The organism is Chryseosolibacter histidinae (assembly GCF_018598225.1).
Taxonomy (GTDB): Bacteria; Bacteroidota; Bacteroidia; order Cytophagales; family Cyclobacteriaceae; genus Chryseosolibacter; species Chryseosolibacter histidini.
On record NZ_JAHESF010000031.1, the window covers coordinates 1 to 57,671 of the forward strand.

Annotated in this window: 38 protein-coding genes and 1 tRNA gene (1 of these 39 running past the window's edge); 15 read left to right on the forward strand and 24 right to left on the reverse strand. The window is 50.3% G+C overall.

The features are described from left to right. Nucleotides 1–1,243: ABC transporter permease (locus KK083_RS23485; protein WP_254168087.1), on the forward strand; the 1,243-nt coding region annotated here is incomplete at its 5' end. 76 nt (nucleotides 1,244–1,319) lie between these two features. Here KK083_RS23485 and KK083_RS23490 read toward each other — a convergent pair. From KK083_RS23490 to KK083_RS23540, 11 genes are all read right to left on the reverse strand, one after another. Then, a complete protein-coding gene (locus KK083_RS23490; RefSeq protein WP_254168089.1) occupies nucleotides 1,320–2,753 on the reverse strand; it encodes a TlpA family protein disulfide reductase in 1,434 nt (477 codons plus the stop codon). A gap of 177 nt (nucleotides 2,754–2,930) precedes the next feature. Beyond that, entirely contained in the window at nucleotides 2,931–3,344 is a 414-nt protein-coding gene (locus tag KK083_RS23495) for a BrxA/BrxB family bacilliredoxin (RefSeq protein ID WP_254168091.1), read from the reverse strand. 33 nt (nucleotides 3,345–3,377) lie between these two features. Beyond that, a complete protein-coding gene (locus KK083_RS23500) occupies nucleotides 3,378–3,731 on the reverse strand; it encodes a DUF59 domain-containing protein (protein ID WP_254168093.1) in 354 nt (117 codons plus the stop codon). Then, complete coding sequence (locus KK083_RS23505) at nucleotides 3,728–4,162, reverse strand: SufE family protein (protein ID WP_254168095.1); 435 nt, start codon at nucleotides 4,160–4,162, stop codon at nucleotides 3,728–3,730. The genes KK083_RS23500 and KK083_RS23505 overlap by 4 nt, the downstream gene beginning before the upstream one ends. Further along, nucleotides 4,159–4,476 (reverse strand): hypothetical protein, encoded by a 318-nt coding sequence (locus KK083_RS23510; protein ID WP_254168097.1) that lies wholly within the window; start codon nucleotides 4,474–4,476, stop codon nucleotides 4,159–4,161. Before KK083_RS23510 ends, KK083_RS23505 begins: the two co-directional genes overlap by 4 nt. 23 nt (nucleotides 4,477–4,499) lie before the next feature. Beyond that, a complete protein-coding gene (locus KK083_RS23515) occupies nucleotides 4,500–4,814 on the reverse strand; it encodes a hypothetical protein (protein ID WP_254168099.1) in 315 nt (104 codons plus the stop codon). Between the two features lie 40 nt (nucleotides 4,815–4,854). Next, a complete protein-coding gene (locus KK083_RS23520) occupies nucleotides 4,855–6,105 on the reverse strand; it encodes an aminotransferase class V-fold PLP-dependent enzyme (RefSeq protein ID WP_254168101.1) in 1,251 nt (416 codons plus the stop codon). Between the two features lie 2 nt (nucleotides 6,106–6,107). After that, complete coding sequence (gene sufD / locus KK083_RS23525; RefSeq protein ID WP_254168103.1) at nucleotides 6,108–7,415, reverse strand: Fe-S cluster assembly protein SufD; 1,308 nt, start codon at nucleotides 7,413–7,415, stop codon at nucleotides 6,108–6,110. Between the two features lie 12 nt (nucleotides 7,416–7,427). Beyond that, a complete protein-coding gene (gene sufC / locus KK083_RS23530) occupies nucleotides 7,428–8,183 on the reverse strand; it encodes a Fe-S cluster assembly ATPase SufC (RefSeq protein ID WP_254168105.1) in 756 nt (251 codons plus the stop codon). Nucleotides 8,184–8,229: 46 nt separating this feature from the next. Further along, complete coding sequence (sufB, locus tag KK083_RS23535) at nucleotides 8,230–9,675, reverse strand: Fe-S cluster assembly protein SufB (protein WP_254168107.1); 1,446 nt, start codon at nucleotides 9,673–9,675, stop codon at nucleotides 8,230–8,232. A 183-nt stretch (nucleotides 9,676–9,858) separates the two neighbouring features. Then, nucleotides 9,859–10,326, reverse strand: coding sequence for an Lrp/AsnC ligand binding domain-containing protein (locus tag KK083_RS23540; RefSeq protein WP_254168109.1), 468 nt, complete (start codon nucleotides 10,324–10,326; stop codon nucleotides 9,859–9,861). Between the two features lie 594 nt (nucleotides 10,327–10,920). On the opposite strand from KK083_RS23540, the gene KK083_RS23545 reads away from it, so the two are divergent. From KK083_RS23545 to KK083_RS23560, 4 genes are all read left to right on the forward strand, one after another. Further along, nucleotides 10,921–11,070, forward strand: a tRNA-Asp gene (locus KK083_RS23545). Between the two features lie 386 nt (nucleotides 11,071–11,456). Beyond that, complete coding sequence (locus KK083_RS23550; protein WP_254168110.1) at nucleotides 11,457–13,136, forward strand: AMP-binding protein; 1,680 nt, start codon at nucleotides 11,457–11,459, stop codon at nucleotides 13,134–13,136. 36 nt (nucleotides 13,137–13,172) lie between these two features. After that, nucleotides 13,173–14,237 (forward strand): TolB family protein, encoded by a 1,065-nt coding sequence (locus KK083_RS23555; RefSeq protein ID WP_254168111.1) that lies wholly within the window; start codon nucleotides 13,173–13,175, stop codon nucleotides 14,235–14,237. A 105-nt stretch (nucleotides 14,238–14,342) separates the two neighbouring features. Further along, nucleotides 14,343–14,777 (forward strand): tellurite resistance TerB family protein, encoded by a 435-nt coding sequence (locus KK083_RS23560; protein WP_254168112.1) that lies wholly within the window; start codon nucleotides 14,343–14,345, stop codon nucleotides 14,775–14,777. 163 nt (nucleotides 14,778–14,940) lie between these two features. Here KK083_RS23560 and KK083_RS23565 read toward each other — a convergent pair whose 3' ends face one another. Then, entirely contained in the window at nucleotides 14,941–16,323 is a 1,383-nt protein-coding gene (locus KK083_RS23565; protein WP_254168113.1) for a sodium-dependent transporter, read from the reverse strand. Nucleotides 16,324–16,507: 184 nt separating this feature from the next. Between KK083_RS23565 and KK083_RS23570 the strand changes: the two genes are divergently transcribed. From KK083_RS23570 to KK083_RS23580, 3 genes are all read left to right on the forward strand, one after another. Further along, nucleotides 16,508–17,944 carry a TonB-dependent receptor gene (locus tag KK083_RS23570; protein WP_254168114.1) on the forward strand — a complete coding sequence of 479 codons (1,437 nt, stop codon included), beginning with the start codon at nucleotides 16,508–16,510 and terminating at the stop codon, nucleotides 17,942–17,944. Between the two features lie 96 nt (nucleotides 17,945–18,040). Next, nucleotides 18,041–19,210, forward strand: a complete 1,170-nt coding sequence (locus KK083_RS23575; RefSeq protein ID WP_254168115.1) for a helix-turn-helix domain-containing protein — start codon at nucleotides 18,041–18,043, stop codon at nucleotides 19,208–19,210. Nucleotides 19,211–19,309: 99 nt separating this feature from the next. Further along, a complete protein-coding gene (locus KK083_RS23580) occupies nucleotides 19,310–20,380 on the forward strand; it encodes a hypothetical protein (RefSeq protein ID WP_254168116.1) in 1,071 nt (356 codons plus the stop codon). Nucleotides 20,381–20,523: 143 nt separating this feature from the next. Here KK083_RS23580 and KK083_RS23585 read toward each other — a convergent pair whose 3' ends face one another. The 4 genes from KK083_RS23585 to hppD form a co-directional block, all read right to left on the reverse strand. Then, nucleotides 20,524–21,930, reverse strand: a complete 1,407-nt coding sequence (locus KK083_RS23585; protein ID WP_254168118.1) for an alanine/glycine:cation symporter family protein — start codon at nucleotides 21,928–21,930, stop codon at nucleotides 20,524–20,526. Nucleotides 21,931–22,042: 112 nt separating this feature from the next. After that, a complete protein-coding gene (locus tag KK083_RS23590; RefSeq protein ID WP_254168120.1) occupies nucleotides 22,043–22,498 on the reverse strand; it encodes a DUF1572 family protein in 456 nt (151 codons plus the stop codon). Between the two features lie 6 nt (nucleotides 22,499–22,504). Continuing rightward, on the reverse strand, nucleotides 22,505–24,235 hold the full coding sequence (locus KK083_RS23595) for a phospho-sugar mutase (RefSeq protein ID WP_254168122.1): 1,731 nt from the start codon (nucleotides 24,233–24,235) through the stop codon (nucleotides 22,505–22,507). Between the two features lie 78 nt (nucleotides 24,236–24,313). Beyond that, on the reverse strand, nucleotides 24,314–25,408 hold the full coding sequence (gene hppD, locus KK083_RS23600; protein WP_254168124.1) for a 4-hydroxyphenylpyruvate dioxygenase: 1,095 nt from the start codon (nucleotides 25,406–25,408) through the stop codon (nucleotides 24,314–24,316). Between the two features lie 243 nt (nucleotides 25,409–25,651). Between hppD and KK083_RS23605 the strand changes: the two genes are divergently transcribed. Next, the gene (locus KK083_RS23605) at nucleotides 25,652–26,011 is read left to right on the forward strand and encodes a hypothetical protein (protein ID WP_254168126.1); all 360 of its coding nucleotides are present in this window, start codon (nucleotides 25,652–25,654) and stop codon (nucleotides 26,009–26,011) included. 137 nt (nucleotides 26,012–26,148) lie between these two features. Here KK083_RS23605 and trpS read toward each other — a convergent pair whose 3' ends face one another. Beyond that, the gene (trpS, locus tag KK083_RS23610) at nucleotides 26,149–27,120 is read right to left on the reverse strand and encodes a tryptophan--tRNA ligase (protein ID WP_254168128.1); all 972 of its coding nucleotides are present in this window, start codon (nucleotides 27,118–27,120) and stop codon (nucleotides 26,149–26,151) included. Between the two features lie 112 nt (nucleotides 27,121–27,232). Between trpS and KK083_RS23615 the strand changes: the two genes are divergently transcribed. Next, on the forward strand, nucleotides 27,233–28,312 hold the full coding sequence (locus KK083_RS23615; protein ID WP_254168130.1) for a DUF1573 domain-containing protein: 1,080 nt from the start codon (nucleotides 27,233–27,235) through the stop codon (nucleotides 28,310–28,312). Nucleotides 28,313–28,401: 89 nt separating this feature from the next. Here the strand turns inward: KK083_RS23615 and KK083_RS23620 are convergent, their stop codons facing one another. Further along, the gene (locus KK083_RS23620) at nucleotides 28,402–29,625 is read right to left on the reverse strand and encodes an acyl-CoA dehydrogenase family protein (RefSeq protein WP_254168131.1); all 1,224 of its coding nucleotides are present in this window, start codon (nucleotides 29,623–29,625) and stop codon (nucleotides 28,402–28,404) included. Nucleotides 29,626–29,690: 65 nt separating this feature from the next. On the opposite strand from KK083_RS23620, the gene KK083_RS23625 reads away from it, so the two are divergent. Further along, the gene (locus KK083_RS23625) at nucleotides 29,691–30,653 is read left to right on the forward strand and encodes a tryptophan 2,3-dioxygenase family protein (RefSeq protein ID WP_254168132.1); all 963 of its coding nucleotides are present in this window, start codon (nucleotides 29,691–29,693) and stop codon (nucleotides 30,651–30,653) included. Between the two features lie 77 nt (nucleotides 30,654–30,730). Here KK083_RS23625 and KK083_RS23630 read toward each other — a convergent pair whose 3' ends face one another. Beyond that, nucleotides 30,731–30,919 (reverse strand): hypothetical protein, encoded by a 189-nt coding sequence (locus KK083_RS23630; protein WP_254168133.1) that lies wholly within the window; start codon nucleotides 30,917–30,919, stop codon nucleotides 30,731–30,733. Next, nucleotides 30,916–31,146, reverse strand: a complete 231-nt coding sequence (locus tag KK083_RS23635; RefSeq protein ID WP_254168134.1) for a hypothetical protein — start codon at nucleotides 31,144–31,146, stop codon at nucleotides 30,916–30,918. The genes KK083_RS23630 and KK083_RS23635 overlap by 4 nt, the downstream gene beginning before the upstream one ends. A gap of 128 nt (nucleotides 31,147–31,274) precedes the next feature. On the opposite strand from KK083_RS23635, the gene KK083_RS23640 reads away from it, so the two are divergent. Together KK083_RS23640 and KK083_RS23645 are read left to right on the forward strand one after the other, a co-directional pair. Continuing rightward, the gene (locus KK083_RS23640) at nucleotides 31,275–33,083 is read left to right on the forward strand and encodes a toxin-antitoxin system YwqK family antitoxin (protein ID WP_254168135.1); all 1,809 of its coding nucleotides are present in this window, start codon (nucleotides 31,275–31,277) and stop codon (nucleotides 33,081–33,083) included. An 81-nt stretch (nucleotides 33,084–33,164) separates the two neighbouring features. After that, nucleotides 33,165–34,757, forward strand: coding sequence for an NAD(P)/FAD-dependent oxidoreductase (locus KK083_RS23645; RefSeq protein ID WP_254168136.1), 1,593 nt, complete (start codon nucleotides 33,165–33,167; stop codon nucleotides 34,755–34,757). A 45-nt stretch (nucleotides 34,758–34,802) separates the two neighbouring features. Here KK083_RS23645 and KK083_RS23650 read toward each other — a convergent pair whose 3' ends face one another. After that, a complete protein-coding gene (locus KK083_RS23650; RefSeq protein ID WP_254168137.1) occupies nucleotides 34,803–36,716 on the reverse strand; it encodes a M61 family metallopeptidase in 1,914 nt (637 codons plus the stop codon). Nucleotides 36,717–36,775: 59 nt separating this feature from the next. On the opposite strand from KK083_RS23650, the gene KK083_RS23655 reads away from it, so the two are divergent. Next, nucleotides 36,776–37,171 (forward strand): CoA-binding protein, encoded by a 396-nt coding sequence (locus tag KK083_RS23655; RefSeq protein ID WP_254168139.1) that lies wholly within the window; start codon nucleotides 36,776–36,778, stop codon nucleotides 37,169–37,171. A gap of 172 nt (nucleotides 37,172–37,343) precedes the next feature. On the opposite strand, the gene KK083_RS23660 is transcribed toward KK083_RS23655, so the two are convergent. From KK083_RS23660 to KK083_RS23670, 3 genes are all read right to left on the reverse strand, one after another. Next, on the reverse strand, nucleotides 37,344–37,817 hold the full coding sequence (locus KK083_RS23660; RefSeq protein WP_254168141.1) for a hypothetical protein: 474 nt from the start codon (nucleotides 37,815–37,817) through the stop codon (nucleotides 37,344–37,346). 213 nt (nucleotides 37,818–38,030) lie between these two features. After that, on the reverse strand, nucleotides 38,031–41,219 hold the full coding sequence (locus tag KK083_RS23665; protein ID WP_254168143.1) for an FG-GAP-like repeat-containing protein: 3,189 nt from the start codon (nucleotides 41,217–41,219) through the stop codon (nucleotides 38,031–38,033). A 278-nt stretch (nucleotides 41,220–41,497) separates the two neighbouring features. Beyond that, a complete protein-coding gene (locus KK083_RS23670) occupies nucleotides 41,498–42,355 on the reverse strand; it encodes a porin family protein (protein WP_254168145.1) in 858 nt (285 codons plus the stop codon). Nucleotides 42,356–42,828: 473 nt separating this feature from the next. Between KK083_RS23670 and KK083_RS23675 the strand changes: the two genes are divergently transcribed. Further along, nucleotides 42,829–57,671, forward strand: the 5' portion of a protein-coding gene (locus KK083_RS23675) for a T9SS type B sorting domain-containing protein (protein WP_254168147.1). It continues 1,417 nt past the right edge of the window; the window shows 14,843 of its 16,260 coding nt (coding positions 1–14,843); its start codon is at nucleotides 42,829–42,831; its stop codon lies off the right edge, out of view.

A 57,671-nucleotide genomic window follows, 5' to 3' on the forward strand; every position in this document is an offset into this window, starting at 1 on the left:
GCCCATGCTCGGCGCAGGCGCATTGATCGTAGGCTTCGTGGCAGGACTTTACCCGTCGTTCTACCTGTCGTCGTTCCGCCCTGCGCAGGTGCTCAAGGGAAATGTTAGCCGTGGAAGCAAAAACGCCGCTACCCGAAGTGTGCTGGTGGTTTTTCAGTTCACAGTGTCTATCGTGCTCATCGCGGGTACCTTTGTGATCAACCGGCAGATGAATTACATCCTGACCAAAAAAACCGGATTTGATAAAGATCAGGTTTTACTGCTTCAGGGTGCACACACGCTGCAGGAACAGATCATTCCATTCAAGGCAGAGCTTTTGCGTGTGCCGGGCGTAAAAAGCGCTTCCATCAGCGGATTTCTGCCGGTAGCCCACACCAGTCGCAACGGCAGCCCTGTCTGGCTCGAGGGGCAAACCAAAGAAGCATCGTCTGTGGGCTGCCAGCAATGGAGGGTTGACCATGATTATGCAGAGACATTGGGACTGAAGATCGTTGAAGGCAGAGACTTTTCTTATGCCATTCGCTCCGACTCACAGGCCGTTGTGATCAACAGCACCCTTGCGAAAGCGCTGAATCTCAAAAACACTGTAGGTGCACGTGTTACCAACGGCAGAAAAACCTATGACGTCATTGGTGTCATGGAAGATTTTCATTTCGAGTCGTTGAGGCAAAATATCGAGCCGCTGATGCTGGTGATTGGCCGCAGCCCGCAGACCGTGTCGGTAAAGGTGAGCACTGCAGACATGCCGCGCCTCATCGAAGCGGTGTCGGAAGTATGGAAAACATTCTCGCCGAACCAGCCCGTGCGGTATACTTTTCTTGATCAAAGTTATGCACGCATGTATGATGATGTAGACCGCGTGGGCAGGATCTTCAGCAGCTTTGCCGTGCTGGCCATCATCGTAGCCTGTCTTGGATTATTTGCGCTCTCTGCCTTTATGGTAGAACAGCGCAGCAAGGAGATCAGCATTCGCCTGGTGCTGGGAGCCTCCATCAACAATATCTTCAGCCTGCTCACCGTGAATTTCCTGAAGCTGGTTGTCATCTCGCTCGTCATAGCGGTACCCATATCGTTGTATATGGCGCAGGAATGGTTAAAAGATTTTGCCTACAGAACGGAGATCGGCTGGGACATATTTGTGTTTGCCGGTGTTGTGTCGCTGCTCATCGCCGTGCTCACCATCAGCTATCAGTCTGTTCGCGCCGCGCTAATGGATCCTGTAAAAAGTCTGCGATCGGAGTAGGATAGGAGGTACGAGGTACGAAATACGAGGTACGAGGTTAGTAGAGCATTGCGTACCTCGTATCTCGTACCTTGGATTATAGCGGTTTCTTCTTCTGTGCCGCCATCTTTTCGTAGTTGGCGAGGAATCCCTCGATCTGTTCTACATCGAGTCTGCGGGCGATGATCTTCTTCTTGTCGTCCGTGATGTAAACCGTGGGGGTTGTCTCAGCATAGTAGAGATTCATGAAATGAGTTTTCAGGTAGCTCCGGGGGCCGTTCACGGTGATCCATGGCGTTTTCATTTCCTTGATAAAATCCTTCATCTCCTGCATGGCTGTATCGGTGGAGACAGCAAAAACTTCGAGGTTAAAACGTTTTTTATTGGCGTTGTAAAAAGTCACCAGCTTAGGTGTTTCTTCACGGCAGTGGCCGCAGCTTGGTTTGAAAAAGTAAACGATGGTGTATTTGTTCTTCAGGTCGTACAACGCTTTCGGCTGCAGGTTCTGGTCTTGCATCACCAGGTTGGGGGCCGCGGTTCCAATGGTGGCCCTCCTGAGCTTGTCGGCATACTCCTTCATGTTCTGGATGGTTTTCTTGTCGAGCCAGTAGTCCATTTCACCGGAAGTGAAATATTTGTCGACAAGATTTACATACACCACATCCAGCCCCATGATGGTAGGGTTCTGATAGTTTACAACGCAATTCCAGACCAGGTATTTGTAAGTTTCCTGGTTCCTTTTAGCAATGGCTGCAAGGCTGTTGATCGCTTTTGTGATGGTGTCAGGATGTTGTACAAAAAGACGGTCGAGATAATCTTTTACTTTTTCCGCATAGAAGACCTTGGGTGTGCGGAGCATGGCTTCGTCGCCCAGGTCAAAATTGTCGAAATAATGTTGCCGGTAATACCGGAACTGGAAGGTTGAATCAATGTTGCCGTTGGCTTTCTTAGGCGGATCGGGCACATGTACAGGGGTATTCATTTTCAGCAACCGGGTGGTAAGTGTTTTCGGGTGCTGGCTGATGATCTGGTTGTTGTAGGTGTTGGCTTTGGTGTTGATCTTGTTCAGGCCTTCGCGTGCGGCTTTCTTCTGATCCTCGCTGAGGGTGCTGTCCTGAACTATTTTCACAAAAGGGTCGGCTTCTTTCTGAAGGGATGCAACGAACAGCATATTCTCGAAGAACAGCTTGTTGTCTTCATCACCTTTTACCACCATGTTTTTTATGAAGTCCTCCGTGGAAGTTTCCAGGCTAAAACGCTGGTTGGCGCTTACGATGAAGTCGAAGAGCCTGGCATTGTTCAGCACGAGGAAGTAAACGCCTTCTGCGAGGGGTGTGCGTCCTTCGAACAGGAATTCACCCTTGCTGTTCACTTTTGCGGTATCCTTAATGTAAGTACGTTCCTGCAAAAAGAAACCGAGATAGGCCGTGGTATCTTTCAGGCCTTGTACCTTGAAGCCGATCTTGTAGCCGGTTTGGGCAAAGAGACCTGAACTGATCAGGATCAAACATGTGATAGCCAGAATGCGCATGTGTTTTTTATCGGTTAAATACCTTTTATCCCACGAAGGTAAAAAGGCCCGGCCGGAAATTTAGCCGACGGTGTACCTTTTATACCGCGAACATTTGTTAAGAATTGTTAAATAACAAAAAAAGAAGGCCACATGACTGCAGCCTTCCCGATATCTGATGATGTCTAGGTCTGATGTTTAGCAATATTCGTCGAACACTTCAACGAGGTGAGCTCCGATCATCTGGGCGTTCCGTCCTTCAATGTGATGGCGTTCCACAAAGTGTAACAGCTCACCGTCCTTGAACAGGGCAATAGAAGGTGAAGACGGAGGGTAAGGTAATGTAAATTCTCTCGCCTTTGAAACCGCATCCTTGTCTACTCCGGCAAACACGGTTGCCAGGTGGTCAGGCTTTTTAGCTGAATTCTGCAGGGCCCATTTTACACCGGGGCGCGCAGCACCTGCCGCACAGCCGCAAACGGAATTGATCACCAGCAGCGTTGTACCTTTATGCTTGAGGTGGTCCTCAACGTCCTGGGAAGTTTTAAGTTCTGTAAACCCGGCACTTGTCAGATCGGCGCGCATCGGGGCTACTAATTGTTCAGGATACATAGTCGTTTATAAATTAACCAATTATATAACAAATTATAAAAATCCTAGTTCCAGCTTTGCCGCTTCGCTCATCATGTCCTGAGAGTAGGGCGGGTCAAAGGTAATCTCCACTTTCACATCATTGATCCCCTCAATGGCTTTTATTTTTTGCTCGACCTCGCCCGGTATTACTTCGGCCGAAGGGCAGGAGGGAGACGTCAGCGTCATGAGCACGTAAACATTGTTCACGGGGTACAGGTTGATCTCATAAATAAGCCCGAGCTCGTAAACATCCACGGGAATTTCAGGATCGTAGACTGTTTTAATGGCCTGGATCACCTTTTCCTTCAGGTCTGGCGCTGCCGCATCAGACGCTTTCTGTTCGATATTTTCTGCTGTTTCGCTCATGATTTTACTTCCATTTTAGTTTTGAAAGCCAGGGCATACAGTTTCATCTGTTTGATCATGGCCGCAAAGCCATTGGAACGTTGCGTGCCAATAAACCGTTCCATGCCGATCCGGCTCATGAAGTAGAGGTCTGCGTTCAGAACTGCTTCGGGTGTCTGCCCATTAAAGATCCTGATCAGCAGGCTTACCAGTCCTTTTGTGATGGCTGTATTGCTGTCGGCTGTGAAGTGAAGTTTATCGTTTTCAAGCTTTGCCGTGAGCCATACTTTCGATTGGCAACCTTTTACGATGTTATCGTCAGTCTTCTCTGATTCCGGCATATCGGGCAGCTTCTGGCCCAGCTCCATGATGTAGAAGACGGTCATTTCCATGTCTCCGTCAAGCAGGGAGAACTCGTTGATGATTTCGTCTTGTGTCTGGCTGATCGTCATTTGTAGACCACCTTTTCAAGTTTTGTTACCCTGTTGCCGAGGTCGGCGATCTGCTCCACTTTTTCAGCAAGCTTAAAGATCGCTCTTGTGTTTTCCACGGTTTGAAGATTCAGCTTTACCATTTGGTCTTCAATCCGGTCGGTTCTTTTTTCGAGGTTTCCCAGCTTGGTTTCCACGTTGTCCAGTCTGGAGTCCATAACGTCAAGCCTGGCAACAATACGGTCCTGGCCTTTGAGGGATTCAGCCAATAGCTCGAGGATCTTTTCTTCGTTTTTCATGGTGGAGTTGGTTTGGTAAGAAATGATTTCTTTCATGATCCCTGCCCGTTTGTCCATGTTTACTTAAGAACTATGTTCTCCAGTTTTGAAATTCGTTTCTCATGATCCACCAGTAGCTCTACCTTGTCTGATAGCTTGAAGATGGCGCGTGTATTTTCCGATGTCTGTAAGTTAAGCTTGACTATTTCGGAGTTAACCCGGGTCATTCCCGCGTTAAGCTTGCTTATTTCCGACTTCACATTGCTGAGGTCTTCTTTCACAGTGCGAAGCTCTTCAACCATATGGTCTTGTTTCAGGGCCATGTCGGCCAGCAATTCGAGGATCTTTCCTTCGTTTTTCATGGTGGAGTGGGTCTTGTTTACTATCAATTTCATGCTACTTGTGATTTTTTTCGGGACCGAAATCCTTTGACGATCACTTCATGAAATTAATAATTCTTTCCAATCCCTCAACCAGCTGGTCGATTTCCTTCTTTGTGTTATAAACCGAAAACGAGGCCCTTACAGTTCCTTCAATGCCCAGGCATTCCATCAGCGGCTGCGTGCAGTGATGACCCGTACGCACCGCAATGCCACGCGCATCCAGCATTTGCCCGATGTCGAAAGGATGAATACCCTGAACGGTAAATGATAAAACACCAACCTTGTCTTTCGCCTGCCCGATCACTTTTACACCTTTCAGCTTGGAGACACGCTCCGTGGCATATACCAACAGCTCGTGCTCATGCGCAGCAATGTTCTCCTTGCCGAGCTCGTTGATGAATTCCATCGCATGACGGAATGCCACCACATCGGCTATGTTAGGTGTTCCAGCTTCGAACTTGTAGGGGAGATCGTTGTAAGTAGTTTTTTCAAAGGTCACTTCCTTGATCATCTCGCCACCGCCCTGGTAGGGAGGCATCTTCTCGAGCAGCGCGCGTTTGCCATACAGGATCCCTGTGCCGGTGGGACCGAACATTTTGTGCGATGAGAGGCAGTAGAAATCACAGTCGAGGTCCTGAACGTCGATGGGAAGATGCGCGCCGGCCTGTGCGCCGTCGATCAGAATCACCGCGCCAGCCTCGTGTGCCAGCCGGATGATCTCTTTCACCGGGTTGATCGTGCCCAAACTGTTTGAAGCATGGTTCACGGCAACAATCCTGGTCCTGGGTGACAACAGGGTCTTGTAAGCTTCCAGGTTCAGCACACCGTCCTGGCTTACAGGAATTATTTTCAGCTTGGCCTTCTTCTCCTCACATACCAGCTGCCATGGTACAATGTTGGAATGATGCTCCAGGTTAGAGATGATGATCTCATCGCCCTCCTTGACAAAAGCTCTTCCGTACGTGGCGGCCACCAGGTTGATGCTTTCGGTAACACCACGGGTGAAGATGATCTCTTCTGCCGAGGGTGCGTTGATGAAAACCTTGGCGGTATGACGCGTTTCTTCAAACGCTTTGGTTGCCTTCTCTGCCAGCGTATGAATGCCTCTGTGAATGTTGGCGTTGTAGCCTGTGTAGTATCCCACCAGTGCATCGATTACCCGCTTTGGCTTCTGGTTGGTTGCTGCGTTATCGAAATAAACCAGGTCGCGACCGTTTACCTGCTGATGGAGCACCGGGAATTCGGCCCGGAGCTTTTCCACGTTAAGGGCAGCGGTTGCTGTTGCGGGTGATGAAGTAGCCATACTTAAAAGTTTTTATGAAGGCGGTCACTGATAACCGAATCGAGGTAGTCTTTCAGCTGCGGATGTTTTACATAATCGAGCACTTCACCCGCGAAGGCGTACAGCATCATGGCGCGGGCGGTGTCTTTGTTGATGCCCCTCGACTGCAGGTAGAACAGCGCTTCCTCGTCGAGCTGACCGGTGGTACATCCATGCGAGCACTTGACGTCGTCAGCCCAGATCTCGAGCTGAGGTTTGGTGTTCACTGTAGCCTTATCCGTGAGCAGAATATTGCGGTTGGCCTGGAATGCATTTGTTTTCTGAGCGTTTGGCCGCACGAATATTTTGCCATTGAAAATACCTTTGGAGCTCTCATCCATGATGCCCTTATACAGCTCGTTGCTGAACGAATTCGGCTTCTTGTGGTCAACCACGGTATGGTTATCGGCCAGTGTATCGCTGTTAAGCAGGTACAAGCCGTACATGTGCGATTCAATGCCCTCGCCATCCAGCGCCAGGTGCAGATTATTTCTGAAAAATTTACCCTGCAGGGTGAATGTGAACGTATTCACGCGGCTGGAGTTCTTCTGGAAGATCTCCGTGATGTTGTGCTGGAACCGGTTATTGAGATCGTGCTGTATGGAGTACAGGTCGAGCCCCGCATTCTCATCCACAAAAACTTCCGTTACCAGGTTCGTAAAATGATTGGCGCTGCCGGTTGAATCGAACTTCTCCACCACGGTAGCCTGGCTGTTTTTTCCGGCTACGATCAGATTGCGGTTAACCACAATATTTTCGCCGGCAGTAGCATTGCTGATATAGTAAATGATCACCGGAGTTTCCACAACCTTGTTATCAGGCACATGGATGAATATTCCCTGGTTCCAGGCAGCCGTGTTCCAGGCGGCCAGTGAATTGTTTCTGATGTCGAGGTATTTTGCAAAGTGCTGCGTTGCCACCGGATTTTTAGCAGCCAGCGCTTCGCCCAGCGACTGAATTTTTATCTCTGTTTCAGGAGAGATCACCCGGCTGTGCGCTTGTGAAAAAACGCCATCGATCATGACGATCACATTCGCATCAACACCGGGAATAAAAAATCTTTTTATATCGGCCAGCGGTCCGGATGCAGGGGAGGCAGCGAAGCTGAAATTTTTCTCAAGGTAACGCGCGATCGGCGTGTGCTTGTATTCTTCGTGCTTAGGTGCCGGCAGGCCCAGCTCCTGGAAAATCTGCAGGGCTTCGTTTCGCAGCGGGTCGGCCTTGACATTGATCTTTTGCTGAACTGCGGATACGATTTGTCCGGTAAGGTTATCTGTAGTAGTCACGCTCATGGCTTCAACAGGTTAAGCTACCGACACTTCGTCCTTGATCCAGTCATAACCTTTGGCTTCGAGCTCCAGCGCAAGCTCTTTGGTGCCAGATTTTACGATCTTGCCTTTGTAGAGCACATGTACAAAATCAGGAACGATGTATTCCAGCAGGCGTTGATAGTGTGTTACCACGATCACAGCATTGTTCTTTGACCTGAGCTTGTTCACGCCATTGGCTACGATCTTCAAAGCGTCGATATCGAGGCCTGAGTCGGTTTCATCGAGGATCGCCAGCTTCGGCTCGAGCATGGCCATCTGGAAGATCTCGTTGCGTTTCTTTTCACCGCCAGAGAAACCTTCATTCAGCGCACGGTTCAGCAGCGACTGGTCGATCTCCACCAGCTTCATTTTCTCTTTCATCAACCCGAGGAACGACACAGCATCCAAAGGCTGTTGGCCACGGTGTGTGCGGATCTGGTTCAGCGCCGTTTTCATAAAGTTGATGGTGCTCACCCCCGGGATCTCCACCGGATACTGGAACGCCAGGAATACGCCTTCGCGTGCCCTTTCATCGGGCTCGAGCGCCAGCAGGTCTTTGCCGAGAAACTCTACTTCGCCACCCAGCACTTCATATTCTTCACGGCCCGCGAGCACTGAAGCCAGCGTGCTTTTGCCGGAACCGTTCGGGCCCATGATGGCATGCACTTCACCAGCCTTTATCTCGAGGTTGATACCGTTCAATATCTGCTTATCGTCGATCTTCGCTTGTAAATTCTTTATTGATAACATATTCCTATCTCCAACTTTAAACTTTAAATCTTAAACTTCTAACTGTTTACCCCACGCTTCCTTCAAGGGTCAATGCCAGCAGCTTCTGTGCTTCCACGGCAAATTCCATCGGCAGCTGATTCAATACTTCTTTTGCATACCCGTTCACGATGAGGGCAACGGCCGATTCTTCGTCGATGCCGCGTTGTAAACAATAGAAGATCTGGTCTTCGCCGATCTTCGAAGTAGTTGCTTCGTGCTCGATCTTGGCCGATTTGTTTTCAACGTCGATATAAGGGAACGTGTGGGCGCCGCATTTGTCACCCATCAGCAGCGAATCGCACTGTGAGAAGTTGCGTGCTCCTTCGGCGCGTTTCATGATGTGAACCTGGCCGCGGTAGCTGTTCTGTGAATGACCGGCCGAGATACCTTTTGATACGATCCTCGATTTGGTATTCCTGCCAATGTGGATCATTTTCGTTCCGGTATCAGCCTGCTGGTAATTGTTGGTTACTGCTACTGAATAGAATTCGCCCACAGAGTTGTCGCCTTTCAGCACACAGGAAGGATATTTCCAGGTGATGGCCGAGCCAGTCTCAACCTGCGTCCATGAAATCTTGGAGCCATCGCCGGCACAAAGGCCACGTTTGGTTACAAAGTTGTAAATGCCGCCTTTGCCTTCTTTATCGCCGGGATACCAGTTCTGCACCGTTGAGTATTTCACCTGCGCATCTTTCATGGCATAGATCTCTACCACGGCAGCGTGCAGCTGATTCTCATCGCGCTGGGGAGCGGTGCAGCCTTCGAGGTAACTGACGTATGAGCCTTCGTCGGCAACGATCAGCGTCCTTTCAAACTGTCCGGTGTTCGCGGCATTGATCCTGAAGTAGGTTGAAAGCTCCATCGGGCAACGCACACCTTTCGGTATGTAGCAGAAGGAACCGTCAGTGAATACGGCTGAGTTCAGGGCAGCGAAATAGTTATCATTTACGGGCACTACAGAGCCCATGTATTTCTTAATGAGATCAGGATGTTTTTGAACGGCTTCGCTGAAGGAACAGAAGATGATCCCCAGCTCGCCGAGTGTTTCCTTGAAAGTGGTAGCTACGGAAACGCTGTCGATCACAGCATCAACGGCCACACCTGTCAGCCGCTTTTGTTCAGTCAGGCTGATGCCCAGCTTTTCAAAGGTTTTGATCAGCTCTGGATCTACGTCTTCCAGGCTTTTTGCCTTCGCGCTTTGCTTGGGCGCTGAATAGTAGATCACATCCTGGTAGTTGATGGGAGGATAAGTAACATTGGGCCATTTAGGCTCTTTCATTTTGGTCCATTGCCTATAGGCGCTCAAACGCCACTCAAGGAGCCATTCAGGCTCGTTTTTCTTGGCCGATATGAAACGGATAATGTCCTCATTGAGACCTTTCGGAGCCGATTCGGTTTCAATGTTGGTGGTCCATCCGTGCTCATATTCCTTGGATGTTAATTCCTCTAAAACCTGATTGTCTTTACTCATTCGTAGTCTATTTAGACTAATTTTAAATTAACTTACAAAGCTATAACAAAATGCTGATTTTAAGGTTCTCCCGGCCCTGTATTTACCAATAGAACTTTTCGAAATCGTTATAGACCACCTCTATAATCAGTACTAAAACCAGTTTTCTCATGCAGCCGTTTCAGCGGGCGTCTTTTTATTGATTCATTGAATCAGATTCAGGCTGCGGTCGAGGCTTTCTTCCAGCGAGATCATGGTCTCCGTTCGTTCGATGCCCTCAACCTGCTGTATTTTATCGTGAAGCACCTGTTTGAGATGGTTAGTGTCTTTGCAATGGATTTTCACAAACATGCTGTAATTGCCGGTTGTATAGTGGATGTTGGTCACTTCCGGAATGGCTTTGAGGGTGGCCATTACCTGGTCGTAAAGCGCACTTTTCTGTAAAAAAATGCCGATAAAGGCGGTGATATCATATCCAAGCTTGGCGTAATTGACCTTGAGGGTGGTTTTTTCTACGATACCTGCTTCCTCCATCTTATTCATGCGCACGTGTACGGTTCCGCCTGAAACAAAGGCTTTTTTGGCAACTTCTGTATAAGGCTTTTTGGCATCCTGCATCAAGATCTCAAGGATCTTCAGGTCGACATTGTCAACTTTCAAATTTTCGGCCATGACGAAATCTGGTTTTTGTTTAGTATTCAAAAATACTAATAATAATTAAAAAATATACAATTATTAGGTGGATTTATTGTTCCAATAGGTAGTGTTGATGTTACTTTGTTAAAGATTTTACAATCAACCGGACGCAAACGGCAGCCGGGATTCAAAAAAATTGAAATATTGATGGGTGTGGGTCCCGGTCGCTCGGGGTAACAGACACATCCTAGACACCGAAATAAATTGTAGGGTGTTGATCCCGATGGCTATCGGGATGGCAGACACAACCTCTCAAATTGAAAGATAATAAATTGTAGGGTGTTGAAATTGGCAGACAAGCCCTCCGGTCTCGAGGGTGGAGAGCACGGGATAAAGCATGCGCCCCGATCCTAGTACCGATTAAGCTACCGGACAGGGATCAGGTCATACCTAACCGCTCCGTGGAGGTTCGACCCCTTCCCCTACAGCAATTTTCCCGGCTTCATATCCGGGGCAAAGTCTCGGAACAGATGGTTTCAAGACCTCATCAACAATATTCATTGTAGGGTGGTGATCCCGATGGTTATCGGGATGGCAGACATACCGCCTGGTAAAGTGAAAACATAAAATTGTAGGGTGGTGAAATTGGCAGACATACCCTCCTGTCTCGGGGGTGGGGAGCAAGGGATAAACGCAGGATAACGGATTGACCACTAAATGTTCTTTTTCTGTCCTGTAGCTAACTTCCCCGTGGAGGTTCGAGCCCTCCCTCTACAGCCATGAAGTCCCGGTTTTCGGGACATGATTTATGACCAGATAGACGACCTGGTTTTTATAATTGTAGGATTGTTGCCCGATAGCTCATCGGGATGGAGACAAGCCCTTCTTTGTATCAGAAGGGTGGAGATGAGGAATAAAGTAAATTCCTGATCCTGATACACTAAACTACCAGGATCAGGTTTTACCTAACCACTCTGCGAAGGTTCGACCCCTTCTCCTACAGCAGCTCAGTTTAGGTTAATGAGTTATTAGAGCTACCCACTTTGTTATGATAGGGATCTGACGAAGTGGGTTTATTTTTTTACGGCTTTTTCCCCCGCCTATTGATTTGCTGGCAAACAATCGTTTGCTTTGAACTGACTAATTCATGCATTAATCTGCACCTTATGAAAGATTTTCCCTGGTATAAGAGTTATCCGGCAGGCGTCCCCAATGAAGTAAAGTTGTATGAATACAATTCTGTAACGGAGATCTTCGACGAGAGCTGTAAAAAATACAAAGACAAAATTGCATTCGAGAACATGGGCGCCACACTCACCTTCGCACAGGTGGATGAGCTGGCCCGGAACTTTGCCGCCTATCTTCAGCAGGATCTTAAACTTCAGAAGGGAGAGCGCATCGCCATACAGATGCCCAACCTGCTGCAGTTTCCCATCGCATTTCTCGGAGCCCTTCGCGCAGGCCTCATCGTTGTGAACACAAACCCGTTATACACACCGCGCGAAATGGAGCACCAGTTCAAGGATTCCGGTGCCGTTGCCATTGTGATCGTAGCCAACTTCGCCAGTAACCTTGAAAAGATCATTCAACATACACAGATCAGGCACGTGATCGTCACGCAGCTTGGCGATATGCTGGGAGGTTTCAAAGGTGCGCTTGTGAATTTTGTAGTGAAGAACGTGAAGAAGATGGTTCCTGCGTACAACCTCCCTGGCGCGATCTCCTTCAAACATGCGCTGAAGAAGGGCGCAGGCCTGCAGCTTCAGAAGCCCACAGTATCAGTCAATGACCTGGTGGTGCTGCAATATACCGGTGGCACTACCGGCATATCCAAAGGAGCGCAGCTGTCGCACGGCAACCTCATCGCGCACAACGCCATGATCCGCTACTGGTTTCAGCCATACATGCGGGCTGACAAGGAAGATATCATCATCACGGCCATTCCCATGTATCACATTTTTGCACTCACCGTCAACGGACTGCTGATGTTCAGCACCGGTGTGAAAAATGTGATGATCACCAATCCGCGCGACATGAAGGGATTTGTAAAAGAATTGAAGAAGCACAAGTTCACGATCATGACCGGTGTGAACACACTCTTCAACGGACTGCTGAACACACCCGGTTTCAAAGAGCTTGATTTCTCTCACCTCAAAGGTGCCGTAGGTGGCGCCATGGCCGTTCAGGATGTGGTGGCCAAACGCTGGAGAGAAGTGACCGGCTCACCGCTGTTAGAAGGTTACGGACTGAGCGAAACTTCTCCCGTGTTGTGCTGCAATCCGCTCGATGGCAAACACAGACCAGGCACCATCGGTATCCCCATGCCCAGTACTGAAGTGGGCATCTTCGACGACAACGGCAACCAGGTGCCACAGGGAGAGAGCGGCGAGATCTGTGCACGCGGACCGCAGGTGATGTCAGGCTACTGGAATAAAGACAACACCGGCGTCTTCTTCCCCGGCGGATGGTTCAGGACCGGCGACATCGGACAGATGGATAAAGATGGATTCTTCAAGATCGTGGATCGCAAAAAAGATATGATCAAGGTTTCGGGCTTTAATGTTTTCCCGAACGAGATCGAGAACGTGATCGCGGGACATCCTAAAGTGCTGGAAGTAGCAGCGATCGGTGTTCCGGATGCCAAGTCAGGTGAAGTGATCAAGGTCTTCATTGTGAAACGCGACCAGAGCCTTACGCAGGAAGAGATCCTGAAATTCTGCCACGAGAACCTCACCAACTACAAGGTGCCCAAACATGTGGAGTTCAGAAAAGAGCTTCCGAAGACCAATGTGGGCAAAATACTCAGGCGTGCCCTGAAAGAGCAGGAGTCCGTGGCCGCTGCCTGATTTTAATGTATCTTCGCCGCAAAGTTTATTGACCCCATGCTGAAGAAATTCCTGTTCGTTATCCCCGCTTTATTTGTTGCCAGCCTCTATGCTCAGGAGGCACCGTTGCAGTATTCGGAAGAAAAGCACCTGGCTAACATGCGCCAGCTTACGTTTGGCGGCGACAACGCTGAAGCCTACTGGAGCTTTGATAATTCGAAACTCGTGTTCCAGTCCAACAACCCGGCGTGGGGACTCAAATGTGATCAGATCTTTTTTACTTCCATAGCGGGCGACGACCTGGCCAACAAAAAACCACAGATGCTCAGCACCGGGCAGGGGAGGACCACCTGCGCGTACTTTCTTCCCGGAGACAAGACCATTGTGTATGCTTCAACTCACCTCGGCGGTGCGGAGTGTCCCAGAGAACCTGAACGCAAACCCGGGGGCAAATACCTGTGGCCCATTTACGACACGTACGATATTTTTGTAGCCGACCTCAAAGGCAAGATCCGTAAACAGCTGACGAAAGAAAAGGGCTACGATGCCGAAGCCACAGTTTCGCCCAAAGGTGACAAGATCGTTTTCACCTCCACACGCAATGGCGATCTCGACCTGTACACCATGAACATCGATGGCTCCGACGTGAAGCAGATCACGCACGAGCTGGGCTACGATGGCGGTGCATTCTTCTCTCCCGACGGATCGAAGATCGTTTTTCGCGCCTCACGCCCCAAAACGGAAGAGCAGAAGAAAGAATATCGCGATTACCTGGCACAAGGCCTTGTGGCACCTACCGAAATGGAGATCTTCATTTGCAACGCAGATGGCTCTGGCCTGAAACAGATCACAACATTGGGAAAAGCCAACTGGGCGCCGTTCTATCACCCTTCCGGGAAGAAGATACTATTCTCCTCCAACCATAAAGGCACACGCGGTTTTCAGTTCAACATCTTCATGATCAACGAAGACGGCTCCGGCCTCGAACAGATCACGTACGACGGTGTATTCGATTCATTTCCCATGTTCTCATATGATGGGAAGAAGCTCGTTTTCTCCTCCAATCGCAACAACGGCGGCACCAGGAACACCAATTTGTTTGTAGCGGACTGGGTGGAGTGATTGGTTGACAGTTGACAAAAAATACAATTGACAAAAGTTCGTTACCTTTACCTGGTGCATGGCTAACTCCAATGCCAAACGCCTAATTCCTTAATGCCTTAAATTATGATCGGATTTTTCGAACACCAGTACCTCACTTACAAGAAGAACCACATCAAGAACCTGATGGCGCTGGCCAAGATCGATGGTCATGTGCACCAGAAAGAAGAGAAACTTTTGTACAAGATCGGGAAGCGTTACGGCCTGAAGGAGCGGCAGGTGAAAGAGCTGATCGAGAGCAAGGAGAAGTACAAGATAAACGTGCCTGACAACCATAACGATAAAATGAACCTGCTGTATGATCTGCTGCTGATGATCTATGCAGATGATATCGTTGAAAAACAGGAGATCGAGTTCTTCGAGGAAGCCGTTAAGAAATTCGGCATGAAAAAGGAGACTGTTAAATGGCTGATCAATATTTTCAGGAAAGGCGCCCCTCCCCGGGGAGAAGAATGGGATGAGATCAAGAAAGAGGCGAAAGAGAAGTATTTAGCGAAGTAGTAATCAATCGGTCCACGGTCGACAGTCCACGGACCACAGCCGTGCAGTATTGCATCTACTTGTGGATTTACTCCGCATGCCGGTGGACCGTCGTCTGTGGACAGTGGACCTCATCCCAACTTGATTGATTCGAAGAAACTCCGAATCAATACTCCCTTTCGTTTCAGAGATTAATTGCGTCGAGTCCCCAGAACTTATCGATAATGATGAGCACTGACAGCACACCCAGCAACAGGGGACAGATCCAGGTGATGGTAAAATTGATGTAAGCCTGCGCGAATGATCCCGGGAAACCGGGGTTGCCCTGGGTGAGCTCCGCATTCATGTTGAAGAGCTTCCATCGCCCGATAATAAAAATGCACATGAGACATCCGCCGATGGTGAGTGTGATGTCGGTGAGATCCGCCACAAAGGTCAGGAAGTCGCGTTCCTTATAGAACATCAGTTTGTTCAGCGCCGGTACCGCACCAAAGCTCATTAAGCTGGGCAGGCCAATCAGAAAGATGACGCCACAGAGCACCCACACTACTTTTTTGCGGGGCCACTTTTTCTCATCCACAAAGTAGGCTACGGGCAGCTCCAGCAGCGAGATGCAGGAGGGAAGGGCGGCGAAGCACAACAACAGGAAAAATGCGCTCCCCACAATTCTGCCGATGACGGGACCCATGCCCTGGAAGATCTCAGGCATCACCATGAAGACCAGTGCCGGACCTTCTGCCGGAGATTGCCCCGCGGAAAACACCAGCGGAAACACCATGAGTCCTGCCAGGAAAGCCACGATGGTATCGGCCCACGTTACCACAGACGAAGCATAAACGATGTCTTCAGATTTCTTAACGTACGACCCATACGTAATGAGACCACCGATGCCCAGCGAAAGTGTAAAGAAGGAAAGCCTCAACGCATCGAATACGGTTTGGGCAGTGATCTCGCTGAAGTCGGGAATAAGATAAAAGCGGATCCCTGCCATAGCGTTGGGCAACGTAAGACTGTAGATGATAAGGCCTAACAGGATCAGGAACAGGGAAGGCATCAGGATCCGGTTTGCAGTCTCGATGCCTTTCTGAATGCCCCTGACCACAGCCCATCCCGTGAGCGCTAAAAATCCCAGGGCATAGAAAAAGTTATGTCCGATGTTGTTGACGAACTCCCTGAAAAAGGCGCCGTAGTCATTCGCTTCAAGCAAAGGTCCGAACGCCGTCTCGATAAAGTATCCGAAAGCCCATCCGGCGACAACATTGTAATACGAGAGGATAAAAATACCGCTGACCACACCGAAGAGGCCGAGCAGGCCCCATTTTTTTCCACCCAGCTTGGTGTAGGCGCCGTAGGCATCGGTGCCAGCAGCGCGGCCGATAGCGATCTCACCGACCATCACGGGGAAGCAGAACAGGAATATGCAGAGCAGATAAATGAACAGGAAAACCGCGCCGCCGTTCTGTCCTGCCAGGTATGGAAAGCGCCAGATGTTGCTTAAGCCTATGGCCGATCCGGTGGCAGCCAGGATAAAGCCGAGGCGCCCGGAAAAATTTCCGCGGTTAGACATTCAGAATGAAGTTGTTACGTTTTTATCAAGCGGAAAAGTAGAGCTTAAACTATAATTATCAAAAAACAGTTAGAGATATAGCGGTGAGCGATTGCCGTTTTGAAGGTTACCAAAATTTATTACACGCATAAAAGGTAAATAGAATCAATTCCCTAAATTAACCACGTTATCGTTAGGAAGGCTTATGGATGAATTCAGGAAACTAACAACACAGGAAAAAGCCCTTCGGATCAACCTCAGCAAAGCCATTTATGGATCGTTTGCAGAGATCGGCGCGGGCCAGGAAGTTGCAGCCAACTTTTTTAAAGTAGGAGGAGCCTCCGGAACAGTTGCCAAAACCATTTCAGCCTACGATATGAAGTTCAGCGACGCCATCTACGGCGTGTGCGACAGGTATGTATGCGAAGACCGCCTTTCCGGGATGCTCGATCATGAGTATGTGTTGCTGGCAGAGCGACTTCCGCATCGCATTGAAACAACCCGCTTTTTCGCCTTTGCCGATACCGTAGAGATCCTCAACTATGAGCGCACCAACCAGGGACACGGCTGGATGGGCCTGCGATTTCAGCTTACACCCAAGAGCGAACCCAACGAATGTGTCATCCACGTCAAGATGCAGGATAACGACCCGTTGCAGCAGCAGTTTGCGCTGGGTATTATCGGCGTGAATATGATCTACGGCTGTATGTTTGTGAGCGACCCGGAAGAGTTGCTCATGTCGTTACTGGACGGACTTACTGCACGAAGGATCGAGATCGATATGTTCAGACTCTCCGGCCCCGATTTTAAACATGTTGATAACCGCCTGATGGCCTTGAAGCTGGTGAAGAACGGCCTCACAAAAGCGGCCATGTTCGGGCCTTCCGGCGATGTGATGCAGCCTTCAGATGAGCTTTACAAAAAGCACGTGCTGGTGCTGCGCGGCAGGTTCCGCCCCGTAACACATGTCAACGTAGACATGCTGCTGACCTCCAGGAGACATTTCAAACACGAACCCGACGTAGACCGTAATAAGATCGTGCTCGTATCGGAGCTCACGCTGAATGACCTAAGCCCGGATGGCAAAATAGACGAGAAAGACTTTTTGCATCGTGCCGACATCATCTGCTCGCTGGGGCAGAACGTGCTCATCTCCAACTATTTCGAGCACTATCGCCTGGTGGACTACCTCTCACGGATCACCAAGGGAAAGAAGATCGGCATCACCATGGGCATCTATGCGTTGCAAAAAGTGTTCGAAGAGAAAACCTACGAGAACCTGCGCGGAGGTATCCTTGAATGTTTTGCGTCGCTGTTCGGCAGCAACGTGAAGCTCTACATTTACCCAGCGCTGCGAAAAGATTCCAATGAGCTGTTCACCCTCAAAGATTTTGAAAAGGAGCTTCCGGATAACCTGAAAAATCTCTTCCGTTACCTGATGGATAACAACAAGCTCGAAGACATCAACGACGCTTACGTGAAGCATCTTCACATCATCTCAGACAATGTGTTGGCCATGATCAGAAAGGGAGAGCCCGGCTGGGAAAAATTTGTGCCGCATAAAGTGGAGGAGGCCATCAAAGAGCACGGACTGTTCGATTATCCTTACGCTACGGAAGCGAAGCAGATCAATGCAGCTTGATAATGATCAATGTTCAATTGGTCAATTGATAGCCCTGTAACACCACTCCTTTGCCGGTTTTTTCTAATTTGCATGAGGTCAAGCTAAAGAAGCAGCATGTTCACCGTCATCATACTGGGCCTGAGTGCTGGAAGCGTTTTTCTACTCTCTTTTATTTGTTTGGTAAATCCGGGCAAGGCTAACGGCATCGCTAACCGTTGGCTCAGCGCGTTCCTGTTTTGCTTCGGGCTTACACTTCTGGCCGACATCGCGTATACCCTTAAACTTGACACACAGTATGTGCGTCTGACGTTGCTTTCGGAGATCACGCGGTTTGCCATGGCCCCTGCGTTGTACCTGAGCGTGTCATACTTCACGGCTGCAGACAGAAAATTCAGAAAAGCAGATTTGTGGCACTTCGTACCCTGCTTACTTTTCGCGATCAATTGTTTGCCGGCGTTAGCTCCGGGCTTTTCCGGTCCGTTGCTGCTGAACCGCGCTGCTGTATCGTTTCCTGTGATGGCGCCGTATATACGCAACTTTATGTTCCTGGTGATCAAGCTCCAGGTAATCATTTATTGGATTGGTGCTTACACAAGGTTGATTCGCCATCGGAAGAATGTACGTCTCATATATTCATCGCCGGCGCCAGTAGAGCTTCAGTGGCTGAAATATTTTCTGCTGGGCCTCCTGTTCATGGTACTGTTGTGGTTCAATGAAGTGTTTTTTCACTTTGCGTGGATGGAAAGCTACAGCCCGCTGGGTTACCTCACAGCCATCTACTTCATCAGCTACTTCGCCCTACACCAGCGTGAGATCTATGCGTTTCCTGCCCGCGCGGTCGAAGATATAGGCGAGATCATTCGTGAAAGTAATTACAAGGCCAGGCAGGAACGGGTGGCGGCAGACAAAATTGAGGCATTGAAAACCCGGCTTGTGCTGATAATGGAAACTGAAAAGTGCTTCCTCGATCCGGAGCTGGGCTTACCGGCGCTGGCAGAGAGAATGGACCTGTCTTCTCATGAGCTGTCGTATGTGCTTAACAACGGGTTCGGCAGTACTTTCTTTGATTTTGTGAATGGTTACAGGGTTGAGCAGGCCAAGATGCTGCTGCAAAGCGATCGGCACCGGCACCTGAGCATGATAGGCATTGCCTATGAGGCAGGCTTTAATTCCAAAACAACCTTCAACACCACTTTTAAAAAAGTAACAGGATTATCACCCACAGCGTTTAAAAAGGCCGCTGCAACAGGCGAGGGGCTTCAGCATAGTCCTTCGATAACCTGAAAAATCTTCCAAAACACGTTCCGTTGTATCCCGTGGAACACCGGGTGCGGGCATGCTTCTTACTTTTCGGCCATACTTATTTCAAATGTTATGAAAGATATGGCTACAATTCCCCTGCACCACAAGATCCTGTCATGCCTGCTGGCTGGCGTGGTAAGCGGGTTTAGTTTTCACCGCATCGCCAACAGGTTCGCCGCTCACTGGATACCTCCAGCTATCATGGCCCTGCTTGGACTGATGCTTATTGCAGGTGCATTGCTGTATGTTCCTGTATGGCAGCGACGGGAAAATCGACAAACAATAGATTCTGTATCTACCCTTGCTTTCTGGCAGGGTGTGATCAGGTTTGCGCTGGCCTTCGACCTGTCCATGTTTGGCTGGCAGAAGATCGCCGGTGGATTCCAGTTCTTTACGCCCATGGCCATGCTCGATGAACCCTTCAGCACCTTGTCGCTGGAGTGGCTCACCTGGAGTTATTTCGGGCGATCGTATCCGATGATCGTATCCGTCGCCATTTTTCAGATCGCCGGTGCCTACCTGCTGCTTTTCCGCAGAACGCGGCTGATCGGCATTTTCATCCTTCTGCCGGTGCTGCTGAATATTTTGTTGATCGATATTTTTTACAAACTTCATCCATGGGTGGCTATTCACGCTGTTGTTCTGATAACCGCTATTGTGTACCTGTTGCTATCGGAGTACGACCGGCTGAGGGCGTTTTTTCTAAGCAGGGACGGAGGAGATCTTCCTGTGGTCAGGTTGAAAGGCAGTACCAAGAATGTTTTGCGGATCGCGTTGGTGATAACGCCCATGCTACTGATCATACCCTATAAAATTCGTAACAGGACGCCTGAGATCATGGGCAAGTATGTTGTTCAAAAGATCAGCATCAACAATGAAGACAGAACTGCTGACATGTACTGCGATAGTGTGCTGACCGTTGTTTACTTCGACGTGGCCAATGAATGTGTTTTTGAATTTCGCGATTACCGTCAAAGAACATTCGGATCATTTGACCATCAGTCGCAGGGGCAGTTGCAGATATCATGGAGACATCCGCAAGGCATTTCGCCAATGGAAGGCACACTTTCTCTTGCTGGCGGGCGGAGATGGAAACTCTCCGGAAAAACGGGCAACGATCTCTTCGAAGCTGATCTCGAGAAAGTTAAATAACAGTAGGCAGTAGGCAACTTCAATAGCTTTCAGCTATTGAACAGTAGGCAATAGGCGTGAATAAATATCATGTTCGGTCTCTATTCTGGATTTGGCAACGGTTACTTGTAAATTTCCCGTATCTTTTGCCTACTGCCCTTTGCCTACTGCCTACTTTTGCCTCTTACTTCTTTTTCAAAATAAGTTTTCGCTACACGCATAACCTTCGGTGCCAGCTCTATAGCGGAGATCATCGTGGGAATGGCCATCAACGCAAAAGCGATGTCGATGACGTTCAGCACCAGATCCATGGAGGCAATGGCGCCGAGCGTGATGGTGGCCAGGTAGAAGTAATCGTACCACACGCTTTTTTCGTAGCCGATGAGGAATGACAATGCCTTTCTGCCGTAATAGCTGTAAGAGAACAACGCACTCACAGCAAACACCACAGTACACAGGAGCAGTACAACGTTACCACCATTCGGAAGCGCGGCACTGTAGGCAAGCGACGTGAGCGTGATGCCATTGGCGCCAGGCGTTTGCCATACATCGGTTACCAGTATCGCGAAAGCTGTCAATGAGCAGGAGATCAGCGTATCGATCACGGGACTCAGCATCGAGATCAGACCTTCACGCACCGGCTCCGTGCTTTTCGCCGCGCTCATGGCCATGGGAGCGGTGCCAATACCAGCCTCGTTGGAGAACGTAGACCTTCTTACACCCAGCATGATAATACCGCCCAGCACACCACCCAAAAACGGATCGCCGTGATAATGTTCTGCGGCAAATGCATCGGTGAAAACCAGGCCCACATAGTAGGGGATACGGTCTGCAAAGCTGATCAGGATGATCATCACTGAAACAAAGTGAAGAACGATCATGACAGGAACCAGTCGTCCGGCCCAGTTACCAATGCGTTGAATGCCCCCAACGATCACGATGGAGCAGAACGCCGCAAGGCATACACCGATGATGAGCTTGGTAAGACTGACAGATGAATCTCCCACCGTAAAGAAAGCCTCTTCAAACCCCAGAGGTTTCAGCCCGATGTCGAGAAGCGCTTGCACGAGCTGGTTGGCCTGGAAGATGGGCAGTGATCCCATCATGGCGCAAAGGCAGAAGAGCACCGCGAGTGGTTGCCATTGTTTTCCAAGCGCTTCGCGGATCACGTACATCGGACCGCCCTGCAGCTCGCCCGTGGAGTCTTTGCCGCGGTACATGCTGGCCAGCGCGCTGGTGAAGAAGTTCGTGGACATACCGATAAGTGACGTAACCCACATCCAGAAGAGTGCGCCGGGGCCTCCCAGTGCGATCGCTGCGGCCACGCCGGAGAGATTGCCTATACCCACCGTTGAGGCCAGGGCTGTTGACAAGGCCTTATAAGCGGAGATCTGACCCGGAGCGTTGGGATCATCTTTTTTACGGAGCAACCCAATGGCGTGAAAGAAATATTTGTATTGAATGAAGCGTGAGTAGAACAGGAAGTATAATCCGCCTCCGATAATGAGAAATAATACCGGCCACCAGACAAGACCAGCAGTAGCGGCAAGGAACTTATTGAGTGATTGCAAGAGATCTAGCTTAAAGTGCTAATGTAGGGAATATTGTCCATGGTCCATAGTCGATGGTCCATGGACGTTCATGCGATGTCACACTGCTCTGCGATGGACTATAGACCATCGACTATCGACCGATAAGTCGTCTATGGTAATTGATCTGCCCCAGATGATATCCCAAATGAGCCAGCAAATGGGTCAGGAAGAACACCGTGGTCATCGGGTAACCCAACACTTCTTCGGGGTACATCTGCCGGATCGATTCGTCATCCAGCTTCCTGAGTGTGGCCGACACCACAAGTTTGGTCTTCTGTATTTCGTTGAGAAGTTGTGCCCTGGAAACGTCACGCGCAGAAAACTCCAGGGGACGGTTTCGCTGGTAGCCCGAATGACCCAGCTGTTCGCCAATATATTGCTGAAGATTGCCACAGAGGTGCAGGCATAAATTTCCTCCCGGGTTCTTGATATCACCTTCAAGTTTCCAGACAGAAGCTTCATCCGGGTACTGTTTGATCTCCGCCTCGAGCTTGTCGAGCTCCCGTTCAAACAGAAAAACGAATGATTCGATGAGTGTATTTTTCATAGTCCCTCAGGCCAGCAGCTCGCGCTCGATGCCTTTGATCTTCTCTTCCAGCTGCCTGTTCACCTGCTCGAAATCGCGGGCTGAATTGAGTTTTGTGTTTACGCTGATGTAGAATTTTATTTTCGGTTCTGTTCCCGAGGGCCGCACAGAGACCTTGCTTCCGTCTTCCAGGTAAAACTGCAGCACATCCGATTTCGGGAACGACAATGATGTTTCTTTTTTGCTGATCAGGTCTGTCTCTTTCAGGGTCTTGTAATCCAGCAGCCTGGTTACGCGGCTTCCATTGATCTGTGCCGGCGGATTGTTCCTGAACTTCTCCATCATGGCCTTGATCTCCTGCTCACCCTGCTGGCCTTTGCGCACCAGGTTCACAAGGCCTTCCTTATAGAACCCGAATTCCACATACATATCGATCAGCCAGTCGTACATCGACTTGTTCTCGTCGGTGGCATTGGCGGCCATGGCAGCGAAGAACGCGCAGGCGGATACTGCGTCCTTGTCGCGCACAAAATCGCCCACCATATAACCATAACTTTCCTCACCTGCAGCGATGAAACGTTTTTTGCCTTCCAGCTTGCCCATCAGCTCTGCAATGTATTTGAATCCCGTAAGGGTGTTGTAGCATTCCACACCGAGGCGTTCGGCCATCGCATCCACAAGCTCCGTGGTAACAATGGTTTTGGCAATGTAAGTGTTGCCGGTATTTTTCAGATTCTTCATGATGAAGTACATCATCAGACTAAAGGCCTGGTTCCCGTTCAGCAGAATAAACTCGCCGTCGGCCTTACGAACACCGATGCCCACGCGGTCGGTGTCAGGATCTGTAGCCATCACCATCGTTGCGCCGGCAGCTTTTCCTTTTTTGATCACCAGCTCCATGGCAGACTGCTCTTCCGGGTTGGGCGATTGCACCGTGGGGAAATTGCCATCAGGTGTCTTTTGCTCTTCCACAACCTGGATATTGGCAAAGCCGATCTGCTTCAGGCATTCCGGTACCATGGTGATGCCGGCACCGTGAAGACTGGAGTACACCAGGGGAATGTTCTTGTGACGTGCGATGGTCTCCTTATTCGGGATGAGCTTCTTCACTTCCTCGTAATAGGCAGCCTCCACTTCAGACCCGATGTTATGGATCAGTGCCTTATTTGCGTTGAACTTCACCTGCTCAAACGAGGTGATCCTGTTCACTTCTTCAATGATATTTTTGTCGTGCGGCGGGACAACCTGCGCGCCACCGGCCCAGTACGCTTTATAACCATTGTACTCTTTGGGATTGTGTGATGCCGTGATCACAATACCGGAGTGACATTTCAGATAACGAATGGCAAATGAGAGCAGGGGAGTGGGCCTCAGCTCGGCGAAAACATGCACGTGGATGCCGTTGGCCGAGAGCACATTGGCTGTGACCTCCGTAAAGAACCGGCTGTTGTTACGGCTGTCATGCGCAATGGCCACTTCTATACGTTCGCCGGGATAAGTTTTCAGCAGGTAGTTGGCCAGGCCCTGTGTGGCGATGCCAACGGTGTACTGGTTCATGCAGTTTGAGCCGGCGCCCATAACACCGCGAAGCCCGCCCGTACCGAACTCGAGGTCCTTGTAAAAGCTGTCGATCAGCTCTTTGGTGTCAGGCTTTTCCAGCAATGATCTTACCAGTGCCTTTGTTTCGCTATCGATCGCAGGGCTGTTGATCCAGCTTTTGGCTTTTGTCTGAACCTGTTCTAAAAGTGCTTCGGCCATATGTCTGTTATTTGAGGTCGTAAAAAAATAAAAAAGCCGGGTCAATACAAACCCGGCCGATGAAAGTATGTTGAGATATTATAAATTTCCACGCAAAGCCTGCTCACGTTCAATGGATTCGAAAAGCGCTTTGAAATTTCCCTTGCCGAAAGATTTTGCACCATTGCGTTCGATGATCTCGAAAAACAGGGTTGGCCTGTCCTGAACAGGTTTTGTAAAGATCTGGAGCAGGTAGCCTTCTTCATCGCGGTCGATCAGGATATTCAGTTTTTTAAGTTCTTTGAGGTCTTCGTCTATCTTCCCGACACGATCCAGAATATCTTCATAGTAGTTATCTGGCACATATAAAAATTCCATGCCACGCCGGCGCAGCTCACCCACCGTGTGAATGATGTCATCAGTGGCAATGGCGATGTGCTGTACACCGGGGCCGTGATAAAAATCGAGGTACTCTTCGATCTGCGATTTTTTCTTTCCCTCCGCCGGCTCATTGATAGGGAATTTGATATAACCATTTCCATTCGATACCACTTTCGACATCAGCGCGCTGTATTCTGTGGAGATGTCTTTATCGTCAAAAGTTACAAGCAGGTTGAAGCCCATTACTTTTTCATAGAAACCTACCCATTCGTTCATTTTTCCCAGCTCCACGTTGCCTACACAATGATCGACATACTTCAGGCCGATGGATTCGATCTTCGCGTTGGTTTTGCGGGGCTTGTAGCCGGGAAGGAAGGGGCCCTTGTAATTTTTTCTTTCCACAAAAGTATGGATGGTGTCTCCGTACGTTTTGATCGATGACATCACCACTTCGCCAAATTCATCCTTGCTCACCTGGGGCTCATGGGCGGCTTCGGCTCCGCGCGATGTTGTTTCATAAAAGGATTTGCGCGCATCGTCTACCCAGAGGGCGAGAACCTTTACGCCGTCGCCATGTTTCTGCACGTGCCTGGCGATCTCCGAATCTTTCTGCAGCGACGTAGTAAGCACCAGTCTGATCTTGTTCTGCTGCAGCACATACGAAGCACGGTCGCGCACACCGGTTTCAGGCCCTGCATAAGCGATGAGCTCAAAGCCCATACAATGCTGATAGAATAATGCCGACTGTTTGGCATTGCCGACATATAATTCGATGTGGTCAGTGCCGTTGATGGGCAGAAAATCTTCTTTCATATTGTAGTGTTTGCATGTAAAATTAGAGCTTGTACCGCAATGAAAGAAGCGTTAAAAAGGAACTTCTGTGAAAAGCGGAGCCGTGAATTTTTATTTCCTCGTACCGGGATTTTCGACGACAGAACAAAATTTTATACCTTCAGAACGGACGGAAATCGCCGGATGCAGCCGTATTTCTGATGAAGCTCAAAGAGTTTTTTTGTAATTCCGCGAATTCTTTAATCTTTACGAAAAAATGCACTTATGGACGTTAAAGCACTCGACAAAGCCCTCCAGGAGATCTTGAAAAAACGTGAAGAACTGGCCAAAATAGATTATAACAACCCTAAGTACGACGACCTCGAAGAGCAGCTTCACGACCTCGAAGACGAATTTCAGGACGAGTACGGAGAATACATGGAGGAGGCATTCCAGAACGTTCATGACGACCTCTGCCCTGACAACGACGTGCTGATGCCGATTGCCTACCTCGGCAAAGGTGTACCCGTAGAAGTTGATAAGTTCGCAGGAAAAGATACCAAGTTGATCCTCGTACCCGGCCCCACCCGCATCATCCTCGCCATCGGCAAAGACAAGCAGGAAGTGGTGTGGAGCGCGAAGTAACAGTAGGCAATTGACAATAGGCAGTAGGCAAAATACTGCCCATGGTTAACAATCGTACTTCGTAAATCGTACCTCGTACCTTCAAAGAACGTAGCACCCTATGGCTGTGGACTGTCGACTGTCCCGACCGTGGACTCCTAAACAAATCCAAGTTTCTTCCTCACCCTCGCCAACACTTGCTGGGCGATCACCCTGGCTTTTGCTTCTCCCTGCTCGAGTTTTTTATCGAGCGCTTCCGGGTTGCTCATGTAGAAATTGAAAGCTTCACGTTCAGTTTTGTATTTCTGAAGGATCAGCTCGTAGAGTTCCTGTTTCGCATGTCCATAACCGAAATTACCCGCCAGGTATTTGTTCCGGAGGTTGGTCTTCTGCTCGTCGGTGGCCAACAGGCTGTAGATGGCGTAAACGTTATCCTTGTCCGGATCTTTCGGTGCTTCCAGCGGTGTGCTGTCCGTGACAATGGACATCACCTGCTTGCGCAGCTCTTTGTCTGGTAAAAATATGTCGAGGATATTGCCGTACGATTTGCTCATCTTCTGGCCATCCGTTCCGGGAATGGTCATCACTTCTTCGGAGATGCGCGCTTCAGGGATCACAAAAGTTTCGCCGTATTGGTTGTTGAAGGTCGTGGCGATGTCGCGTGCGATCTCCAGGTGCTGCCGCTGGTCTTTGCCAACCGGTACATAGTTAGCGTCATACAGGATGATGTCGGCCGTCATCAGCACCGGGTAGGTGAACAGGCCAACGTTCACATCCGATAGTTTTTCGGACTTATCCTTGAACGAGGTGGCGTTGGCAAGCATCGGATAGGGCGCCATACAACTGAGGTACCACGTAAGCTCGCAGACCTCCGGAATTCGCGATTGCCGGTAAAGGAAATTCTTTTCGATATCAAAGCCGAATGCGAGCCACGCTGCCGCTACCGCCCTTACATTGTTTACACGGATCTCCGCATCCTTGATGGTGGTGAGGGAATGGAGGTCGGCAATGAAAAAGAACGAGTCGTTGCCGGGTTGCTGCGAAAGTTTGATCGCGGGAATGATAGCCCCCAGTAAATTTCCCAGGTGTGGTCTTCCGCTGCTTTGAATGCCAGTTAGAATTCTTGCCATATCGGACACAAAGAAAAGAAAATGTTGCAAACAAAAGGATTTAGGCACACCTATGAAATTAATTGAATCGGGAATTCGTTAATTTTGCATCCGGTCAAACAGACAATCCAGCATGAAAAAAGTAGTAGTCACCCTCATTTTTGCAGCATTTGCCATTGCCGCTGTCGCCCAGCAAGCCAGACAACTCCAGTTCAAGGAAGAGACACACGATTTTGGCACCGTAGCAGAAGACAAGGGTCCCGTAACCCATGAGTTTGTTTTTACCAACAACAGCTCAAGGCCGGTTAAAATACTCACTGTGCAGGCCTCCTGCGGCTGTACCACGCCCGGATGGTCTAAAGAACCTGTTGACCCGGGCAAAACGGGATTTATCCAGGCCAGCTATAATCCCAAAGGAAGGCCGGGATTTTTTAACAAATCATTAACAGTTACTACTGACCTCGATGCCAATCCTGTTGTGCTCTATATCAAAGGCCAGGTTTCCAGCGAGGGCAAAGCGAACAATGCGGATTTCCTGATCACCAACGGCGCGCTGAAATTCAAGACCTCATCTTTCAACATGGGAAAGGTCTTTCTGAAAGATGAGTTCGCGGTGCGTGAGTTCCCGATACTCAACGGCGGCGCTAAACAGATCACCTTCACCGCACCCGTTGTGAGTCCCAAATACATCAAGGCAGACGTTGAGCCTAAAACGCTCGCTCCCGGAGAAAAGGCTACGCTCAAGATCAGCTATAATGGCAAGCTCAAGAATCAATACGGATTCCAGTCAGACAACATCGAGCTTCACACCAGCGACGAGGTGAATCCTGTTAAATCTTTTTCAGTGTTTGCTACGCTTGAAGATTACTTCCCTGAGCTTACGCCTGAAGAAATTGCCAAGGCGCCCCAGCTGCGCATGAATACCAGCACCATGGATTTTGGCCGGATCAAAGGTAATACACCAACAGTCCGCGAGATCCAGGTCGTCAATGCCGGTAAAAAAGAGCTTACACTTCGTTCGCTGCAAGGCAATTGCACCTGCGTTACCGCAAGCGCTTCCAAAACTTCTATCAAGCCTGGTGACTCCAGCACGATCAAAGTTGCCTTCGATCCGCAAGACCGGTCAGGCACCCAGCAGAAAGCTGTGACGATCTATTCCAACGATCCAAGAAATCCCGTTCAACGATTTACTTTCACTGCTTACGTGGAATAAGTAAGTACGAGATACGAAGTACGAGGTACGTGAACACTGTATTTACGTACTTCGTACCTCGTATTTCGTACCTCCTATCTCGTACCTTTTCACACAAACGCCGGTATTCCCGTAATATGATTCCCCAATATCAAAAGGTGGATATCATGTGTTCCTTCGTAAGTGACCACTGATTCCAGGTTCATCTGGTGACGCATGATCGGGTATTCGCCGGTGATGCCCATGCCGCCATGGATCTGTCTTGCCTCGCGCGCTATCTCCAGGGCTATGTGCACACTGTTGCGTTTTGCTGCGGAGATCTGCACGGTGGTGGCTTTTCCTTCATTCATCAGTGTCCCCAGGCGCCATACCATCAACTGTGCCTTGGTGATCTCGGTAAGCATCTCTGCAAGCTTCTTCTGCACCAGCTGGAAGGAAGCGATCGGCTTGCCGAACTGGATCCTTTCACTGGCATACCGGCGGGCCGATTCGTAGCAGTCCATCGCGGCACCCAGCGCTCCCCAGGCAATACCGTAACGGGCAGAATCAAGGCACATCAGCGGAGCGCCAAGGCCATCTTTACCAGGCAGCAGGTTTTCTTTCGGTACTTTAACATTGTCGAATACCAGCTCTCCGGTGGTGCTGGCGCGCAGCGACCATTTGCCATGCGTTTCAGGCGTGGTAAATCCTTCCATGCCCCGCTCAACGATCAGGCCGTGGATCCTTCCTGCTTCGTTTTTAGCCCACACCACGGCCACATCGGCACGCGGTGAATTGGAGATCCACATTTTGGCGCCGTTGAGCAGATAGTGATCGCCCTTATCTTTGAAATTGGTCACCATGCCCGAGGGATTGGAACCGTGATCCGGCTCCGTCAGCCCGAAACATCCCAGCCATTCGCCGGAGGCCAGCTTCGGAAGATATTTTTTCCGCTGCTGCTCGTTGCCAAATTTGTAAATCGGGTACATCACCAGCGATCCCTGCACAGAGGCCGTAGAGCGCATGCCGGAATCACCGCGTTCGATCTCCTGCATGATCAGGCCGTAGGAGATATAGTCCAGTCCGCCGCCACCGTACTGGGTAGGGATCGTCGGGCCAAAAGCACCGATATCGCCGAATTTTTTTACGATCTCGTACGGAAAATGAGCGCGTTGCGCCCAGTCTTCGATGTAGGGTGAGATCTCGCGTTTTACAAAATCCCTGATCGAGCTTCTGATCAGCTTATGCTCTTCCGTCAGCAGGTCATCTACCGCGTAAAGATCAGGGTGATCGTACAGGTCCTGTTTTAACGATTTCTTTCCCTTCGTTTCAGTGGTGGGCGTATGGTTGGGCATAGTATTTAGATTATTCAATTAACTTCGGGCAAATTTACACAAGTAATTCACTTTATTGATCAGTAATGGCAGATAACCCGGTAGACGAAAACCTTCTGAACCAGCTTAAAAAACTACAGGCCAAGTATGATTATCTGGGCCAGGACCTGTCTTCATACCTCGATGGGCTTTTGTATTCCGATTACCTTACGTATTGGGATTATGTGCACGTTGACACACTGCTGAGCCTCCAGAACCCCAAGACGAGTTTCCCCGATGAAAAGGTGTTTATCATCTATCACCAGATCACGGAGCTGTATTTTAAGCTGGTGATGCTGGAGATTGAGCAGATCTCCACGCGCCAGAATATCGATGAAAAGTTTTTCATCGAAAGAATAGACCGCATGATCCGTTATTTTCAGAACCTTGAAAACTCGTTCGCCATCATGGTTGATGGTATGGAGAAAGAACAGTTCCTTAAATTCCGGATGGCCCTGCTGCCGGCGAGTGGCTTTCAGTCGGCCCAATACAGGTTCATCGAGATCGGCTCAACCGACATGATCAACCTGGTGGCGGCACATGAACGGAACGCCCTTGAGAATGCGGATATCGCCGCTATGCTCGATAAGATCTATTGGAAAAGTGGTGCAACTGACCTCGCCACGGGAAAGAAGACCCTGACTTTACAACAATTCGAAAATAGGTACATGGCCGAATTTCACGAAGCGGGCATAAAATACCTCGATAAAAATCTGAGACATGTCTATCGCACTAATTTCTTAAACTCTCCCCGGCGCGATGAGATCGTACGGAAGCTGAGGGAGTATGATACGCTGGTCAATGTATTCTGGCCGCTGGCGCACCTCAAATCGGCAGCCACTTACCTGAAAAGAGATCCGGAAGATGTGAAGGCTACAGGCGGCACCAACTGGCAGAAATACCTTCCGCCAAGATTCCAACGGCGGATGTTCTTTCCCGAATTATGGTCTGAAGAAGAGAAGCAGGAGTGGGGAATAGCTGCCGTGAAAAAGTTGATGATGCAACAGTAGGCAAGTGGCAAATGAACAGCAGACAACAGTTAGTTTATTGTCGCTTGTGTGTTATCTTCTAAGCGGGAATGAGTTGTTTAAGATTTTGCGCTGCTGAAGACGTAGCTTTCTGTTTTAAGCTGGTGGGGCTCCATCTTTTTTGAGTTCTTGGCCTCGTCCAGTTCGCGCTGTTCTTTGATGGTTTGACGCAGTAACGCAATCAGGGGTATGATCGTCGCTGCGAACAACCCACCGATGACTATATATGATATGATGTCGTAGATCATAATTTGTTGATTAGGTCTTGTGTTACTTTATACCTTTTAAAGGTTATTACCCAGCAAATAATTGCAAGAATCATTCCGATGGCTGCCAGGATCACATCCCTGGCATGAGTCAGTCCTGTAATAATCAACGATAATGCTCCGCCGCCGGTTGCGATCATAAGAACAACGATCAATTTAATGATCTCAGTGTTGAACTTGATCTGTTCTTTAACACGATCTATGTTCATTTTTAGAGAGAGTACTTAAACTAATCTAAACTACCATTTTTTTAAGCCCTTGTCAAGGAAAAAGCACGGGGGCATGACCGTGATCAGAGTTTAAATCAAAATTCCTGGATAAATCGTAATTTTACCCAATGACTGCCTGCAGGTTGTACGGTTACAAAGTTACGCTCATGGGAATCCTGTGGGCTATTGCGCCTGCATTGTTTGGCCAGAGCTTTACCCGGCAAACTTATCACGACCTGGAAAAGAAGCACCTCAAGGAAACCTACCAGGTAAAAGACACTATTCGAAACATCGCTCACGGCCGGTATATCTCGTACTATCTCAACGGCAATGTTGAATCAAAAGGCCATTTCACCAACAATGAGACCACTGGTGTGTGGGAATTCTTTTATGAGACCGGCAACCTCAAGATGAGGGGTATCCTCAGGCAAAATGCCAACTATGGCCGGTGGGAGTATTTTTACGAAAGCGGCCAGAAGAGTATGGAGGGAACCATCAACGGAAAGAACCGCGACGGCGAATGGAAAATGTATTACGAGAATGGCCAGGTGAGGGAGATCGGTGAATACAGCAACAACAAGCGCGTGGGTTTATGGAACTCGTATTTTGAAGACGGTGTGCTGAAGGGCGAGATCGATTATGCCGATGACTTCGGAACGTTCACGGAATATTATCACTCGGGCAAGATCCTGGCAACAGGCCCCAAGAATGGAACAAAGCAGGTTGGCCACTGGCGTCTCTTTGCGGAAGATGGAACACTTGAATCCGAGGGCGACTATCAGAATGGAAAACGTCATGGTGACTGGGTGAATTTTTTTCCTGGCGGACAGGTTGCCTCCAAAGGGAAATACGAGAACGACCAACCCACCGGCAAATGGGAGTATTACTTTGAAGACGGAAAAGTTTCATCGTCTGGCGAATACATTGGCGGTGTCAAGAGCGGAAGCTGGAGAACCATGAACGAAGACGGAAGTCTGAAAAGCGAGGCGAACCTTATAAAAGGTACAGGCGAGTATCGGGAGTACTACGCTTCCGGCAAGCTGAAGGTGAAGGGAAAGATCGTGAATGGAAAAAAAGACGGCAGGTGGGAATACTTTTATGAAGACGGAAAGCTGGAGGGTGCCTGTGATTTCACCAATGACAAGGGCACGTACTTCGGTTATTTTCCCAATGGCACACTGGGTACGAAAGGCGCTATTGAAGGTGATCAGAAAACAGGAACGTGGGAGCTGTATGAGAATGATGGGAAGTTGTCTGGATATTATCGTCCCTTCTATGACAACCGCAAGCTGGCCAAGGAGATCACGGCCATGGTCACATCCAGGAAGGCTACAAAATCCGGATCCAATGCCAAACGCCTTACCCACTTTGATGCACGGTTCAATGAGTTCCGGGGTGTGATCATCGGAGGGAATCCCATGATGACCTTTGCGGGAAGATTTCCTTTCGGCGTGGAGTTCTATCTTCAGGAACGCCTGGGCCACGAGTTCGAATTCATCGGAATACGGAACCCGTTCTTCCAGCTTGACCTGAACATCCCCGCAGGACAAAAATTCGAACGCGGTTATGCCATCGCCATCAAGCAGAAACTTTACAATGAAATAAAGACAGGCATGTGGTACTTCGGTCACGAGATCCGGTTCACCAACTTCGGACATTTCATCAATCAGCAGATATCCTCAACATCCACGGAAGTGTTTACATTCAGCGCCGTGGAGCAAAAGATAGAATGGGGGCCTTTGCTAGGCTATCGCATTATGCAACACAACAACACACGGGGCTACACCATCGATGCCTTCGTGTCTGCCGATATCGGCTATCGTGGCTTTGACGTTGATCCGAATTTTGCTTCATTTTTTGACGACATCAATCAGTCGAGACTGTCCACCAGCTTTCATTTTGGATTGAATTTCGGAAAGGTTTTTTCTTTCCGGTAGAGAGTCGTCAGACGACTGCGCGCGGCCGGCGCACAGCTAGTGGTCCAACGACTAAAAAATTTAAAGGATAAATACCTTTCTATGCGTACAGTTGAACTTACACTCTGGCCCGAAGAGGCCTTTAATGATCAGTTATTTCCTGCCATCCTCTACGAGAAGCTTGGGCTGAAGAATGATGGCAGTGTTTATGTGAATCCCGTCAAGCGCTCCATCGATGCGCGTGGAAGAAAAGTTATCGTCAGATTTCTTTGTGAGGTCATCCGGTCCCCTGAAAAAAAGCCGGCCCTGCCGTTGCGGCAATACGATGATGTGAGCAGGAAGCCCGCAGTGGTGGTTGTAGGAAGCGGTCCCGCAGGCTTGTTTGCAGCGCTCAGGCTCATTGAAACGGGGCTTAAGCCCATTGTACTGGAACGTGGCAAGGATGTGCAGGCACGCCGGAGAGACCTCGCCGCCATTAACAAAGATCAGGTGGTGAACCCTGACTCGAACTACTGTTTTGGCGAAGGCGGTGCGGGAACCTACTCCGACGGAAAGCTCTATACACGGTCAAAGAAACGCGGCGACATCAAAAGGATCCTCGAGATCATGGTGGCCCACGGAGCCACGGAAAAGATCCTTTTCGACGCGCACCCGCACATTGGCACCAACAAGCTCCCCAAACTAGTGGCGGCCCTGAGGGAGACCATCCTGCAAGCCGGTGGCGAAGTGCGATTTGACACGAGGGTGGTTGACCTGATGATCACCGACAGCACCATCAGGGGGGTAGTGACCCAGCAGGGCGATAAGATCGAAGGTGAAGCCGTGATCCTTGCCACGGGGCACTCGGCACGTGATATATTCGCATTGCTGCATCAGAAAAATATTCTCATCGAACCCAAACCGTTTGCCCTGGGTGTTCGCGCAGAACATTCGCAAAACATGATTGACAGGATCCAGTACCATTGCGAGATCGACCGCGGTCCATGGCTTCCGGCATCCTCCTATGCCCTGGTTCACCAGGCTGTGCTGCAAGGGAAGGAGCGGGGTGTGTTCTCTTTCTGCATGTGCCCTGGAGGTTTCATCGTGCCCGCAGCCACAGCCCCAGGAGAAGTAGTGGTCAACGGCATGAGTCCGTCGCGCCGGGACTCCAAATTCGCCAACTCAGGCATCGTAGTGGCGGTGGACGAGCACGACTACAAACCGTTTATGAAACATGGTGCGCTGGCAGCCATGTACTTTCAGGCCGACATCGAACAGCGGGCATGTGCGGTGGCCGGTGGAACGCAGCACGCACCTGCCCAGCGATTGATGGATTTTGCAAATGGAAAAGTATCGGCGAGCCTGCTGGAGACTTCCTATCAACCCGGGCTGACGTCTGTTGATATGCGGGAGGTACTGCCTCCTTTTCTCGTGGAGGCATTGCGGCAGGGCTTTAAAGCTTTCGGGAAAAAGATGCCGGGATATCTCTCTAACGAAGCACAGATCGTCGGGGTGGAAAGTCGTACTTCTTCTCCTGTCAAAGTTCCCCGGGACAAGGACACGTTGGAACATCCCCAGATCAAAAGATTATTCCCCTGTGGCGAAGGAGCAGGCTACGCGGGTGGTATCGTGTCGGCAGCGATGGATGGAGAACGGTGTGCTGAAGCAGTGGCAAAAACGCATTTCCCGCAGATCACGCGGATGAGCGCAGAATAATACAGAAGAGCTCTGCGTTGATCTGCGTGATCTGCGGGAAACAAATTACGGTTTCAGCCAGGAATCGCGGAGCGCAAGCTGCTCGGCAGTAGCCTCCGGGTTGAAGGCCAGCATGTGCCTCCTGGAAAGCTCTACCTGGGTTACGGGAGCCGACAGCTCAGTCTCTTTCATCTGGCCCGTGGAATCTTTTCTGAGCACGGTATAGGATAATGTCTTGCTTGTAGGTAGTGACATCACCTGCTTTTGGATAAACGCACTGAGGTCAGGTCCCAGGTCAGGGATGGTCTCACCATTGATCTTCACCAGTACATCGCCAGCTTCAAATCCAATGGCCTTACCCATAGCATTGAGGTTGGCGGCAGAGGCGATCTGTAATCTGGGTTTGTTGTCGATCTGCGTTACACCGATATCAGAGTTGCCGATGCCGAGTGTGTAGTCCATAAATTTTTCCTCTTCCTTATAAAGCACACCAACGTTGTTGAGCACTTCCGCCAGGGGCAGCATTTCGGTGCCTTTGACGTACCGGTTAAAGAAATCGCCGATCTCCGGATAGGTCATGCGGGTGATCTCCTGGAAGAGCTCGTCATCTTTAAAAGCTTTGCTCTTTCCGAATTTCTTCGAAAGGTCCATCATCAGGTTGCGCAGGCCATACTTGCCGCCTGACAATTGCCTGAGTTTGATGTCGAGGCAAAGGCCGATGAGCGCGCCTTTCTGGTATACGTTGTAGTACTGGTCGTGATATTTGTCAAGGGTGAACTTGCTGATATCTGTAAAAGGCACATCGTTCTTGAACTGGTCGCTGGTGAGCATCTTTTCTTGCAGCACCTCGAGATATTCTTCCGGAGAGATGAGGCCGTATTTCACCTGCACATTGCCTGCAAAATATTCCGTAACACCTTCGTACATCCAGAGGTGTTGCGACATTTTGGGATCGTTGAAATCGAAATTATCGATCTCTTCAGAGTGTACGGTGAGGGGTGTCACGATGTGGAAAAACTCGTGTGCGGCAAAATCGCGGAGCTGCTGGTTCATCTGGTCTATTGTCATCTCAGGCATGTAGTACAGCGATGAATATGAATGCTCCAGCGCGCCGTAGCTCATTACGGGCTGATCGGTGAAATAGAAAATGAAAGCGTATTTATCAACGGGCAGTTTGCCGCCGAGGTATTCGTTCTGGGCCATCAGCACTTCGCGGATGCTGGCGGCGATCTCTTTAGCCGTAACTTTCCCGGTAGGAGAGTAGGACCCGATGAGCACCTCGGTATTGGCCACCTTGATCACAGCAGTGTCGGGTTTGCTGTACATCAGCGGAGAATCGATGAGCTGGTCGTAGTCAACGGCTTTGTAGACATCCACTACCTTGTTGTTGTCGTTCGAGGTTTTTTCGAGCTTGAGTGAGCCGGGAGACTTGCCTGTTTGTACGGGTATCAGCCCCGTGGAGCCATACATGTCTTTTGTCCTTACCACGTTGAACTGGAAAGGCTCTTCTTTTTTGCCATCGATGTATCCGAAGAAACCGCTGGTGTTGAGAATGAAATTTTTGTTCGCTTCGATGTTCGTTCCTGCGGGCCAGAATATTTCAGGGCCTTCCACTTTGGTGTCGAACGAGTCGTCTACCCAATAGCTGATCTTGGCCAGTTTTTTCGCGTCCTTGATCTTCCAGGTATTTTCATCCACTTTTTCAACCGGGAGGTTTTTTCCTTTCTTATCAACGGCGGTCAGGTCTTTCACATACCGGCCATAATCGGCAATGGCATACGTTCCGGGTACGATTTTAGGAAGGTAGAACGTGATCTCATTGGAGGAAACAGAAGGCGGCGTGAGCTCTACATAAACCCTGTCGTCGACCACTCTGGTGAGGTCAACAGTATATCGGTATCCGTCGTCTTTTTTCGATTGTCCCGATACGAAGGCCGATGTCAGGAGAAAGGCAACGGCCAATACTGAACGTATGTGCATAGTTTTATAAGATTAGGGAACGAAGTTAGTTTTATTTTGTTCGTTAATTAACATTTAATTTGCTGAAAAGCCTAAATACTGAAAAATACGTGAAGAAAACCGTCATTATAGGAGCAACAACAAACCCATCCCGCTACGCCTTTCTCGCGGCGAAGATGCTCACTTCATACAATCATGAGATCGTTCCTGTAGGGATCAAGGAAGGGGCCGTATCAGGAAAGGAGATCCTCGATATCTTTCAAAAACCTTCCGTACCCGGAGTGGATACAGTGACGTTGTATATCGGACCACACCGGCAGCCTGAGTATTATGATTACATTCTGGGCCTCAAACCAAAACGGATCATCTTCAACCCCGGAACAGAGAACCCGGAATTTGAAAGCATGGCCGAAGCGAAAGGTATAGAAACCGTGGAAGGCTGTACGCTGGTGATGTTACGCAGTGGCCAATATTGACCAAGGATTTATTTGATTTACCTGATTTGCAGGATGGTCTACAGACCATTGTGATTGATGACCGACTCGCGTGGCAAAGATGGCCTCCGATGCTCTCTATGAAAATTTATCCACCGACTGACGGCCTTGCACCACACTGCCGTGGACTGTCGACCGTGGACCGTGGACTATTTCATCCTTCTTTCTTCAGCACGCCTACCAGCAGTATCTTCCAGGCATTTTTGTCTTTGTCTTTTTCAAGCACACGGATCTCCACCTGTTCGGGGCCGCGTACCCCATCCGTTATGAGGCGTTGCTTGAAGCGTGCATAGGCGCCGTTGCCGTATACTTTTATTTCCTGCCATGTTCTTTCGATATTGATGTTCGCCGGCTTGGAGGTGACGAAATAATCGGTGAAGCCAACCTCGATGGCATTCCATCCTTCGAAATAGTTGATGCCTGAAGTGTCGGCATATGACCAGTAGGCCGATGGTGTATGAACCCAACTCTCCATCCATTTTTTGTAGTCAATATCGAAGAAGGCTTTCGTTTCCTGTTCAATAACAGTTTTAATGGCATCCACGTCACTTACTTTGTTCGTCTTTTGGCCCTGTGCCGCCAGCACCATGAGCAAACAAAGACTGAAAATTAGGCTCGCTTTTTTCATAAACTCGGACGGTTAATGGTATAATTCAATATAATGAAAAAAAGCCGCATTTCAATCGATTTCGGAGCCCAATTTCAAATCACCGGCAACGTGTTCCTACCATTAACATGCATAAGGATATAGGAAACTACCAGGTTCTCTGTAAGAGGGCCCGGTAGGTCTGCGTAAAATCTGGAGAAGGATAATGCAGGCCTGAACAGGCCCGGTACAACTTTATTTCAGCAGGGAAATGCTTCCGGTCTTCACCCTGCTTTCTTCGTCGCAGCGGATCACGTAATAATATACGCCACCCGGAAGTTTGCTTCCCTTAAACGTTCCGTCCCAATTGTTGTTGTAAGGTTTGGCCTCGAAGACCTTCGCACCCTTGTCATTGTAAATGGTTACGCCACACTCAGGGAAGCTCTCGATGTCCTGGACGGTCCAGAAGGGGTTCACCGTATCGTCGTTGGGGGAGAAGTAGTTCTTCGGTTTGATCTGGTCCAGCACAGAGGTACCTAATACGCGGATGGAAACAGTGGCTTCGCCCTTGCACCCGTTGATGTCTGTACCTATCACCTTGTAGGTAATATCTTGTAAGGGCGTGGCCACGGGATTGGCGATGGTAGAGTCGTTGAGCGAAAGCCCCGGGCGCCACAGATAGTTTTGAAGGCCAGTGCCTGAAAGCATGCTGAACTGCCCCACAGTGATTACCGAAGGTTGTGCCGTTGCTGTTACCGTTGGTGCCGCAACCGGCGTAAGGGCCTGAGAGGCTTCAAGGATACAGCCCGTGCTGTTGGTTACGCTGACGGAGTAGGTCTTTGCCTCATTGACAATAATAAAAGGTGTAGTCTCTCCGGTACTCCAGGCGTAAGCTGTAAAGGCATCACCTGACGCCACCAGCCTGAGCGTGTCGCCGGCGCACAGATTGAAGCTGTTGCGCGGATTGGTGATGGTGACCGGCGGCGCACTGACAATGGCAACCTGTTTTGTTTCTTCGTTAGGACATATGCCATCCTGGTAAGTTACCTTGAGCTTTACCTGATAGGTGGCCGGTTGCGTATAGGTGTGCACCGGGCTTGCATCAGACGCCGTCGCGGTATTATCGCCGAAGGTCCAGGTATAGACTGGTGTTGTCTGTGGATCAACAATGGATTGATTGGTGAACGTTATTGCCTGCCTTATGCAACCCGATACGGTTGATGGCGTGAAGGCTGCATCCGGAATGGCCACGGCGGTGATCGTCACCTTGGGTGTTTCCACTGGCGCGCATCCGGGATGCGTAGAGGCAACCGATGCATAATATTGTCCTGAGGCAGTTGCGCCATAACTTCCCGAGGTCTGGCCGGCGATCTGTCCCTGGGTTTGTTCAAACCACTTGTACGTGAATCCTGAGGTCAATACCGGTGATACGCTCAGCGTTTTTGTACTGCCCTGGCAGAGCAGCTCGGAGCCGCTGAAGGTAACGGTGAATTTCGGATTGTTGATCCCTTCCACGATGGTAGAGTCTACTTTCGCCACGCATCCGTCCTTGATGAGTTCAACAACATAAAGTCCGGCATTGGCAATGGCAAAGTTGCTGATGGAAGGCTGTCGCGCGCCAGACGTAAAACCATTGGGGCCTGTCCACTTGTAACCCGATGCGCCGAGATCTTTTACAGTAAGGCTCAGTGTATTCTCCGTGCATACGGGCGTGTTGCTGTTGGCCTCCGGATCGCCGGGTGTGAGGCCCGCACCGGGTGCTGTTACCGTGATGTTCACAACAGCTGAAGTTTCTGCACAGGCTCCTCCCTCTGAGGTAGCTGTTACCGTATAGGTACCACTGGCAGTAATGTCTAGTGACGGATCAGTGCCGGCAACAGGTGCCCCCGCGTTTTGCCAGCTGTAGGTAACGCCACCGCCTGTAGTGGAGGTCAGCTCCAGGGCAAACCCATTGCAGATGGTTAGCGGGCCTGCAGGAGAAACCACGGGTACGAAGCACGTTGCGTTTCTGAATACGGAGATCTGCGATACGGCCTGGCCGTCTTTGTCAACGCTGGTGTATATGATGTCGGGTTTGGCGTCGCCATCGATGTCGCCGATCTTCACATGCCGGCTCACAAAATCCGTGGCGAGGGTTACGGTTGAGAAGTTCAGCGCACCAGGTGTGCTGTTGTTGTTAAGGATGGTCAGTGATTTGACATCGACCGAGCCCGTAACGATGTCGGTTTTTCCGTCACCGTCGAGGTCTCCGAAATCAAGTCCGGAAGGGAATTGACTGGCGCCGAAAGGAACGGGGGTTCCGAACGCGATCTGTGACGTTGTACTTTGGTTGAGCAGGATCACAACATCCGATCCCAGAAAACGGGTGGCTGCAATATCGGGTTTGCGGTCGCCATCAAGGTCGCCAACACGGAGGTTGATCACCGACCCGCTCATGTTGATGGTAGTGATATCAGAGAAGTTGAAGGTGCCGGGAGTACTTTTATTCTGGCAGATATAGATGTTGCTCACGGCGGTATTGAACTTGCTGGTGACGATCTCCGGCAGGCCATCGCCATTCAGATCCTTGAGCTCCAGGGCATCGGTGCTAGGCACATCCGTAACGGTGAATGTTACCGGTGTTCCGAAGGTGATGGCTCCGCCCGCGGTGCTTTTGTTAGGGAGGATGGTGACAACATTGCTTCCTTTGTCGGTGACAACCACTTCAGGTTTCCCGTCAAGGTCGAGATCCGCAATGGCTACCTTCTTCACTTTTCTACCCGCAAGCGAGATAAAATACAGGGAAGTGAAATTCATGGTGCCCTGATTCCTGAGAATATAAATGCGATTGCCGTCAGCGCCTTCCGATACAGCCATGTCAGGTTTGCCATCACCGTTCAGATCGCCGCAGGCAACGTGCAGCGACTTGGCGTTGATCAGCGTTGATGTACCGCCCAGGCTGATGGTACCCGTGGTGCTGTTGTTTTGAAAAACAGCCATCTGGTTTGATTTATCACTGGCTGTAGCTACATCAACTTTGTTGTCGCCATTCAGATCGCTGAGGTAAAGGTCATAAAGCCCGCTCTCCGCCTGAACGTGAGGACCTTCAATGAAATTGGCAGCGGTCAATCCATGCCGGCCACCGAATTTCAGGCCGAACTGCAAAGGCGAGTACCCCGTAAGTCCTGTGGTAGTGTTGGTGACGGAAATATTATCGTAAGTAGCGCCCGCGGGTACACGCACCTGCAGGATCTGGTTAGAGACTTCTTTGATCTCACCCGTCGCGGCACCGAAAAATACTTTCAGCTTGGTGGCGTCACTTCCAAAATCGCTGCCCCTGAGGGTGACTACCTCCCTGAGCGCTCCGTTCTCCTTGTCTGCTGAAAGCACTATAGGTTTTTGCGCTGCGGCGTTCAGCGTTGCACACAAAGCAATGACTGTTAAGAATTTAACTGTTTTCTGCATGGATTGTTGGCCTTCAGGCTTTAAGCCTATAAATCAGGGTAAATCTACTGTTTGTAACCGGATGTTACATCAATTAAGATCGCAAGGAAATGATTTTAATGACGTGGGGCAAGGTTAAAATAGTCAACGGTCCACAGTCGACAGTCCACGGCAGGGGCGTGTTGTATCGCTTGCCGGACTTTTGGGTCACACTTTACACTCCGACTATTTAAACAATTTCTTTGGCTTTGTAACCGGTTCCAACTGTGGACCGTGGTCTGTCGTCCGTGGACTCATGCTTACAGTCTACGCTTCTTGAAGTCGCTCTTGCCGCGCTTGCGCACTTTCTTATCGAGGTTGTGCTCGAGCAGGTACATGACAGAGAACCGGAGCCCCATGTTGCGTGCTTTGAGGTTGTCGTCGTACTTCGCCGGTACGGTAAAATCGGCTACCCCTGTGCCCAGCCAGGTGTGTCCCAGTTCGAAACGCAGGTCAACCATGATCTTCTGCTTGCCAATAGGCTCCAGCAGGAGTCCGCCGCCGATGTTGACGCCGAGTTGAAAACGCCTTACGCCATCAGCGTATACGATCGATGATTCGTCGTCAGCTTCCGGCGGTTTTTTCCCGAACTTGAGTTTATAATCCAGGTTTGCGTCAGGTCCACCGAATTCTGTGAGGTCATAATGGGAGATGTTACCTTTCCCGCTCAGCCAGTAGCTGAAGTTTGGTCCGATGCCTGCGTACCACTTAAAATTACGTACGTTCTTCAATTTCAGATGTCCTTTGAAGTGAACGTTGTAAATGATCGGGATCTCTATATATTGGTAGATGGTCCTGTCGCGCAGCTCATCCTGCTCGGCTACCGTGTGGTCCTTATCGTTCACTGTTATTCTTCCCTTTCTGGAATAGATCAGCTCTGTATTAAGAAAGAACCGGTCTTTCATCTTAAAGGCTGCAACAAAGCCTGCATTCCACCCCAGTACGGGACGCACATTGGTCCTGTATCTTACCCCGGAATCCTCATAACGCACCCACGACATGTTGAGTCCGCTTTTGATCCCTGTCTGAACCACCTGTGCACGGGCCTGACTGACAGATAATAAGCCTGTGATCACCAGCACACAACATTTTACAGGAATAACTCTCTTACACCACATTATATTTAATTTGTAGATTGCCGGTCGCCAACGTAGCATATCGACGTTGTATTCTTGCAATTGAACGATACAAAAGTTACAACAAATCTGATATGCACGTCAAACATAATGCAGGAATTCCAAAATTGATAATCATTGCAAATCTTAAATTCTTCGATGCTATTTTTTAATTTTTACCGGATGTCAATTCATTTTTTGTCCCAAAACAGTACAAATTTCTCCCATAATGAGACGCGCGATACCGGAACTGCCGCCCGGTTCCGGATAATTCCAATGCAAAAACAGTTTGGTCCGAACGGTACACTCTTTGACCGATAGTTTAGTTGGGTTAGTATATTTACACGGGTTTTTGTGTTTTTTACGACCCTGTGTTACCAAAGCACAACCAGTTATATTAAACGTTTAGTAGAATTTTACCATAACCGAAAGAGCCCATAGCCCCGAGGCTGTGAGCGTAACCTTAGATGCCTGATATGAAAAAAGTTTTGCTGTTAGCACTTTTTCTTGGTTCTTACACATTCACCCTGGCGCAAGCGACCGAGTCCAACTGTGCCAACGGTGTGGACGACGATAACGATGGGTTTATCGATTGTTTTGATGGAGATTGTGCCAATAACAACGTCTGCGACGGTACTTACACCGGTAATGACAAACTTTGTCAGCTTCCCAAGCCTCCGGGATCTGATTTTGCAATGTTGCTTAAGAATACGTCCACAGACTGGGTTTCCACTACCCACGGAAGGTTTGTGATCGGTGATATGGACCGCGACGGTACCCCTGACGTGGTAACAGCGCATTATGGATATGATAAAGTATTCGTTCTTGATGGCAAAACGCTGGCGGTAAAATTCTCGGGAGACACCAGGTATGATAACCCGGAGCGTTACGACATTACGATCGGTAATATCAATAACGACAACTGCGCGGAGATCTATGTAGCCGAGCAGAATGACGGTGATTTCTATATATCAAAATTCGACTGTAAGGCCGTGCGCCAGTGGACCAAGAAGGTGAAGGGAAGGCCTTATACCATGGCCCTCGCTGACTTAAACCAGGATGGCAAGTCTGAGCTTTATTACCGCAACGAGATCATGGATGCCGAGACCGGTACGATCCTGGTGCAGGGCACCGGCGACTGGAATGAAGTTGATGCTGGCTCAGTGGCGGTAGATATCTTGCCTGACAATGCCTGTACACGCTGCGACGGCCTCGAGCTTGTGGCGGGTGGTGTGATCTACGGCGTTAACGTAGGTAATGGTACAGCCAATAATGGTAGCGTCAGCATCGAGAAAAAATTCAACGATCTGCCGGGCCTCGGTGGTATTAAATATTTTCCCAAAGGCATTGATTTCTCGAACGATAACAATTTCGTCAACAGTATGACGTCTGTTGCGGACTATGACCTGGACGGCAACCTCGACGTGCTTATGAGCGGTGCTTCCAGCAACAGCCCGCAAAGCTCCGTTACAGCCTTCTACTGGAATGTGTCCAAGAACACATTCAAGACTTACAAGCCGAAACAATCCGATGGTAACGGTTGGAAGTATGGTATGGGGCGTATCAACATTGCCGACATCGATGGCAACGGGCAAATGAATGCCGCCTTCGTATCGGGTAGCCGCCTCTTCGTACTGGACGAGAATTTGAACGTGCTCAAGATCAAGAGCAAGGCAGGGGTAGACAGTGCAGACTGGATCATCGAGATCGAAGAGCAGTCGTCGGGTTTCACGAGCACGACGGTATTCGACTTTAATAATGATGGCGCGTCAGAGATCGTATATCGTGACGAGGATTACCTTTACATCTTCAACGGTAAGACCGGTAAGCCTTCTCCGCCGATCACCTGTATCTCTCAGACCACCAACGACTATCCGGTGGTTGCAGACGTTGATGCAGACGGTGCCACGGAAATATGCGTGATCTGTCGGGCCGATGGTCAAACGACGTCGAACGCGGGTGTGATCCGAACGTATAAATCGTCACTCGAACCATGGGTTTCCGCGCGAAAGGTCTGGAACCAGCACGCGTACTTTAACGTGAACGTCAATGATGACCTCACCATCCCCAAGATCCAGCAGAAACATCACCTTGTCTTTTCGGAGAACGTTTGTACCCCTGGTAAGAACAGGGCCCTGAACTCATTCCTTAACCAGTCGGCGATCCTTGACTCAAAGGGTTGTAAGACCATGGCTTCGGCTGACGTTTCTTTTATAGCCAATCCACAGCTCATGAACGTTACGGCACCAACGTGTCCGAACCAGAATTTTACGGTATCGTTCACGATCAAGAACACGGGTGACCTGGTGCTCAATGGCAACCTTCCAATCACGTTCTACAGCGGCGATCCCCGGGTAGCAGGGGCAGTTAAACTGAACACGGTCCAGATTCCGCTGGCCAATTTCGCGGTTGGCGCCACGCTGCAACAAAATAACATCACGGTGAACGGTACCGGAAAGACCTTCACCCTATACGCCGTGCTGAACGATGCGGGCACGTCGATCCCGATTGCACTTCCCAATACGAACTTCACGGAATGTAATTACATCAACAACGTTGTCTCGGCGCAGGTCAACCCTGCCACCTTCCCGCTCACTACGGCGGTAACTGACCACATCCAGTGCGGTGGTGCACCGACTGCAGCAAACGGTTCGGCCCAGGCGTATAAGCTCGAGGGCGGTAGCCAGGTGACTGTAGGTTACACATTCTATTGGTTCAACGGTGGCACTGTTGGCGACACTACGACGGCCGTATATAAAGGAGCTGTGCGCAGTCCGCTTACCAACGGCACATATTCTGTTGTAGCCTATCACAAGGCGTTCCGTTGCGGCTCGGCGCCGGCGGTTGTCAATGTTGGCGTATCGAACCGCAACATCAGCGCTACCATCAACATCGATCACGCTTATACAAACTGTAATGCGCCTGATGGCAAGCTTACGGTAACACCCGATGGCGGTCTGCCCGTGTCAAACTTTACGTATGAGTGGTATGAAGGTACCGGTACAGGTACGGGCACTAAACTGTCTGTGACCAATGTGCTGACGGGAGCGAAAGGACTTACTTACTCTGTAGTTGTAACGGAGATTGCTTCAGGTTGTAAAACACTTGAATCGGAAACTGTTCCTGATCAGACTGCCCAATTCACGGTGAGCGCCAATGCGACGCTGGCAAACTGTAACCCGCTGAACTCGGGAAGCGCGTCTGCCAATGTGGGCGGTGTTACGGCAGGATATGAATTCAGATGGTATAACGGTAACACGGTAAAGACATCGCCTGACTTTACAGGTATAACGTACTCGTCGCTTACGGCGGGTAACTATACCGTTGTGGCGAAAAACCTTGCCACGGGTTGTATTTCAGGACCTTTCATTCAGCCTGTAGGCTCTGTGGCGGGTGTTACCACGTCCATCACAAGCTTCACGCCGCAGACTGCCTGTGTGGGCAAGAACGGTACGGCTATCGCTGCTGTTACGGGCGGAGCCGCCACGTTCAAGTGGTACAAGGGAAGTAATACGCTGGCGGTCAATGAAGTTCTGCCGGCTCCGGGAGCAAATCTCACCGGTGCTGCGGCAGGTACCTATACCGTGCTGGCCACGAACAATGCAACCGGATGTCAGGATACGGAAGAGGTTACTATCGTAGATAATATAGTGTATCCTGCTGCCACGCCTACACCGACGCCGCAGACAAACTGTTTCCCGGCTAACGGACAGGTTACAACAACAGCCACCAATGGTCCGCACATATTCTATTGGTTCGATGGAAACGTGGGCACGCCTGATACTACGGCTGCCGCGGGACAGGTTGACTTTAAGGGACAAACTTATACCGGAAGGGCCGCAGGTTTCTATACGGTTGTAGCGGTGAACAAGACCACGAAATGTCCTTCACCGGCCGTTCCGGTTCAGGTGGTGAACAACACAGCAGCGATCACAGCAACACCTACACCGGTGCACAACACAAGCTGTCTTTTGGCATCGCCCAACGGTGGCGCTTCTGCTACTGCGTCAGGCGCGCCTTCAGGAAGTTATAAATTCCGCTGGTTTACCGGTGGCGACACTACCAGCTTCATTGTTCAGAACAATACCCTCACCAACAGGGCTCCCGGCACATATACCGTGAAGGCGATCAGCCTGGTAACAGGATGTTTCGGCACCCAGGTTGTGACCGTGAATAATATCAGCGCGAAGCCGGTATTATCGCTCAATAAAACAGACAACACGGTATGTACGGCGTCCGCTGGATATACGGGCTCTGTCACTGCCAGCTTCTCTTCCAATCCGAATTCGCTGCCTGCGCATACTTATACTTACGCATGGACGAAGAACGGAAGTGGCATCGGGGGAACCACCGCGTCACAAACTGGATTGAATGGCGCAACGTACGCGGTAACTGTTACCAACCAGACACTGAATTGTACTTCTGACCCGGCATCGATCGCCGTAGTGGATGTACCGGCCCTGCCTGTGCTGGTGACCTCTTCAACCGGTTCTACGAACTGTATCCCCGGTGCAGGTGGCAGCAAGATCAACGGAAGCGCTCAACTGACCTCTATAGACGGAACTGGCATCGCCAGCGTAACCGGATATACCTTCCAGTGGCATACGGGTACGGGAACAGGGTCACCTATTTCGGTGGCCACGAATCCCACAGCCAATAGCTCCAAACTTGATAAAGTACAAGGAGGTACAACCAATAACTTTACGGTGCTGGTAACGAAGACCTCAACAGGTTGCAGCAATACGGCAACGGTGCTGGTAGCGGACGCAAGCGTGAAGCCTGTGCTGACACTGAAGAATACCCCGAACTCGATCTGTGATGCAACCATCGCAGGTACATCCAAAGATGGTACGGTGTCACGCGACACTTATACCTATGCAGGTACTTACACAGGTACCCAAACATTGATCTATAACTGGTATGACGGAACCACTACAGGTGCACCCCATACACCTGCTACAACGAATCATCCGACGGCAAGCATCACGCAGCTGGCTGCCGGGTTCTACAGCGGCACTGTAACGATCGACGAGCTTGGCTGTACCTCGGCACTCGCCACCACAGAAGTGAAAGATGTGGTAGCGCTGCCTGTGATCGTAACGCAGCCTACGCCTTCAACGAACTGTACGACCGGTACTGGCCTTGAAAATGGAGCTGCTGAAGTGACCAAGCTCAATGGTGCAAACGTGACTGCGGCTACACCCGGGTTCACCTATGCGTGGTTTACGGGTGCAGGCACAGGTACTCCGAGCACGAAACCTACCGCCAACCAGATCAAACTTGACAAAATTCAGGGTGGTGCCACCAACAATTATACGGTAGAAGTTACCCAACTGTCTAACGGATGTAAGAACACCGCTACGGTATTGGTGACCGATGGCAGTGTGAAGCCTGTACTGACATTGACGAATACACCTAACTCGATCTGTGACGCGACGATTGCCGGAACGCCTAAAAACGGAACGGTATCGCGTAATACTTATACTTATACAGGTGCTTATGCAGGAACTCAGACGCTGGTTTACAACTGGTATGACGGAACAACCACTGCCATGGCGCATACACCTGCGACAACGAACCATCCGACCGCAAGCATCAATCAGCTTCCCGCTGCATTTTACAGTGCTACGGTAACGATCAATGAGCTTGGCTGTACCTCGGCGCTTGCCACCACAGAAGTGAAAGATGTGGTTTCTCTGCCTGTGATCGTAACGAAAGCTACGCCATCAACAAACTGTACGGTTGGCACAGGCCTTGAAAACGGAGCCGCTGAAGTGACCAAGCTCAATGGCGCGAATGTGACCGCGGCTACACCTGGCTTTACGTATGCCTGGTTTACCGGCTCAGGCACAGGAACACCAAGCCCGAAGCCTACCGCCAACCAGATCAAGCTGAACCTGATCCAGGGTGGTGCTACTAACAATTATACTGTAGAGGTTACACAACTGTCTAACGGATGTAAGAACACGGCTACCGTGCTGGTGACCGATGGCAGCGTGAAGCCTACACTTACGTTGAAGAACACCTCGAACTCGATCTGTGATGCGACTATCGCCGGCACACCTAAAAATGGTACGGTAACACAGAACACATACAACTATACCGGTGCTTATACGGGCGCAATGACCCTGACCTACAACTGGTACGATGGAACCACCACCGCTGTGGCGCATACACCTGCAACGACGGTGCCTCCTACAATAGGCATTACGCAGCTCGGTGCCGGATTCTACAGCGCTACAGTAACGATCAACGAGCTTGGCTGTACCTCGGCGCTTGCTACAAGAGAAGTGAAAGATGCGGTTGCGCTGCCTGTGATCGAAACACTGGCAACGCCTTCAACGAACTGTACGATGGGTGCCGCCTTTGAAAATGGTGCCGCTGCCGTGACCAAGCTCAACGGTGTGAATGTGACTGGACCCACAACAGCTGGATTTACCTATAAATGGTTTGATGGCACTGGTACTGCCGTTGCAAGCACAAAACCTACCGCTGGCCAGAGCAAGCTGAACCTGATCCAGGGCGGCCCTACAAATAATTACACCGTAGAAGTTACGCGACTGTCTAACGGATGTAAGAACACGGCTACCGTGCTGGTGACGGATGCGAGCGTGAAGCCTGTGCTGACGTTAAAGAACACGCCGAACTCGATCTGTGATGCGGCTATCGCGGGTACTTCTAAAAATGGTACTGTATCTCAGGATACCTACAGCTATACCGGTGGTTATACGGGTACGATGACCCTGACCTACAACTGGTACGATGGAACCACCACCGCCGTGGCGCACGCACCTGCAACAACAACACCTCCTACAACAGGTATTGTTAATCTTGCTGCCGGCTTCTACAGCGGTACTGTAACGATCAATCAGCTTGGCTGTACGTCGGCGCTGGTTACAACCGAAGTGCAGGACGTTGTTGCTTTGCCTGTGATCGAAACACTGGCGACACCTTCAACGAACTGTACGATGGGTGCTGCCTTTGAGAACGGCGCGGCGGAAGTGACCAAGCTGAACGGCGCGAACGTAACTGCTGCAACCCCGGGATTTACCTACGCATGGTTTACCGGTATCGGTACTGGAACACCTAACCCGAAACCTACGGCCAACCAGATCAAGCTTGACAAGATCCAGGGCGGCGCTACGAATAATTACACGGTAGAAGTTACACGACTGTCTAACGGATGTAAAAATACTGCTACGGTACTGGTGACGGATGGAAGTGTGAAGCCTACGCTTACACTGAAGATGACACCGAACACAATTTGTGATCCGATGGTGGCTGGCGTTCCCGGTAATATTGAGAATGGTACAGCCAGCGTAGACCAGCTTGCATATGCCGGCGCCTATACAGGCACGAAAACTTATAATTATAACTGGTATGATGGACAGACAACGGCAGTACCTCACGCTGCCGCAGTCACCGCTACCAACATCACCAGCCTTGATGCCAAATTCTATAGCGCTACGGCTACCATCACAGAGCTGGGTTGTACATCAGACCTGGCCAGCGTAGAAGTGAAGGATAATCTCAAGCTGCCCACACTTTCGCTCAGCATGACCGCTTCTACCAACTGTGCCGGTGGAACGGACAACGGAACAGCCACTGTGGCCGTTACCAACACCGCCGGGGGAGAGACCTATTCTTATGACTGGCGCAAGGGCCCTCTGGTGACGAGCCCTGCAGTGCCCGCTACCACCCCTGGTATCACAGGACAGGAAGGCAACGAAAACTATACGGTTCTGGTGACCATCAACCAGACCGGTTGTAAAGATTCAGGTACGATCCTGATCCAGGACAACAGCAAGAAACCTGTTATCGGCCCGTTGGCAAAGACAGACAATACACATTGCACCACACCGAATGGTACTGCCTTTGTCGATGAGACCACCAATCCTATTACCTATCACGGAACTGCGTTAGCAAGTTATACAGGCTTTAATTTAGTATGGACAGGTGGCCCTATGGCCGCCACAGTTGGCCCGGTTGACCAATACAACAACCTTCCTGCAGGTACTTATACCTTGCAGGTTACAGCAGTGACCAACCCGTCTAACGGCAACAATGACCAGTGCGTGTCAGATCCGAGAACTGTTACGCTGGTTGATAACCTTGTATATCCGGTAGTGAACACGTCCATCCTTGCGCAGCAGACCACGTGCTCAGGAACACCTAACGGACAGGTTGAAGCCACAACAACAAGCACTGGTACCATTACATTCGACTGGTATGCAGGCTTAGGTGTTGGTGCTGTCGGAACTGAACTGCCAGAAGTGGCACTGGTTGACGGAAGAACTACGCCCGTGCTTGCCAGCGGAGACTACACCGTGCTTGCCATCAATAGCGGTACACAGTGTAAAACCACCAAGTCTGTTTTTGTGCCGGATAACATCACGTTGCCGGTAATAGCAACCCTGACGGAAGCAGGTGCTGTGACATTCTGTAGCGCCCCTAACGGCCAGTTGACGGCAACACCTGTGGGCCTCACCAGCACCGCTAACGGAGACTTTACGATCTTCTACCTGAATCAGAATACCAGTGATCCCGTGACGGTGAAGACGCACGCAGATCACACGCAGTTCACCACCACAGCAGGTTTTTCACAGTTCAACCTGAAACCTGGTTTCTATTCTTCTATGGTACGTGACGAGATCACAAAATGTGAGTCTCAGGTTGCCACCGTACGCATCAACGACATGACCGTTGCAGCTACGATCACCATTGACGCTGTTAAGGCAGCTACTTTCTGTGCCAATACCGATGGAAATATCGACGTTACGATTACTGGACCGATGGGCGCTACCTATGATGTCTTCTGGCACAAAGGTGGCCCTACCAACACTGGTCCTTTTGACTACATTACTGGTACTACGCAACCGAAGCCTGTCTTCGGAGGCGGTGCGGTGCCTGCTCCGGTTTCAGCAGCGCCTCCCGGCCTTGTAGATCCTCCTGATATGTGGGATCTCCGCGACGGTGCCTACTCTATTGAGGTGATCGACCAGACAACCGGATGTGGTGCTTTCAGAACGGAATTTGTGCCTTTCCAGAACGCGCCAGTTATCAATATTGTAAAGCGAAATTCTACTGTATGTGATCCTCTGGCAGGAAATGGAGAGATTGAACTGCAGGTCGATCCTTCGGCGGTTGCCGGACCAAAACAATACTCTTATCTTCTTTGGACCGGGTCAAGTGGCACGGCTACTATGCCGCAGGTTGCAGGGGAGAACTGTAATGACGGCGTGGATAATGACGGAGACGGAGATGTAGACACTGATGACTCGAAGTGTAAAATAAGCTATCAGGGTAATCCTGATTATGACCTTACGTTTGCCGGTCTCAATCCCGGGGGTTACACCATAGAGATCATTGACCACAGTGCATGCTCTGTATTCACTACAGCGTTGATCGATGTGGATGCGTTAAGCCCGATCGTTACCATCAACAGCGTAACAGCCAATACGGCATGTGTGGATGGATCTGCCGATGGATCAGTGAGCATCACCATCACCAAAGACCCGCTTGACCTTACAACCGCTGCTCCGAATTACCGGATCACCGGTGTGACCTCTGCGCTGGCTACTCCAGCGACAACACCCGCCCTTTTCCCAGTGGCCATGCCGACGGCAACCGCCAGGGATCTGTTCAGGGATGCGCAGTTCGGTTTTGGCTTCGATGGTGGTTTCGGTGCAGCCATGTACCAGATCTCTGTTGAGGAAGTCAACAGCGGATGTACCATCGACAAGTTTGTGAACATTCCTGACCAGCCAGTGATGCCTACCATTACAGTGGCCGTTACAGATGATACCTTCTGTGCGCCGAAGTCAAACGGTAGTGTGAACATCACAGCAGTAGGCCCGGCCACGGTAAATGATTACCAGTACTCATGGTATAATAATGCAACATTGCCCGCACCGATCTATCAGGCTAACGAAGCCGGTGGCGGAAGGGTGTTCGATGCTACAAAAGCAGGTTATGTTGCCGGTGTCATGGGACAGGGCAGAGGCAATCAGAATTATTATGTAAGGTCTACAAGGCTTGCCGGTCCTGCCGGAACCAAAGGTGTGGGATGTAATTCTCCCGCCATCGGTGTGGTAGTTCAGGATAAGCACGTAGCGCCTGTTCCGGTGCTCACGTCCAGCCCGAACACGTCATGTGATCCGTTGATCGGTGAAGGCAGCATTTCCATTGAAACTACTACTGTATCGCCTCAGGCTGCAGTTCAGAATTCATTGTATACTTACAGCATCATGCCCGCTGTAGTGGCACCGCTTACCAACAGAAATGGTTCGCTGTTCAAGCATTACACCGCGCTTACGCACAATGGTGGTGCGGCTTATACCGTAACAACGGAAAATCAGGAGAATGCCTGTCGTACCGACAATGCCATCTCGGTGCTGGATGCTAAGTACGCGCTTGCCATTACAGCCCACACTGTCAATGATAAACTGGTATGTAACCTCGATGGCGATATCGCGGCGACGGAAATTACCATCGACAGAACCCTGACCTCACAGGCAGCGGAGGTGTTCAATGCGTCATCCGCTACGACGATCAATGCAGGTTTTGCATTCAGATGGTTCAAAGGCACACCCGGAACATTTACATCCGGAGCGCCTTTGCAAGACGGAGCCGGTGTACCCGCACTCATTACCGGGACGTCGTTGAACGTTGGTACCGGTGGGGGTAACTATCCCGATGCTCCTGCTACCGGTGGTGCAGGCACGTACTATGTAGTAGGCCGCCGTATCTCAGCAGCGGGCATCTTCGGTGCAAACTGTGAGACCACGCCTTTAAGGGTAGAGATCCTTGACAAGAGCGCCGACCCGGTGATCACGCTGACGCCGTTCAGCAACACGTCATGTGACCCGGCGTTGTTTGAAGGAGAGATCGATGTCGATATTACAGATGCCTCGCCGGTGACACCTCCTCCGGGTGGATTTACCTTCGGCTACGCATGGACTGCCTCGGCTGGTGTTACGCCTCCCGGTCCGACCGCGGGTAATGATGGTACTGACAATCATTTCAACGGTCTTGAAGAAGGTACTTATGATCTTACAGCAACCAACGCCCAGACAGGCTGCGTTTCTGTAGCACATACCACCATCATTAAGAATGCCACGCCGATCTTTACGCAGGTTATCGATGTTGATCCACAGTTGTTCTGCTATAACAGCGGAAGCATCGAAGTGAAGAGTGTGGGCTATGAAGACAGGGCTGGCTTGCCACAGAATGCTCCGCTGGTTGATTTTGAATTCACATGGACCAGGAATGCGGCAACGGTAGGAAACACAGCTCCGTTATTGGATTCCGCCAACTATGGTGGTATCAGCGCGGATGCCAATTACTTTGTGGTGGCCAAGCGCATTGCCAACGGCCCGGGCAAGGATTGCTCATCAGCGCCGATAAGACTTGAGATCAAAGATGAGAGCAAGAACCCGAACGTGGTGCTCACGCCGCTCAGCAACACCTCATGTCATGCAACCGCATTTGAAGGTCAGATCACGGTGAAGGTTACGGATAGCTCGCCGTTCCCGACTACCGTTCCTCCTACAACGGTATTCAGCTACACGTATGCATGGACCAGCGCAACGCCTCCGCCGGCGATGCCCAATGTATTCAACGGAAACGACAATGTGTTCACGAACCTTAAGGATAATAATTACCAGCTGCTCGTTACCAATAACGAAACAGGCTGTGTGCATACAGAGAGCACGGACATCCTCAAGAACACAACACCGATCTTCGTTCAGAATGTGGACATCGATCCGCAGTTGTTCTGCTATAACAGCGGTAGCCTTGAAGTGAAAGGTGTAACCTTCCAGGACAGGGCGGGAGCGTTGCAAAATGCTCCGCTGGCAGATTTCAATTTTGCATGGACCAGGAGTGCTGTGGCAGTAGGAAACACAGCTGCGTTATTGGATTCCGCCAACTATGGTGGTATCAGCGCAGACGCCAACTACTTTGTGGTGGCCAAACGTATGGCAAACGGCCCCGGCAGGGATTGTGAATCTGCACCGCTGCAGCTTGAGATCAAGGACGAGAGCATAAACCCGAACGTGGTGCTCACGCCGCTCAGCAACACCTCATGTCACGCGACCGCATTTGAAGGTCAGATCACGGTGAAGGTTACAGATGCCTCGCCGTTCCCGACCACCGTTCCCGCTACAACAGTGTTCAGCTACACGTATGCATGGACCAGCGCAACGCCTCCGCCGGCGATGCCGAATGTGTTCGACGGAAACGACAATGTGTTCACGAACCTCAGGGATAACAATTACCAGCTGCTCGTTACCAATAACGAAACAGGCTGTGTGCATACAGAGAGTACTGACATCCTTAAGAACACAACACCGATCTTCGTTCAGAATGTGGACATCGATCCGCAGCTGTTCTGCTATAACAGCGGTAGCCTTGAAGTGAAAGGTGTAACCTTCCAGGACAGGGCGGGAGCGCTGCAAAATGCTCCGCTGGCAGATTTCAATTTTGCATGGACCAGGAGTGCTGTGGCAGTAGGAAACACAGCTGCGTTATTGGATTCCGCCAACTATGGTGGGATCAGCGCAGACGCCAACTACTTTGTGGTGGCCAAACGTATGGCAAACGGCCCTGGCAGGGATTGTGAATCAGCACCGTTGAAGCTTGAGATCAAAGACGAAAGCAAAAAACCGAACGTGCTGCTCACGCCTTTCAGCAACACCTCGTGTCACGCGACAGCATTTGAAGGTGAGATCAAGGTGAAGGTTACAGATGCCTCGCCGTTCCCGACCACCGTTCCGGCTACAACCGTGTTCAGCTACACGTATGCATGGACCAGCGCGACGCCTCCGCCAGCGATGCCCAATGTATTCGACGGAAACGACAATGTGTTCACGAACCTCAAGGATAACAATTATCAATTGGCGGTTACCAATAATGAGACGGGTTGCGTGTTTACAGCAAATACCACCATCATCAAGAACGCCACGCCGATCTTTACACAGGTTACCGATGCCGACGCGCAACTGGTTTGCTATAACAGTGGAAGCCTTGAAGTGAAGAGTGTGAGCTATGAAGACAGGGCAGGGGCGATGCAGAATGCTCCGCTGGCTGACTTCAGTTTTGCATGGACCAGGAATGGCGCCACCGTAGGAAATGCAGCTGCATTATTGGATTCTACGAACTATAGTGGTATCAGTGCGGACGCCAACTACTTTGTTGTGGCCAAACGTATCGCCAACGGCCCTGGCCGGGATTGCGAATCAGCACCTTTGCGACTTGAGATCAAAGACGAGAGCAAAAACCCGAACATCGTGCTGACACCGTTCAGCAATACCTCGTGCGCTCTTATGACATTTGAAGGAGAGATCGACGTGGACGTGACGGATGCTTCGTCGTTCCCGACCACCGTTCCTGCTACGACAGTATTTACTTATGCCTACAACTGGACAGGAAGCGTGATGACGCCTACGGGTGGAGGTCCTGCCTATAACGGTGTAAACAACCATTTTAATGGCCTGAGGCATGGTATTTACAAGCTTGAAGTGACCAACAATCAGACAGGCTGTATCAGCAATGCACAAACAGAAGTGGTAGAAAATACAACACCGATCTTCGTTCAGGATGTAGACCCTGATGCGCAGCTGTTCTGCGTGGCCAGCGGAAGCCTGGAAGTGAAACAGATCAGGTTTGTTGACCGCGCGGGTGCTCCCCAGACCATCAACACGCCTGTAGGTTTGGGAGACTTTACCTTTACCTGGTTCAGGGGTGGAACTTTAGGTGGCAACCAGGTGCTCACCGGTGCGTCCAGGTTACTTGATTCAACAAATTATGCTACCGTGGGCGCCGACCCTGACTACTATGTTGTGGCCAGACGTAACGCCAACGGCCCGGGCCTCAACTGTGCCTCCGCACCTTTCAGGGTGGAAATTCCGGATGGAAGAAAATACCCGGTGGTGACGTTGACCACAACCCCGAACACGGTTTGTGATAACAATTACCTTGGAAGCTTGGAAGTTGATATTGTGGACCAATCCACAGTGCCTGGCAGCCCTGTTGGTACCCCTTATGACTACGACTTTGCATGGACTTCAACTCCTGCGGCAGCATCGGCTACGCTGGGCGTCGGACCTTTCAGCGGCGTGAACAATATGTTCAACAACCTGCAGCACGCTACTTATAATTTAGTGGCGACCAACAGAGACAGCAAATGTGCATCTGTAATGGTTCAGGCTGTGATCCAGCAGATCCTGCCCACGGTTGAGATCAAAGCTGTTAACAAGCTCGATCAGACAGATTGTGCACCTGTGAATGGAAGCATCACGATCAACGCCGCCAGCGCTACGCATATGAGCTTGCCTGGTATCTACACGTTCGCGTGGAGCGATGCAGGTGGTTTGATCACGCCTCAACCGGTGGCGCCGAATAACCACATCCTCAATGGCAGGGCAGCAGGCACCTATTCTATACAAGGTACCAAGTCTGGTGGCCCCGGCTCAGGCTGTATAACACCGCCTTTCCCGGTAGTGATCGAAGACAAGACCGTAAAACCGGCCATCAACCTGAGCTCTATCGCGAACTTTGCCTGCGTGGCGCCTTTCAACGGCAGCATCTCTGCTACCGTAACAGAAGGTCTCACCACCGGCACAGCAGGTTATACTTATGAATGGTTCTCCGGCACAACCACCGGCGGAGCTCCTCTTGGCGGACCCAGCACAACCCTCACGGGCCTCAACGCACGCCTGCAGGGAGACTATGCCGTGCGTGTAGTAGACATCAACTCACCTAACAGCGGATGTGATAACGTTGCTACGCTGCCGATCCTCTTTAACCCTACGGACCTCTTTAGCAATATTGAGGCAACGGCGCAGACCTTGTGTGCTCCTTCGCAGAACGGACAACTCGAGGTGCAGCTGATCAAGGAAACCGTAGACGGTGCAACCACCGACTTCGATGTGAAGAACAATGCTGCTCACAAAGCAAGGTTCTCCTTCCAGTGGTTTGACGAAACTCAGGCTCCGCTTACCGGTGTGGTGAATGGCTCGGCCGGCGGAAACGTGTTGCCGAACCGGGAAGCTGGCGAGTACTTCGTTCAGATCACCAACAACGTGGGCTGTACATCACTCTTCAGCCGTTCAGTAGTGGAAGACAAAAACTCTTATCCTACGATCAGCCTGGATAACTTTGTCAATCCGAAGCTTTGTGTGTTGCCGGAAACTCCGGGTGAGCTCATTGTCTTTGCAGACGGCACGCAAGACCTGACCAACTATACTTTTGAATGGTTCGAAGGTCCGGATGAAACAGGAACGCCTGTGACGGTCGCTTTCCCGAATACACTTGACAA

Coding starts and splice junctions, on each gene's coding strand:
- KK083_RS23490 (WP_254168089.1), bottom strand. CDS start 2,753: ATGCGCATTCTGGCTATCACATGTTTGATCCTGATCAGTTCAGGTCTC.
- KK083_RS23495 (WP_254168091.1), bottom strand. CDS start 3,344: ATGTATCCTGAACAATTAGTAGCCCCGATGCGCGCCGATCTGACAAGT.
- KK083_RS23500 (WP_254168093.1), bottom strand. CDS start 3,731: ATGAGCGAAACAGCAGAAAATATCGAACAGAAAGCGTCTGATGCGGCA.
- KK083_RS23505 (WP_254168095.1), bottom strand. CDS start 4,162: ATGACGATCAGCCAGACACAAGACGAAATCATCAACGAGTTCTCCCTG.
- KK083_RS23510 (WP_254168097.1), bottom strand. CDS start 4,476: ATGAAAGAAATCATTTCTTACCAAACCAACTCCACCATGAAAAACGAA.
- KK083_RS23515 (WP_254168099.1), bottom strand. CDS start 4,814: ATGAAATTGATAGTAAACAAGACCCACTCCACCATGAAAAACGAAGGA.
- KK083_RS23520 (WP_254168101.1), bottom strand. CDS start 6,105: ATGGCTACTTCATCACCCGCAACAGCAACCGCTGCCCTTAACGTGGAA.
- sufD (WP_254168103.1), bottom strand. CDS start 7,415: ATGAGCGTGACTACTACAGATAACCTTACCGGACAAATCGTATCCGCA.
- sufC (WP_254168105.1), bottom strand. CDS start 8,183: ATGTTATCAATAAAGAATTTACAAGCGAAGATCGACGATAAGCAGATA.
- sufB (WP_254168107.1), bottom strand. CDS start 9,675: ATGAGTAAAGACAATCAGGTTTTAGAGGAATTAACATCCAAGGAATAT.
- KK083_RS23540 (WP_254168109.1), bottom strand. CDS start 10,326: ATGGCCGAAAATTTGAAAGTTGACAATGTCGACCTGAAGATCCTTGAG.
- KK083_RS23550 (WP_254168110.1), top strand. CDS start 11,457: ATGAAAGATTTTCCCTGGTATAAGAGTTATCCGGCAGGCGTCCCCAAT.
- KK083_RS23555 (WP_254168111.1), top strand. CDS start 13,173: ATGCTGAAGAAATTCCTGTTCGTTATCCCCGCTTTATTTGTTGCCAGC.
- KK083_RS23560 (WP_254168112.1), top strand. CDS start 14,343: ATGATCGGATTTTTCGAACACCAGTACCTCACTTACAAGAAGAACCAC.
- KK083_RS23565 (WP_254168113.1), bottom strand. CDS start 16,323: ATGTCTAACCGCGGAAATTTTTCCGGGCGCCTCGGCTTTATCCTGGCT.
- KK083_RS23570 (WP_254168114.1), top strand. CDS start 16,508: ATGGATGAATTCAGGAAACTAACAACACAGGAAAAAGCCCTTCGGATC.
- KK083_RS23575 (WP_254168115.1), top strand. CDS start 18,041: ATGTTCACCGTCATCATACTGGGCCTGAGTGCTGGAAGCGTTTTTCTA.
- KK083_RS23580 (WP_254168116.1), top strand. CDS start 19,310: ATGGCTACAATTCCCCTGCACCACAAGATCCTGTCATGCCTGCTGGCT.
- KK083_RS23590 (WP_254168120.1), bottom strand. CDS start 22,498: ATGAAAAATACACTCATCGAATCATTCGTTTTTCTGTTTGAACGGGAG.
- KK083_RS23595 (WP_254168122.1), bottom strand. CDS start 24,235: ATGGCCGAAGCACTTTTAGAACAGGTTCAGACAAAAGCCAAAAGCTGG.
- hppD (WP_254168124.1), bottom strand. CDS start 25,408: ATGAAAGAAGATTTTCTGCCCATCAACGGCACTGACCACATCGAATTA.
- KK083_RS23605 (WP_254168126.1), top strand. CDS start 25,652: ATGGACGTTAAAGCACTCGACAAAGCCCTCCAGGAGATCTTGAAAAAA.
- trpS (WP_254168128.1), bottom strand. CDS start 27,120: ATGGCAAGAATTCTAACTGGCATTCAAAGCAGCGGAAGACCACACCTG.
- KK083_RS23615 (WP_254168130.1), top strand. CDS start 27,233: ATGAAAAAAGTAGTAGTCACCCTCATTTTTGCAGCATTTGCCATTGCC.
- KK083_RS23620 (WP_254168131.1), bottom strand. CDS start 29,625: ATGCCCAACCATACGCCCACCACTGAAACGAAGGGAAAGAAATCGTTA.
- KK083_RS23625 (WP_254168132.1), top strand. CDS start 29,691: ATGGCAGATAACCCGGTAGACGAAAACCTTCTGAACCAGCTTAAAAAA.
- KK083_RS23630 (WP_254168133.1), bottom strand. CDS start 30,919: ATGATCTACGACATCATATCATATATAGTCATCGGTGGGTTGTTCGCA.
- KK083_RS23635 (WP_254168134.1), bottom strand. CDS start 31,146: ATGAACATAGATCGTGTTAAAGAACAGATCAAGTTCAACACTGAGATC.
- KK083_RS23640 (WP_254168135.1), top strand. CDS start 31,275: ATGACTGCCTGCAGGTTGTACGGTTACAAAGTTACGCTCATGGGAATC.
- KK083_RS23645 (WP_254168136.1), top strand. CDS start 33,165: ATGCGTACAGTTGAACTTACACTCTGGCCCGAAGAGGCCTTTAATGAT.
- KK083_RS23650 (WP_254168137.1), bottom strand. CDS start 36,716: ATGCACATACGTTCAGTATTGGCCGTTGCCTTTCTCCTGACATCGGCC.
- KK083_RS23660 (WP_254168141.1), bottom strand. CDS start 37,817: ATGAAAAAAGCGAGCCTAATTTTCAGTCTTTGTTTGCTCATGGTGCTG.
- KK083_RS23665 (WP_254168143.1), bottom strand. CDS start 41,219: ATGCAGAAAACAGTTAAATTCTTAACAGTCATTGCTTTGTGTGCAACG.
- KK083_RS23670 (WP_254168145.1), bottom strand. CDS start 42,355: ATGTGGTGTAAGAGAGTTATTCCTGTAAAATGTTGTGTGCTGGTGATC.